We start from the raw sequence: 57,170 nt of genomic DNA on the forward strand, positions 1-57,170 counted from the left end.
CCTGGGTTTCGTTCTTGAAGCCGTCGACGAAGAGTGGACGGATCGGACGGTCGATCAGGCGGGAAACCAGCGTTTCCTTTTCGCTCGGACGGCCTTCGCGCTTGAAGTAGCCGCCAGGGATCTTGCCGGCTGCGTAGGTGCGTTCCTGATAGTTCACGGTCAGCGGGAAGAAGTCGATGCCGGGCTTGGCGGAACGGGCGCCGACGACGGTTGCGAGCACCGTGGTGTCGCCATATTGCGCCATGACGGCGGCGTCTGCCTGGCGGGCGTAATGGCCAGTTTCAAGCTTCAGCTTGCGGCCACCCCAGTCGATTTCGACGCGATGGATGTCAAACATGTTTGATCTTTCGTTTTCGCTTTTTCTGTTCGGTCGGTCAGCTCAAACGGCCTCATGCCGGGAGAGCGCGTATCGCGCCGGCACCGATCGAGGCGCCGACGTTCTTCTTGTTCAGTAGATCGCGTGACTGGCCATCGGGGCCCGTCCTGTCTTGGACGCTCTTGCGAGCGCGCAATTAGCGGCGGATGCCGTTTTTCTCGATGATCTTCTGATAGCGGGCGTTGTCCTTGGCCTTGACGTAGTCAAGGAGCTGGCGGCGCTGGCTGACCATCTTGAGCAGGCCACGGCGCGAATGGTTGTCTTTCTTGTGCGCCTTGAAGTGCTCGGTCAGCTCGTTGATGCGATGCGTCAGGACGGCGATCTGGACTTCCGGCGAGCCGGTGTCGTTGGACTTCGTGGCATTGTCTTTGATGACAGCCGTCTTGGCCTCACGGCGGTGAGGTGCGATCTGCGACATCGAATGCTCCTTTCGAAATTGGGAGTTTGAGATCAGCGGCCACGGCCGGGATGTCGTCCAGCGGGGTCGCAAACGAAAGCCGCGCGGGAACGAGGCCCGCGCGGGTGCGCTACTTATACACGAACCTCAGCCAAAGGCGAGGCGGATTTCGCGGGAAATTTCGTGATTTTCTTCAAGGAATTAACGAAAATTAGCCGAGATTGAAGACCCGTGTCGGGTGCAGCGCGCCCTTGGCAAGCTCGCCGAGCGCGATCAGGCGACCCTTCGAGGTTGCGTAGGCGGGGCCGGTCATGATCGGTGCGTCACGGCCGCGAATGATGACCGTTTGGCCGCGCGCGAGTGTGGCGGCGTCGCTTTGGGAGACGAGCAGCTCGGGGAGATCGGCGAGGGCCGCCTCAACGGGCAGCAGCAACTTGGCGATCTCTCCCGGATCTTCCGACTGCGCGGCCGCGAGGAGCGTGTCCATGCTGATGGCGCGAGCTTCGTCGAAGGGGCCGACTTCGGTACGCCGGAGCGCGATGACGTGGCCATAGCAGCCCATCAGTCGTCCGAGATCACGGGCCAGGGCGCGGACATAGGTGCCCTTGCCGCAGCGGGCTTCGAATACGCTTGTTGCGTCATCCGGCATGTCGACGAGCTTCAGGCTCTCGATCACGACCGGGCGCGGTTCAAGGACGACCGTTTCGCCGTCGCGCGCCAGATCGTAGGCGCGATTGCCATCGATCTTGATCGCCGAATAGGCGGGCGGCACCTGCATGATCTCGCCGTGAAAGCGCGGCAGCAGAGCTTCGATCTCCGCGCGCTCGGGGCGCTTGTCGCTCGTTTTCGAGACGGCGCCTTCGGTGTCGTCTGTCTCCGTTTCAGCGCCCCAACGCACGGTGAAGCGATAGGCTTTTTCGCCATCGACCGCGAACGATACAGTTTTCGTGGCTTCGCCGAGCGCGATCGGGAGGATGCCTGTTGCGAGCGGATCGAGTGTGCCGGAGTGTCCGGCCTTTTGCGCGTTGAAGGCGCGGCGAACCGCACCAACAGCCTGCGTCGAGGTCATGTTGATCGGCTTGTCGAGAATGAGCCAGCCGTGAACGGCGTTGCCTTTTTTGCGTCGTGCCATGTTCGTTATTTCTTGATGTCGCGCTGAACGCGCTCGCTATCGAGAAGGCGGTCAATGCGGGTTGCTTCTTCGAAGGTTTCGTCTTCGCGAAAGCGAAGGTCGGGCGCATAACGCAGGTTCAGCGTGTGCGCGACTTCGGCGCGGATGTATTTCTTGTTCCGCGTGAGGGCTTCGATGACAGGCTTCACGTCGTTGCCGCCGAGCGGCATGACGTAGACGGTTGCGAGCTTCAGGTCCGGCGAGAGACGCACTTCCGGAATGGTGATGACGTGGGAAGCCAGCACGTCGTCGTGGATTTCTCCGCGAGAGAGCAGTTCGGAAAGCTTGTGACGGATCAGTTCGCCGACGCGCAACATGCGCTGCGACGGGCCTTTGGCGCCCGATGGGGCTGGTTTCTTTGCCATTTGTTATCCGCCGCGGGATGGGACCGCGCGCGGCCTCTTGATAGAAATAGGTTACTGGATCGAGTGAGTAGCGGATCGTGTTACATCCGCACAAGCCCGCGCGATGAATAATCGCGCGGGATCGCTTGGGTTAAATGCTTAGAGCGATCGAGCAATCGTCTCGACCTGGAAGCACTCGATCTGGTCGCCTTCGCGAATGTCCTGGTAGTTCGCAAAGGACATGCCGCATTCCTGACCGGAGACAACTTCTTTGACGTCATCCTTGAAGCGCTTGAGGATCGCAAGCGTGCCTTCGTGAATGACGACGTTGTCGCGCAGCAGACGGACCTTGGCGCCGCGCTCGACCTTGCCTTCGGTAACGATACAACCGGCGACCTTGCCTGCCTTCGAAATGTTGAAGACCTGCTTGATCGTGGCGTAGCCGAGGAAGACCTCGCGCCGGGTCGGAGCAAGAAGGCCCGACATCGCCGCTTTCACTTCATCCACGAGATCGTAGATGATGTTGTAATAGCGGATTTCGACGCCGGCTGCGTCGGCAGCTTGCTTCGCCTGCGCGTTGGCGCGGACATTGAAGCCGATGACGACGGCCTTCGCCGCAGCCGCCAGCGCGATATCGGACTCGGTGATGCCACCGACGCCGGAGTGTACGAGGCGAGCTTCGACTTCCTCGTTGCCAACCTTTTTCAGCGCACCAGCGATGGCTTCGACAGAACCCTGCACGTCGCCTTTGACGACGAGCGGGAATTCCTTGCGACCAGCGTCCTTGAGCTGCTGCATCATTTGCTCAAGCGTGCTCTTGGTGCCAGCAGAGCCAAGCGTCTCGCGGCGCTTGCGGACGCGGTAATCCGTTAGCTCGCGTGCGCGGGCTTCGTTTTCGACGACCGCGAACTGGTCGCCAGCTTCCGGTGCCGAGTCAAAGCCCAGGACCTCTGCGGGAACCGAGGGACCAGCCGACTGGATGTTGGCGCCGTGATCGTTGAGGAGTGCACGGACGCGACCCCAGGCCGTACCGGCGACGATGATATCGCCGACGTGCAGCGTGCCGCGCTGAACAAGAACAGTGCCGACCGGACCACGGCCACGCTCGAGCTTGGCTTCGATGACGACGCCATCGGCCGTGCGGTTCGGGTTGGCCTTGAGGTCGAGAATTTCGGCCTGAAGGCGGATGGCTTCGAGCAGCTTATCGAGGTTGGTGTGCTTGAGCGCCGAGACCGGCACTTCCAGCGTTTCACCGCCCATGCTTTCGACCACGATCTCGTAGGACAAAAGCTCGGTGCGGACGCGATTAGGATCAGCCTGCGGCTTGTCGATCTTGTTGATGGCAACAATGATCGGCACGTTCGCAGCCTTGGCGTGATTGATGGCTTCAACCGTCTGCGGCATTACGCCGTCGTCAGCGGCAACGACCAACACGACAATATCCGTCACCTTGGCACCGCGTGCACGCATGGCGGTGAACGCTTCGTGGCCTGGCGTATCGATGAACGTGATCTTGTCGCCGTCGGGCGCCGTCACCTGATAGGCGCCGATATGCTGGGTGATGCCGCCAGCTTCGCCCGAGACGACGTTGGCCTGACGGATGGCGTCGAGCAACGACGTTTTGCCGTGGTCGACGTGACCCATGATCGTGACGACCGGCGCGCGCGATTCGAGCGAGGAATCGTCAACGTCTTTCTCGCCGACGAAACCGATTTCGACGTCCGATTCAGAAACGCGCTTCGATGTGTGGCCGAATTCCTGGACGATCAGCTCAGCCGTGTCGGCATCGAGCACGTCGGTGATCTTATGCATCGCGCCTTGCTGCATCAGGTACTTGATGAGGTCGACGGCGCGCTCGGCCATACGGTTGGAGAGTTCCTGAATCGTGATGGCTTCAGGAATGACGACCTCGCGGGCGATCTTTTCGCGCGTCTGCTGAATGCCCATGGCTTTCAGCTTTTCCTTCTCGCGCTTGCGCTTCAAGGATGCGAGCGAGCGGACCTGAGCTTCGCGATCGAAGTTTGTGATCGTCAGCTTCTGGCGCTGGCGGCCATCATCGTTGGTTTTGACGGCCGGGCGCGGAACCTTGACGCCGCCGGGGCCGCGCTTGCGAGCATCATCGTCTTCGACCTGCTCGCGAACGACCGGGGGACGCGCCGGGCGGGACGGCTTTTCAATCGTCGTCGCATCGGTCGGTCCTGCGGACGCGCCACGGCGGGCCGGGATCGGCAGCTCGATCTCGCGCGGGCGACCGGCTTCACGCGGCATGAATGCGGTGTTGCCCGACGGACGTGGGCCGCGGTTGAATTGCGGACGGCCGCCATCGCCGCGCGGCGCATGACCACCGTCGCGACCACCACCATCGCGGCGGCCTTCATGGCGTGGCTCGCGCTGCGGCGCGTTTCCGCGTCCGGCAGGCGGCGGTGTCGGTGCGGAAGCGGGCTGAGCGGCAGCTGCGGCCGGAGCTGATGCCTGTGCTGCAGCTTGTTCGGGCGCCTGTGCGGCGGGAGCGACGCTTGCGGCCACTGTGGGCTGTGCGCTCGGCGCCGTCTGCGGCCGTTCCTCGGCGCGCGGCTGTGGCTCGGGCGGACGAACGACGGGCTCGAAGCGGACCGGCTCAGCTTCCGGCACGCGGCTCGTATCTTCGGCGCGTGCAGCGGCCAGCGCGCGCTCGCGTGCGGCGCGTTCCTCATTCGAAAGGACGCGGCCAGCGGAACGGTCACCAGACGATTGGCTCGGCGGTGCCGGGGGCACGCGATGCGGTGCCTGCGATTTCTCGATCGTCACAGCGCTGGGAGCAGGAGGCGCAGTGCCCTCGCCCTCGGATCCCAATCGCCGAGTCTTCTTTTTCTCGACGACAACGGATTTCGATCGCCCGTGGCTGAAGTTTTGCCGCACGTGGCCAGACTCGACCGTTCGCTGCAGCGATAGCGGCTTTCGCGCTCCGACCCGGATGGTCTTATCGGTCTGGTCGTTCGAATCCGTCATGCGTTATCCGTTCAGCCTTCACTAGAAAGTTCAGAAATATCGTCGGCCGCCCCAGTGGCGGTTTCGGGGGCGGCTTCAATCGTGGAGCGCCGGTAGCGGGTAAGCCGCTCCGCTTCCTCCAGAAACCGATCCGACAGTCCTCCGGGTATGAGCGCAGCATGTACCACACTTCCGCGCCCAATGGCCAAGCTCATTTGCGCTATCGTCAGAACATTGACGATGGCAGCCGGTTGGCCACGATCTGCCTGAATAGCCTTGTATTTTCGATCAATTTTCGAGCAGCCGTCGGCGGCAGCATCGGCGCCATGCAGGATGGCGCGGACCGGCCCCTTCTCAAGAGCCGCAAAAACCTTTTCGAAACCGGCGATTGCGAGCCCAGCCTTATTGGCCAGCGACAGCGTTCCGGTTACGCGCTTAAGGATAAGAGCGTCAACGAGATCTGCAAGGTCCCTGGGTGCTTCGGCCTTCGTTTTAAGGCTTTTTGAAAAGGCCTGCGTCGAGATGGCCTTTTCCACCAGCTTTCTGTCGCAACCAACCCAGACACCCCGTCCTGGCAAGCGGCGATCGAGATCGGGAACGACAATGCCGTCGGGCGACAGGACGAAGCGGATCAGTCCGCTCGCGTCACGGCTTTCCCGCGTGACGGCGCACAGGCGCTCTGGTCCGACGCCGGAATCTAGCTCCGTGTCGTCCAGCATCAACCGTTGTTGCCGCTTCGCCATCACGCGCGTTTGTCGTCCTTCCGGTCATTCCTGTTAGCCTTCGGCGCTGACGCCGGAGGCATCAGCAGCGTCGGGTTCGGTTTCGCCCTCGGCGGGCTGTTCGAGATCTTCGGCCTTGATCCAGCCGGCGTGCACGCGCGCCGCCATGATCATGTTTTCAACGTCGGTCCGCGACAGCTCGAAGCCGTCGAGATAACCCTTGTGGCGAACTGGCTCGGTGTCTTTTTCCTTCTTACGCTCGGTCCAGCCGATCAGTTCGTCGGTCGCGCAATCGGCGAAGTCTTCGACGGTTTTGACGCCGTTCTCGCCGAGCGCGACCATCATCGCGGTCGTGATGCCGGGGATTTCGGCCATGTCGTCGGCAACGCCCAACTCGCGGCGCTTGGCATCGCGTTCGGCTTCCTGCTGTTCGAGGTATTCGCGGGCGCGGCTCTGGATCTGCTCGGCGGTGTTCTCGTCGAAGCCTTCGATGTGCGCGATTTCCGCGATGTCGACGTAGGCGACTTCTTCGATCGTCGCGAAGCCTTCGGTGACGAGAAGCTGTGCGATGACCTCGTCGACGTCGAGCGAATCCATGAGAAGCTGCGTGCGCTCGGCGAATTCCTTCTGGCGGCGTTCGCTTTCTTCCTGCTCGGTCAGGATGTCGATGTCCCAGCCGGTGAGCTGCGAGGCCAGCCGCACGTTCTGGCCGCGACGGCCGATCGCGAGCGAAAGCTGGGCTTCGGGAACGACGACTTCAATGCGGTTTGAATCTTCGTCGAGCACGACCTTGGTGACTTCGGCCGGTGCAAGCGCGTTGACGATGAAGCTCGCAGCATCCGGGTTCCACTGGATGATGTCGACCTTCTCGCCCTGCAATTCGTTGACGACAGCCTGGACGCGAGCGCCGCGCATACCGACGCAGGCGCCGACCGGATCAATCGAGGAATCCTTCGAGATGACGGCGATTTTCGCTCTGGAGCCAGGATCGCGGGCAACCGATTTGATCTCGACCACGCCATCGTAGATTTCCGGCACTTCGGCGCGGAACAGCATCGACATGAATTCGGGGCGGGCGCGCGTTAAGAAAATCTGCGGTCCGCGCTGTTCGCGGCGGACTTCATAGATGTAGGCGCGGATGCGATCGCCGAGGCGGACGTTTTCGCGCGGGATCATCTCATCGCGGCGGATGATGCCCTCGGCGCGGCCCAGATCGACGATGACGTTGCCGTATTCGACGCGCTTCACGGTGCCGTTGATGACGTCGCCGGTGCGGTCCTTGAATTCGGAGAACTGGCGGTCGCGCTCGGCTTCACGCACCTTCTGGACAATAACCTGCTTGGCGTTCTGAGCGGCAACGCGGCCGAATTCGAGAGGCGGCAGCGTTTCGGCGATCATGTCGCCGGCTTTGGCATCGGGGTTGCGCTTCTTGGCGTCTTCGACGGTAATCTGTGTGGCGTCGTTCTCGACTTCATCGACGACGGCGAGTACGCGCGTCAGCTTGGCTTCGCCGGTCTTCGGATCGATTTCGCAGCGGATGTCGTTTTCCGCGCCATAACGCGACTTCGCGGCTTTCTGGATGGCGTCTTCCATCGCCTCGATGACGATCTTCTTGTCGATCGTCTTTTCGCGGGCGACGGCGTCTGCAATTTGCAGAAGCTCAAGGCGGTTGGCACTGATGCCTGCCATGGCCATGGGATCAATCCTCCAGATCGTCTTCGTCGAGTTCGGCGCCGTCGCCGGGCCGGGTTGAATGGCGCTCTTTGGCGCGTTGCAGCGCTTCGCGGATCAATTCGTCGGTTAAAACGAGCTTGGCATCCGAAATGAGATGAACGGGCAGCCCTAAGTGCTGAATGCCCTGCTCGCCGGTATCGGCTTTGATGCGGACCTCACCGTCTTCGAAGCCTTCAAGGATGCCCTTGAAACGCTTGCGGCCGTCAACGGCTTCTTTCAGCTCGATCTTGGCTTCGTGGCCGGACCAGTCTTCGAAATCGCTCGGGCGGACCAGCGGACGGTCGATGCCAGGCGAGGAGACTTCGAGCCGATAGGCGCCGGAGATTGGGTCGGCGACGTCGAGGACCGGAGAAACGCCCTTGGAGATCGCCTCGCAATCATCGACCGTGATCGAGCCGTCTGGCCGTTCCGCCATCAACTGCACGATGCGGTCGCGGCCGTCGCCCTGAATTTTCACGCGCACCAAGCGGAAGCCGAGATCGGCAAGCACCGGCTCGACAATGGCAGCAATTTCAGCCGCAATGCCGGTCTCGCGCAAAAAACGCGTCGTATCGGCGTTTTCTGCAGGCGAAGCCTGATCCTGATCGTTGGCAACCGTGTCTTGCAATGGCGTTCCTGAGTTTAAAGTCCGTTCGGAGCGGGCCCTGCGGTCCACTCTCCAATCAGTGCGTCGTGTTATTGGAATAGCAGCTAAATAGGCGACTTTGGCCTTTTGCGCAAGGCTTCGGCGGCGTCAGGCCCGCAGAAATCGGAAATAATAGCGTTTGCGGCCTTCTCGAACGGCCTTTGCTTCGTAACGCGTCTCGGGCCAATCGGCGGGGCGAATGCGCCAGTCTTCGGGGCTCGTGGCCTGCCAGAGAAAGCGCGGTTCGTGGGCGAAAGCTTCAAGCATCGTGCGGGCATAGTCGCCGATATCGGTGCCGATACGCAGCTCCGCGCCGGGGCGCATCACGTTCGCGAGCAGCGCCAGTAACGAAGTATTAACCAAGCGGCGCTTTCGGTGCTTTCGTTTCGGCCAGGGGTCCGGAAACAGGATAAAGGCGCGATCTATGCTGTTTGACTGAGCGGCGCGCAGGATGTCGCGCACGTCGTTCATGTGCAGGCGAATATTTTTCAAATTCTCTTCGGTGACGGCCGTCAGGACCTTGATCATGCCGTCTTCGAACGGCTCGCAGCCGATCAGCGCAACACCCGGATTGTGCCGCGCCTGCCAGAGCAAGTGCTCACCGCCGCCGAAGCCGATTTCGAGCCATGTCTGCTCAAAGCCTTCGGGCGGGGCGGCAGGATCGAACGAGAGGCGCGGAAGATCATGGAGAAGCAGTGCCGATTGACGCGCGCTCGGTTTGCGGCCGCGGCGCCGTCCAAACGATCTTAGCTCGTGTTCGCTGTCAGACATGATGCGTTACCAGAAGAAAACAGCGGCTTTTGCAGGCTTTTGCGTCGGCATTGGCGATACGCATTCCGCGCGCCGATGCGGCGCTAGTTGAAACAAAATCCGGTAAAAGAAAACGGCCGCTTTCGCAGCCGTTTTCCGAAACTCAATTCGTGCGTGCGGCTTTAGCCGACGGCCTTCGCGATCTTATCGGCGAGGTCGGTGCGCTCCCACGAGAAGCCGCCGTCAGCTTCGGCGTGGCGGCCGAAATGACCGTAAGCCGCGGTGCGCGCGTAGATCGGCCTGTTGAGGTCGAGCTGGTTGCGAATGCCGCGCGGCGTCAGATCCATGACCTCGCCGAGAGCCTTCTCGATGACGGCTTCATCGACTTTGCCGGTGCCGTAGGTGTCGACGTAGATCGACAAGGGCTTGGCGACGCCAATGGCGTAAGAGAGCTGGATCGTGCAGCGATCGGCAATGCCGGACGCCACAACGTTTTTGGCGAGATAGCGGGCTGCGTAAGCTGCCGAGCGGTCAACCTTGGTCGGGTCCTTGCCGGAGAACGCGCCGCCGCCGTGGGGAGCCGCGCCGCCGTAGGTGTCGACGATGATCTTGCGGCCGGTGAGACCGGTGTCGCCATCGGGGCCGCCGATGAAGAACTTACCCGTCGGGTTGATGTGCCAGATGCAGTCTTTGCCGATCCAGCCCTCAGGAAGTGCCTTGCGGACGTAGGGCTCGATGATCTCGCGAACCTGGCGCGAGCTCAGGTCTTCGACGATGTGCTGGTGTGAGACGACGATCTGCGTCACGCCGACCGGCTTACCGTTTTCGTAGCGGACGGTGACCTGGCTCTTGGCGTCGGGGCCGAGCTTTGCGGCGTCGCCGACCTTGCCTTTACGTGCGGCCGCAAGATCGAACAGGATCTTGTGCGCGTAGTAGATCGGCGCCGGCATCAGTTCCGGCGTCTCGTTACAGGCATAACCGAACATGATGCCCTGGTCGCCCGCACCTTCTTCCTGGTTCGTCGGCTGCTGAGCATCGACGCCGGCTGCGATATCGGCCGACTGCGAGTGCAGCAGAACTTCGATGTTACAGTTGGCCCAGTGGAAGCCGTCCTGCTCGTAGCCGATATCCTTGATAGCGTTGCGGGTCAGGTCTTCGATGGCTGCGACAGTGATGCCCTTGGGGCCGCGCGATTCACCGGCGATCACGACGCGGTTGGTCGTGGCGAGTGTTTCGCAGGCGGCGCGGATCGTCCAGGGATCGAGCCCTTCCTTCGCGCCTTCGCGATAGAACGCATCGACGACCTCATCGGAAATACGATCGCAGACTTTATCGGGATGGCCTTCGGAGACGGATTCGCTTGTGAAAAGGAAGGACTTGCGCGCCACTTTGGCCCCCATGTTTTGAAGATTTGCGGGACGAACGCCGCAACACTGTGCGGATTTCAAACCGACGAAAGGCGCCGGGTTGTCGCAATCTTGTTGCGCCCGGTCAAGCCGAGGTGCGCCGAGAGACGCGAAATGGGCCGCGACCTAGCGCCCTTCCGTTTTATCGGAGGCGAGCCAATCCGTCATAAAACAGCAAGGCTTCAGCTTTCCTCGCCAGCAAGCGCGCGAACGAGTTCGACAATCGAACGGCGAACTTTCGGATCGGTGACACGGGCAAAAGCCTTGTTCAACTCGAGGCCTTCGCGGGTGCCGAGAAAATCGACGACATAGCTTTCGTCGGGTTGTTCGGCGAAGCCCGGCGTCGCAGCGCCGGCGCTTTGGGCGCCGGAAGGGGCTTCGTCGTAGAAGAATTGAACCGGGACGCCCAAGACCTTGGCGAGGTCGAAGAGGCGGCTGGCGCCGATACGATTGACGCCTTTTTCGTATTTCTGGACCTGCTGGAACGTCAGTCCCAGATGCTCGCCAAGCTTTTCCTGGCTCATGCCGAGAAGCATGCGCCGTAACCTGACGCGTGATCCAACATGGACATCCATGGGGTTAGCGCGGCGAGATCCCTTCGGGGCCTCTTCGCTCGAATCGTCTTCGATAGAGATTTGATCCACCATCACTCGTACAGCCAGCAGTTCCAAAGGCAAAGGCTTTGCACTTCGTAGGTGCACGGGCGCAAGGCGTCAATGACCGAGCGCTTCCGCGACAAGTTGACTTCAAGACTTTGATTAACGGCCTTTTTTCCTGAGCCCGGCAGCCAAGACGGCAAAAAGCGCGAGAATAGCGGCAAGGAGCCAGTCACCGAGGCGCGCATAGGGGGGTAGCGGCACGGCTTTCGGCAGGGTGCTGTCGATCTGGCCACGGACATCGAGGCCAAGGGACACCAGGACACGGCCGAAGGGATCGACGACGCCCGATATCCCATTATTGGCGGCCCTAACGAGCGGAGCGCCTTCTTCGACGGCTCGGACGCGGGCCTGATGGAAATGCTGATACGGTCCCGTCGTCTCGCCGAACCAGCCGTCGTTGGTCACATTGATCATGACGCCGGGATGCTCGTGGCCCTGAACGACATTCCCGGGAAAGAGCGCTTCATAGCAAACGAGGCCTAGAACCGGGGGCAGGCCGGGAATGTGCATCAGCGGTCGCGGCTCGGGGCCGGTGGCGAAGGAGCCGCGGCCCTGCGTCAGTTTTTCGATGCCGATGGCGGAGAGCGTTTTCTCATAGGGCAGGTACTCGCCGAACGGCACCAGATGGGTTTTGTCGTAGGTCGCAATCGGCTGGGCCTTCTCGTTCAGCACCAGAATGCTGTTGAGCGTGCGGGTCTCGCGCGTGATCTGCGAACCGGGCGGCAGCGTCGGATCGTGACGGAGCGCACCGGTGATCAGCGTCGTGCCGGGCGGCAGGATATTCGCCAGAATGTCGAGCGCGACAGGGGCTTCAAGCGGGAAGAAGGGCATCGCCGCTTCGGGCCAAATGACGTGCGTGATGCCCTGAAGCGAATCCATTTTGCCGGATGGGTCCGTCAGCGACAGCGCGACGTGATCATCGAAAATGCGGCGCTGGTACTCCGCCATCCATTTTTCGCGCTGGGGAACGCTCGGCTGCACGATGCGCATTTTTACATTCGGCACGAACTCTTGCGGCGATTGCAGACGCCAGACACCGTAAGCCCACAGCAGGCCGATCGGCGCGATGGCGAGAAGCAACGCGGTCGAGACGGTACGCAGGGTCGAGTGTTTGCGCTTGTCGCTCAGGGCGACGAGCGGAGCGGGAAAGACAAACAGCGCAATCGCCGTCAATCCATAGGCGCCAAACAGTGCCGCGCTCTGCATCAGTGGCAACGGATAGGTCAGCGCATAGCCCGGCAGGTCCCAGGGGAAGCCCGTCAGAATATGTCCGCGCAGCCATTCGACGATCGAGAGTGCGATGGCAAAGACGAAAACACGCGAAAGGCCGTCGCTCCAAAACAGTCGCGCCGCTGCACCGCCGATGCCCCAGAACAGCGCAAGTCCGGCCGGGAGGAGTGTAATCGCGAAGGGCAAAAGCCACGCAAACTTATCGGCTTCGACGAGGAACGCTTCTCCAATCCAAAAGAGATTGCAGAAGAAATATCCGAAGCCGAACAGCCAGCCGGCGCTAAAGGCACGTCGCCAATTCGAGCTGCCGTCGATCAGCCAGATGAAGACGGGAAGCGTCAGAAATAGAATCGGCGTCACGAACATCGGCGCGAACGCCAAGGCCGAAAGGCCGCCTGCCGCTATTGCAAGTAGCGCGCGCCGCCAGCCGCGGAGCGCCATGATTTTCTCGCGCATACGCGCGATCAGCGGCGGTTGTTCCGGCGCGATGGCTGGGACAGCGTCCATCACGCCTTCGGCGCTTCGGGCAACGACTTGGTGTTGGTCAGAGGCGGACGCGGCGGATGGATTTTCAGTTTTTTGACGCGACGCGGGTCGGCGTCTAGAACTTCGAACTCGACGCCGGTCGGGTGGCGGATCAGCTCACCGCGCGCCGGCACGCGGCCGAGCATCGAGAAGATGAGGCCGCCAATCGTATCGACGTCGGTTTCTTCGTCGTCCGGCACAAGCTTCACGCCGAGATGCTTCTCAAGCTCTTCGATGGGCGTGCGGGCGACGGCGACGATGCCGAGTTTCGGATCGACGACGATGTTGGTTTCGTCGTCGTCGTCATGTTCATCTTCGATATTGCCGACGACCTGCTCGACCAAGTCCTCGATGGTGACGAGGCCGTCGGTGCCGCCATATTCATCGACGACGAGAGCCATATGGATGCGCGTCGATTGCATGCGGATGAGAAGATCGACGGCCGGCATCGACGGCGGAACGTAGAGGATCTGCCGGCGGATCTTCACAGTCGTGATCGGCTTGTTGAGGTCGATGGCGCGCAGGTCGAACAGGTTCATCGGCACCGGAGCGTCGGGATCGACTTTGCCGTTTTTCGACGACTGGCCGGTCGCTTCGGCCATCAGCCAGCGCAGCACATCTTTGATGTGGATCATGCCGCGCGGATCGTCGAGCGTCTCGCGGAACAGCGGGATGCGCGAGACACCTGCCTCGTTGAAGGTCTGCAGCAGCTCCGAGATCGGCTCGTTCTCATCGAGCGCCGTGATGTCGGCGCGCGGGACCATCAGCGAAGCAACACGGCTTGAGCCGAACTGGAGCAGCCGCTCCAGCATCTTGCGCTCGGCTTCCGTGAAATTGTCGGTGCCGCCGGTCTTCAACGCGCCTTCGAGCGCGTCGCGAACGTTCTGCGGGACCACCAAGCCCAGCTTCGACCGCAGCAGGTGAAGCCAGCCCAGGGAACCGAATGCCCGAGCCTCGTCGGCTAAACTGTCGGACAGAGGCTTATCTTGTGTGTTGTCAGTCATGGTCATGGGTTGAAACCCGGTCACTCACTTGTACCGGTTTCCAGCTCGCCCGTGTAGGGATTTGCTATGCCTAATTTAGAAAGTATATTTATTTCAATGGCTTCCATGCGTTCCGCATCTGCCGTGGTTTCGTGATCATAGCCTAAAAGATGCAGCACGCCATGGACGACCAAATGCTGCAGATGATGCGCGATCGGGACGCCTTGCTCGGCGGCTTCTCGCTCGACCGTTTCAAGCCCGAGGATTATGTCGCCAATCTGACCGTCGGGGGCTCCGTCCCCAGCCGGAAAAGATAAGACATTCGTGGGCTTAGGCTTGCCGCGAAAGCGGCCGTTGAGGTCGGCGACGATCGCGTCCGAAGACAGGGCGACGGAAACGAAACCCGGTATTTGTCCCTCGGCTGCCGCAACGGCAGCCTGGGCAGCGGTCTCGATCAAATGATCGAGATCAGAAATCTGCGACCAGTCCCCGTCATCTTCGACGATCTCAACCTCGAAGACAGGCTTAGCCGCATTTGGTGACGCAGGCATTGGTTCACTTCGGCTTTTCGTAGGCGTCGACGATCTTGGCGACAAGGTCGCGGCGGACGATATCGCCGGCCATGAAGTTGATGATCGAGATATCGTCAACTCCCGCGAGCAGCTCGACAGCTTCGACGAGGCCGGACTTGGTCCCGAACGGCAGGTCGACCTGGGACGGGTCGCCCGTCACGATCATTTTCGAGCCCTCGCCGATACGGGTCAGGAACATCTTCATCTGCATGCTGGTCGTGTTCTGCGCTTCATCGAGGATGACGAAGGCATTCGACAGCGTGCGGCCGCGCATGAAGGCGAGGGGCGCCACTTCGATGACGCCGGTTTCGATATCGCGCTCGACCTTTTCAGGCGGCAGGACGTCGTACAGGGCGTCGTAAAGCGGCCGAAGATACGGGTCGACCTTGTCGCGCATGTCGCCGGGCAGGAAGCCTAAGCGTTCGCCGGCTTCAACGGCGGGCCGCGATAGGATGATGCGTTCGACGAGGCCGCGCTCAAGGCAATGGGCGGCGAAAGCTACGGCGATATAGGTTTTGCCGGTACCGGCGGGGCCGACGCCGAACACGAGATCCTTCTTCTGGATCGCGCGCATGTATTCGCTTTGCGTCGGGGTGCGGGCTTTAACGACCTTGCGGCGCGTCGCGATCTGGGCCTGCCCGTCGGTTTCAGAGCCTTCGGTCCGGGCGTGGCGGATCAGTCCGTCAATATCGCCGGCGCCGACCGTCTCGCCTTTGCGGATGCGGGCGTAAAGGCGTTCCAGAACGTTTCGGGCGATATCACAGGCGGCGGCCGGGCCAGTCAGGATGACGACGTTGCCGTGAGCGTGGGCATCAATGCCTAATCGATCTTCAATCAGGGCCAGGTGGCTATCGTATTCCCCAAGCAGCTGGGTGAGCAGCCGGTTGTCTTCAAAGGGTACAACGACGCGAGCAGTTTCAAGTTCGGCCTTGCCGGCGGGGCTGGGCCGTCTCGAGGCTGACGCGGAGGACCCGCGGAATGCTGCCAATCCTGACTCTCCTTTGGTTGCGATTTTTCTACGCGCAGAAGTCAAAATCGAATCGACCGTAGAAGCAACGTTAGCATGCGGAATATGCCTTCGGCACAGCGAGGTGTGGTTAACGCACAACAAGTGCGGCCCCACCCCTATCGTCCGATTATGCTGCCGCGATGACACCCGACAGGCTGACGCGGCGGGCATCGGTCACGGCCACGTTTGCTGTGCGCCCTACGAGGTCGCCCTCGGCGGCCACGTGAACGAGCTGTAGATAGGGTGTCCGGCCGACAAATTCACCCGGCTGGCGGCCGCGGCGTTCAAACAGCACCGGAACGGTCATGCCGAGGGCCTGGGTGTTAAAGTCTGCCTGCTGGTCGTCTAGCAGCGCCTGAAGGCGCTGGAGACGTTCGGATTTGACCTCTTCGGGGACCTGACCCTCGTGGGTTGAAGCCGGGGTTCCGGGGCGGGGGCTGTATTTGAAAGAAAAGGCCTGAGCAAAACCGACTGCCCTGATGAGCGAAAGGGTGTCCTCGGCATCCTGGTCGGTTTCGCCGGGAAAGCCGACGATGAAATCGCTCGACAGGGCAAGGTCGGGGCGGGCGGAGCGCAGGCGGCCGATGAGGTCCAAATATTCCTCGGCGCGATGCTTGCGGTTCATGGCAGCCAGCATACGGTCGGAGCCAGACTGCACCGGCAAGTGCAGGAACGGCATCAACTGGGGAACTTCGGCATGGGCGGCGATCAGGTCGGCGTCCATATCGCGCGGGTGGCTCGTCGTGTAGCGGATGCGCTCGACGCCCTCGATATCCGCCAGCCTGCGGATCAATTCGGCGAGGCCGATCGTGCGGCCGTCAGGGCCTTCGCCGTGATAGGCGTTGACGTTCTGGCCAAGCAGCACAAGCTCTTTGGCTCCTGCCGCGATCAGCTCGCGGGCTTCGGCTTCGAGCTTTACGAGCGAGCGCGAAAACTCAGCGCCGCGCGTGTAGGGCACGACGCAGAAGGTGCAGAACTTATCGCAGCCTTCCTGCACGGTCAGAAATGCGGACGGCGACGACACGCGGCGCGGCGCTTTCATGCGCTCGAACTTTTCGTCGCCGGGAAATTCTGTTTCGACGATGTGCTCGCGGGTATTCGCGGTGCGTTCGATCAGTTCGGGCAAACGATGATAGCTTTGCGGGCCGATGACGAGATCGACCGCAGGCTGACGGGTTGTGATCTCGCGGCCTTCGGCTTGTGCCACGCAGCCTGCCACGGCGATCACGGTTTCCTTGCCGTCGCGCTTTCGCGCGTCCTTCATGTCGCGAATGCGGCCGAGATCGGAATAGACTTTCTCAGCGGCTTTCTCACGGATGTGGCAGGTATTGAGGATGACGAGATCGGCGCCAGCGATGTCGTCCGTCGCGGCATAGCCGTCGCGCGCCAGTGCTTCCGTCATACGCTCGCTGTCGTAGACGTTCATCTGACAGCCGAAGGTCTTCAAATAATAGCTTTTGGTGTTCGGGCGCTGCACGTCGATGGGCCAATTAAGATTGGGGTTTTGGCTCAGGCTTCCTGAGGAGGAAGCGCATAGCACAGAATAGGTCGATTATGTCCATTTCTCGCTGCGGGCCGCAGGCAAGCCCAGTTTTTGGCGGCGGATTTCCTGGCTCGGCTCGACGGGGATGAGAGCCGGGTCGTCGGGGCGGCCGCGCAGAATGCCGAGGACGGCGGAACGGACGGCGCGTTCGGTCTTGAGCGCCAGGTCCTTGCGATCCTTGAATTCCGAAAGCGGGACGGGTGGGCTGATCTTGATCGTTGCCGTGATCGGCCCGGATTTGAGCACCCCCCAGGCATGCGAGGTCATTTCCATGTCACCGTACCAACCGATGCGCGGGCGGTCGGCGCGGGTCAGGGGGACGCCGCGGAGATGGGTATAGACGACGGCTGCGGTCTGTACGACGACGTCGCCGTTGCCCGTTGCGCCTTGACCTGAGACTGCGCCGAACAGGGATGTCTTGAACGGCAGTACGCGATTGCCGTCGCTCGATGTGCCCTCGGCGAACAGCACGATCGTATCGCCGAGCTTCAGCCTTTTCATGATTTCGGTTGCGGCGTCGCCGGTTGCTTGTCGTCGCGTGCGATCGACGAAGACGGAGCGCTGAAGCCGCGCGAGCGCCGAGACGAACGGCCAGCTACCGACTTCGAGCTTGGCGACGAACGACACCGGGGCAACGGCAGAGAGCACCGGAATATCGAGCCAGGAGGTGTGATTGCAGACGAGCAGCACCGGCTTGTCGTCAACGACCTGTCCTTCGATTTTCAGTTTGACGCCGAGAATCCGACAGACGTTGCGATGATACCAATTGGGAAAGCGGCGGGCGGCGGCGGGCGAAACCTTAAGCAGCAGCGCCTGCACCGGCATCAGCGGCAGCGTGAAGCCGAAGAAGCCTGTCAGAACTGCCGAAGCGCGGAGCGATCCCTGTGCCATCGTGGCCTAGCCTCTGCGGGCGGACGACTTCTTTTTTCCGAGCGGCACGCCGTAGAGCTCCAGGCGATGGCCGACAAGCTCGAAGCCCAACTCACGCGCGACGCGCTCCTGTAGCGCCTCTATCGCCGAGTTGGAAAATTCGATCACGCGGCCGGTTTCGATATCGACCAGATGGTCGTGATGCTCTCTGGGCGCCGGTTCGTAGCGGCCGCGGCCATGACCGAAGTCGTGGCGCTCCAAGATGCCCTTTTCCGAGAAAAGCTTCAGCGTGCGGTAGACCGTCGAAAGCGAAATGCGTGCGTCGACGGCTACGACCCGCCGGTGCACTTCCTCGACGTCGGGATGATCGGTTGCTGCCGATAAGACCTGGGCGATGACGCGCCGCTGGCCGGTCATGCGCAGGCCATACTCCGTGCATCGTTTTTCGATGGATGTCTCGGACTTCGCCGAAGGTGCGGTCATGACGATCAAGCTTTGGCTGAAGACGATTCCTCGTCGCCCGAGTATGGCGGCCATATAGGCTGTGGCAAGGCTTCGCGTCTATATCGACGCTAGGCTTTGGCGGCGTCGAGATCGAGAACGAGCGTCAATGCATCGACGGCTGTGCTGCCGGGGCGTTCGTAATAACGCTTGCGGCGTCCGGCTTCGGTAAAGCCGAGTTTGCGATAAAGCGCGATGCCGCCTTCGTTGTCCTCTGCAACTTCAAGGAAGATGCGTTTGGCGCCGCCGCGGCGGGCGGCACGGCTCAAGCCCTCCAGCAGACCGGTGGCGAGGCCGACCCGCTGCCAATCGGGCGAAACGCCAATGGAAAGGATTTCGGCTTCATCGGCGGCGAGCTGGCCGATGACAAAGGCAATGACGGATTTTTTCTGACCGCCGGCGACGGCGATCAACGAGGTGGCGGCGGGGTGTTCGAGCAGGCCCTTGATTGCATCAGTGTTCCAGGCCGGATCGAAAAGTTTAGCGTGCAGCGCCGCGATTTCCTCCGCTCGATCCGGCGACGCCCAAAGCATGCTTGCGTGTTTCACGTTCCGAAACGGCGTGACGTTCGTCATGCACCGGCTCCGAGGAACGGGCTTGGGGCAGGCGGCTTGGCATCGGGCGGCCGAAGATAAAGCGGGCGGAGGCTGTCCGTTACCGGCATCTCACAGGCCGGAAACAGAAGATCGAGGGCATCGGGCAGCAGGTCCGGCAGGATCGCCGTCGCCTCGATGCCTTCGCGGCGGGCGGCTGCGGCAAGCGCTTCAGCACCGGAACCGGCGACGACGATGGGTGCTGTCCCTAAGGCTTTTACCGCGTCGGTGATTGCAAGGCATTGCGGAGCGGCAACGCTTTGCAGCGAATGGCGATCGAAAACCTCAATATAAACTTCGTCACGCCGGGCGTCGGTCGCGATAGCAACACGACGTGTCGGTGCTGCGGGTATTCTCGGACTCATCGCCATAAGCTTGAGGCTCGAAATCGCGACGAATTGAGCGCCCGTCGCGAGAGCAAGCGCGCGCGCTGCAGAAACGCAAATGCGCGTGCCTGTAAATGTGCCCGGTCCAAACGTGACCGCAATGCGGTCGAGCGATTTGAATTTCAGGCCTGCTTCGGCCATGACCATTTCGATCATGGGCATCAATCGCTCGGAATGGCCGCGCTGCATACCCTCGAATGCGAACGAAATGCCGGGGGTGAGCGAACGAAGCCCCCGGCCCGCCGCGACGGAGCAGGCATCAAAACAGGTATCGAGCGAAAGAATATTCATTCCGGGCGGCTTTTTATACGATTGATGCCATTTCGTCGAAGCTAAATCGTGGCGAACGTGGATAAATACCCTCCGGGTCGCCATATCCAAGATTACATAGGAAATTCGACTTTATGTCGGTTCCAGCGAAGAACTCGGCGTCGACGGCGGCATTGTTAAAGCCCGACATTGGCCCGCAATCCAAGCCAAGCGCGCGGGCTGCCAGAATAAAATAGCCGCCTTGCAGGCTGCCATTTCGAAATGCCGTCGTATCGGCGTGCTCTTTTTTGCCGACAAACCAGCTTTTGGCATCGGCCGGCGGATAGAGACGCGGCAGATATTCGTAGAATTTCAAGTCGTAGGCGATAATCGCGGTCGCTGGCGCGGCCATTGTTTTATCGACATTTCCGGGGCTGAGGTGCGGTTTTAGACGCTCTTTCGCTTCCGGCGATTTCACGAAAACAATTCGAGCGGGCGAACAGTTGACGCTCGTCGGACCCCATTTCATATGCTCGACAATCTGCTTCAATAGATCATCAGGCACGTCGCGCGGCTGCCATTTATTGTTTGTGCGGGCCTTATCAAACAATTGATCGAATGCGGCATGATCGAGTGGTGTGGTCATTTCCATTTCCGTGGTTGTTTTTAGGTCCAGAAACGAAGAACCCCGCCGAGGCGGGGTTCAAAGGAAGAAATTCTCAGTTTAGACCGGTTCTACAGCCTGCACTTCCGGCAAGAAATGCTTCAGGAGATTTTCGATGCCGTGCCGCAGGGTCGCGGTCGAGCTTGGACAGCCCGAGCAGGCGCCGCGCATGTGCAGGTAGACGACACCGTCGCGGAAGCCTGAGAAGGTGATGTCGCCGCCGTCCTGTGCGACAGCGGGGCGCACACGGGTTTCGAGCAGCTCCTTGATCGTGGCGACGATCGATTCGTCTTGCGGATCGTAGTTTTCGGCGCTGCTGTCGTTGGCGTCTTCCTCGTCCGTAGCCGTGGCGCCGGACATGTAGTGCTCCATGATCGCGCCGAGGACCATCGGCTTCAGGTGCTGCCACTCGATGTTGCCTTTGGTCACCGAGATGAAGTCTGAGCCAAGGAACACGCCGTTGACGCCGTCGATCGCGAAAAGCCGGGCTGCAAGCGGCGAGGCTACAGCGTCGCCTTTCGAGCGGAAATCGGCGGTGCCGTCAGCGAGGACGTCACGGCCGGGGATGAACTTCAGCGTTGCCGGGTTTGGCGTCGCTTCGGTCTGAATAAACATGCTGGCCTCACTTCGTGTCCGGTGAATGAGCATCGCCCGCCGGCGGGTGATTGGAAGGCTTCTAATATAGGTACGCCAAATGGCCGTGTCGAGGTTATCGCCCGGCTCGGATCTGTGGCCAATTTAGGCCAATGCCTTGATTTCCGCGAGTGAAAGTTGGCCCGGAACGACCGTTACGGGAACCGCAAATCCGCCGCCCGCACGGCCTGCCGCCAGGGATGCGACAAGGGGTCCGGGGCCTTTGGCGTCGATGGACGCGCCAAGCACCAGAATCGCGATGTCTTCGTCTTCGGCGATGAGCTTGTTGACCTCTTCGGCGGTGCGGCCTTCGCGGATTACGTCTTCGGTTTCGACAGCCTCGAAACCGGCGTGGGCAAGCTTACGGCGGAAGAGGCGGAACAGGGCCTTGGCTTTCGTCGTCTCTTCGTCGATCTGCATCTGACGGACGCCCGCCCAGTTCTGCAGTTCGCTCGGCTCAATGACGTAGAGCATGATGATCATGCCCGAAGAGCGTTGGACGCGGCTCGAGGCGTAATAGAGCGCGCTTTCGACTTCCTGGCTCTCGTCGACGACGATCAGGAACTTGCGGCGATGGCCTTCTTCGAATGAGCGACGCGGTTTCATGGTCCGGATGCTGCCACTCCCGCCCTGCGGCTGCAATGGCGGCAAGTGCTGCCGCCATATGCAACTTCAGGGAACGTGTGGGTAAGCGATCAGCTGCGGATGAAGCCGACGATATCCTTGACCTTGTCCATGATCGGCGACGCGATTTCGCGGGCGCGCGCCGAGCCGTCACCCAAGACGCGGTCGATCTCGGCAGGGTCGGCTGACAGCCGCTTGATCTCGATAGCAATGGGTTCGATGCGGGCGACGAGCGCGTCCGCCAGGACCTTCTTGAACGACGAGAACTGTTGACCGCCGAACTCGGCGAGAACGGCATCAACGGGCTTATCGACAAGTGTCGCGTAGATGCCGATCAGGTTTTCGGCTTCCGGGCGGCCTGCGAAACCTGTCTCGTCGCTCGGCAGCGGTTCGGGATCGGTTTTGGCTTTCTGGACCTTTTTCGCGATCGTATCGGCATCATCCGTTATGTTGATGCGCGAGAGGTCGGATGGGTCAGACTTCGACATTTTTTTCGTGCCGTCGCGCAGGCTCATGACGCGCGTCGAGGACCCGGTGATGACGGGCTCCGGCTGGGGGAAGAAAATGCCGTCGGCGAAGCCGTTCTCGATGATCGAAGCCGAATAGTCGTTGTTGAACTTCTGCGCAATGTCGCGGGCGAGTTCCAAATGCTGCTTCTGGTCTTCGCCGACGGGAACGTGCGTCGCCCGATAGGCGAGAATGTCGGCGGCCATCAGGTTGGGATAGGCATACAGGCCGACGGAGGCCTGCTCGCGATCCTTTCCGGCTTTCTCCTTGAACTGCGTCATGCGGTTGAGCCAACCCAAGCGGGCGACGCAATTGAAGATCCAGGCGAGTTCGGCGTGGGCGGAAACCTGCGATTGGTTGAAAAGGATGCTCTTCTTCGGATCGAGACCGGCGGCGATGTAGGCGGCCGTGACCTGACGGATTGCCATTCTCAGCTCAGCGGGGTCCTGCGCTACCGTGATCGCGTGCAGATCGACGACGCAATAGATGCACTCGTGCGTGTCCTGCATTTTGATCCAGTTGACCATCGCGCCGAGATAGTTGCCGAGATGCAGGCTGCCTGTCGGCTGCATGCCCGAGAAGACGCGCGGCGTGATTTTCATGGGATCCGTACCGGTGTTGAAATGATTTGGCGGCCTTATCGCGTGCATGCGGCCGCCGCGCAAGTCTTGCGCATTGCCTAACGTTGCTTGCGCGCCAGACGGCCGAGCTGGCCGAGCGTCATGACGCCGGTTGCCAAGATGATTAGGGCGTAAATGATCAGGCCGGCGCCGATCTCGATCCCGAGAATCGAGGCTTTTACCAAAAACCCCGTGTCATGCCCGTATTGGGGCGACAGCCAGTGGCTGATGGCGAGGAGGGCCGCGACCATGACCGCGCTGGCCAACAGGATCAGAGGGATGTTGCGCTTGATGCGGCTGTCGGCGACGAAATCGCCGTGGCGGCTCAGTGTGGCCCACAGCAGATAGGCATTGAGCCAGCCGCCGATTGCCGTCGCGATGGCGATGCCGAGCTGCGGCGGCATGCCGAGATGACGGAACATGAAAAACAGTCCGATCGAGCCGATGGTATTTGCCGTCAGGCTGATCACGGCGTAGCGCATCGGCGTCTTGGTGTCTTCGCGGGCGTAATAGGCCGGCGAAAAAACTTTGATCATCACGAATGCGGGCAGGCCGAGCGCAAACATCGCCAGCACAGACGCGGTGACGTGGGTATCTTTCGGGCCGAAAGCGCCGCGCTCGAACAGCACGCGGACGATGTCGGTCGGGATTGCGGCGAGCGCAAAGGCTGCGGGGACCGTCAGCAGCAGTGCGAATTCGAGCGAGCGGTTTTGGCTGTCTATTACGGCCGCCGTGTTGCCGGCTCTGAGTTGGCGCGCGACGTCGGGCAGCAGCACGATGCCGACCGCAATGCCGACAATTGCGAGCGGCAATTCATAGATGCGATCGGCGTAATAGAGGTGGGACACGGCGCCCGGCTGAAGCGATGCGATGACCGTTCCGATGGCGATGTTGAGCTGGGTTACGCCGCCGGAAATGACGCCTGGGATGCCGAGCCGGACAAGGTGGCGAACGTCGTTTGTCAGTCGCGGCCGGCGGATGCCGAGACGCATGCCAGCCCGGTGCATGCCCCATATCAGCACGGCGAGCTGCAGGAAACCGGCGACGAAGACGGCCCAAGCCTGGATGACGCCGGCTTCCGGTTCGGCCTTGTAGCCCATCCACATCGAGATCAGCGTCGCGACCATCATCACGCCGTTGAGCACGATTGAGACGGATGCGCTTTCGACGAAGCGGCCGATCGAGTTCAATGCGCCCGACATCAGCGCGACGAGCGACATGCAGAGAAGGTACGGCATCGTGATGCGGGTCAGCAGCACGGAGAGATCGAATTTCTCTGGCCGGGCGTCGAAGCCGGGCGCCAACCCGTACATCAGAAACGGCATCGCAATTTCAGCGACGATGGTAACGATCAGCAGCACGAAAAGGAGGCCCGCCATCGCGTCTTCGGCAAAGCGTCGGGCAGCTTCGGGGCCGTCGCCTTCGAGTTTTTTGGCGAAGATCGGCACGAACGCCGAATTGAATGCACCCTCGCCGAAAAGGCGGCGAAAGAGATTGGGGAAACGAAAGGCGACGACGAAGGCGTCCGCGACCCAGCCCGATCCAAGCGTGGCGGCGATCAGGATATCGCGCATGAAGCCGAAGACTCGGCTTAGCAGCGTCAAGCCGCCGACGGTGGCAAACGATTTATAAAGTTTCATCGAAAAGGTTCGCGTTGTGCCACAAAGCAGATTTGCCCTCTTAAACCGGCTTCAGGCCGTAGACATCTGGCAATTTGATGGCCCGGCGGCTGCCTTGTGGGCCGTGGCCGTGAAGTCACGCGCCGGCACAAGCATCAAACTCTGGCGGGCTCGGTCGCGCTTTTCGGGCGGGCCGGATCGAGGATTGATCTGAGGCGCGACCGCAACGTGGCCTGCCTGGTCTCGTTGATGACCTGCTTGCCGAGGAGGTCAGTGACGTAGAAGACGTCGACAGCTTTTTCGCCGAACGTCGTCACGTGTGCGGAGGAAATGTCGAGCGAAAGGTCCGACAGTGCCGAAGTCAACTCATAGAGAAGTCCGGGGCGGTCGCGCCCGGACACTTCGAGCACGGTCAGGCGATCCGACAGCGCGTTGTTGATGACGACTTCGGGTTCCACCGTGAAGGCTTCGACGCCGCGCGTGCCGATGCGTTTTTTCTTAAGCAGCGTCGATAGCCGTTCTTTGCCGTTGAGCAGGCTTTCGATGGTGTTGATGATGCGGCGAGATCGGCGCAGCTCATCCTCGTCGTCCTGGAATTCGCGATTGAGCAGGAAGGTATCGAGCGCGTAGCCGTCGCGGGTGGTCGTGATGTGAGCGCCGGCGATGTTGGCGCCCGCCGCGGCGCATGCACCTGCAAACAGCGAGAGAAGACGGGGATGGTTTGGCGCGAAGACCGTCAGCTCGGTGATGGCAGTGAAGGCATCGGTCTTGATGTTGGTAGCGAACTTGCCGCGCGATTGCATGGCATCGCGCAGGACATTCGCATGCGCGATCTGCGTCGAAAGATCGGTGCGAAGCCAATAGTTCGGATAATGCCGATCGATAAAGTCGTCGACGACGTCTGCTGGCCAATCGACGAGCGCCTGACGGAGTGCCGCCTGCGCTTTGTCGATGCGTTCGTCGCGCGGAATCTGGGTGTGGCCGCCCGCCACGAGCGGTTCGGTTTCATGATAAAGTGTGCGTAAAAGCTGGCCTTTCCAGCCATTCCAGACGCCGGGACCGACGGCGCGAATGTCGGCGCAGGTCAGCAGCAGAAGAAGCTTCAAGCGTTCCGGGCTTTGTACGATGTCGGCGAACGCGCGGATGGTGTCGGGATCGGAAATGTCGCGTGAGTGCGCAAAGTTGCTCATCGTCAGATGCTCTTCGAGCAGCCAGGCGACGAGATCGGTTTCGGCTGCCGTCAGTCCGAGACGCGGGCATAGCTTGCGCGCGATGCGGGCGCCGACGATCGAGTGGCTTTCCTTCCGGCCTTTGCCGATATCGTGGATGAACGCGGCGACGAGCAGGGCGCGGCGGTTTTGAATCGACGAGAAGATCGCCGTGCAAAGCGGCAACTCGCTTGCAAGCTCGCCGCGCTCGATAGCAACGATGTTGCCGAGCGTGCGCAGCAGATGCTCATCGACCGTGTAGTGATGATACATGTTGAACTGCATCATCGCGACGATGCGGCCGAATTCCGGCAGGAAGCGGCCGAGGACGCCCGCGTCATTCATGTGCCGGAGCGAGGCTTCTGGATTGCCTTTCGCCGTCAGCAGCGAAAGGAAAATGGCGTTGGCCTCGGGATCGTGGCGCAGCTTGTCGTCGATCAGGCGCAGCGAGCTGCGCAGCAGCCGGATGGCGTCGGGATGAAGATACGCGCCGGTGTTCGCGGCCTGCGCAAAGAAGCGAATGAGATTGACCGGATCGCGCGCGAAAACCTCGCGGTCGGTGACGTTGAGCCGATCGTTGTCGATGCGAAAATCGGTTTTCTCGCGGACTTCGCGGCGCGTTTTCCAGCTTAGCGGACTCAGCAGGCGCTTATATCCGGGCGATGTTTTCAGTTGCTGCATTTCCAGCGCACCGCACAGAATCGTCGTCAAATCGCCGACGTCCTTTGCGATCAGGAAGTAATGCTTCATGAAGCGTTCGACAGCGCGGAGACCTTCACGCGAGGTATAGCCGAGGTTCTTCGCCATCGCGGGCTGAACTTCGAACGACAAAACCTCTTCGGCGCGGCCAGTGAGGAAATGCAGGAAGCAGCGAACGCGCCAGAGAAAATCTTCGCAGCGGCGGAACGTCTGAACTTCTTCCGGCGTGAAGATACCAGCTTCGACGGCTGCTGCGCCGACTTCCTGATTGAAGATGTATTTCGACAGCCATTGCAGCGTATGGAGATCGCGCAGGCCGCCTTTGCCGTCCTTGATGTTGGGCTCGACCTTGTAGCGGCTTTCGCCCGCCCGGCGCGTGCGTTCGTCGCGCTCGGCCATCTTGGCGTCGATGAACTGGCGCGCGGTGCCTTTGACGACTTCGGCGCGGAAGCGATCCTCGAATTCGGCAAAGAGCTGCGTGTCGCCGAGGATCAATCGGGAATCGAGCAGCGCGGTGCGGATGGTGATGTCGGCCTGGCCGAGCTTCAAGCATTGATCGACCGTACGCGTCGCGTGCCCCACCTTGAAGCCCAGATCCCAGAGCATCAGGAGCATGTATTCGACGACACTCTCGCCCCACGGCGTCTGCTTGTAGGGAAGCAGAAACAGCAGGTCGATGTCGGAGCCCGGCGCCAGCAGTCCGCGGCCGTAGCCGCCTGTCGCCACGATCGCCATGCGTTCGGCATCGGAGGGATTGGTGGCGCGATAAACGTGCGTCACCGTGTAATCGTAGATGAGGCGCAGCAACTCGTCTTGAAACAAGCTCAGGCCCGCGGCGCAGCGGCGACCGTTGCCGTCGGCTTCGAGCGCGGTACGGGCAGATTCGCGCGCATTCTTGACGAGCCCTTTCAGGCTTTCCAGCACCTTGGGGCGCGCTTCCGCGTGGGAGGCATTGCTGGCATTGAAATACCCCGTTAACTCGCGGCGGGCGGCGAGCCGGTCAAAATAGGGCGGCGGGATGAGGACGTTCACGGTATCGTCGGTCAAGGCTTCGTCTTCTTCAAATTTTCGGCCAGAGCCTTGAGTTCATAGAGCTTCTCGAGCGCCGCTTTGGGCGAGAGATCATCAGGATGCATGTTCAAGAGCAGCTTTTCAACGGCAGAAGGCTCTTCGCCGGCCGATGCGCCGCCTGATGCGCCTTTGGGCCGCGCCGCAGAGAATAGCGGCAGATCATCAATACTTTCGTCCCCGGCTTTGGGCCGCCGGTCGGCTTTTTCAAGGCGGGCGAGCACCTGGCGCGCTCTGGCGACGACCGGATCGGGAAGGCCTGCGAGCTTTGCCACCTGGATGCCGTAGGAACGGTCGGCCGCGCCGGGCTTCACTTTGTGCAGGAAAACGATGGTGTCGTGCCATTCGGCGACGTCCATCGTGACGTTGGCGATGTCGTCGAGACGGCGGGCGAGTGCGGTCAGCTCATGGTAGTGTGTGGCGAAGAGGGCGCGGGCCTTCGTTACGCCGTGGAGATATTCGACTGTCGCCCACGCAATCGAAAGACCATCGAAGGTTGCGGTGCCGCGGCCGATCTCGTCGAGGATGACGAGCGAGCGTTTCGTCGCCTGATTGAGGATCGCTGCCGTTTCGACCATTTCGACCATGAAGGTCGATCGGCCGCGCGCCAGGTCGTCGGAGGCGCCGACGCGCGAGAACAGCCGGTCGACGACCCCGATGTGAGCCGAGCGTGCGGGCACGTAAGAGCCCATTTGCGCCATCACGGTGATGAGCGCGTTCTGGCGCAGGAACGTCGATTTGCCGGCCATGTTCGGACCGGTGACGAGCCAGATGCGGGCATCGGGAAGTTCGTTTTCGTCGGGATGTGCTTCTGGGGTGCCGCTGCGGCCGAGAATGCAATCATTCTCGATGAAGGCGGTCCCGCCCTGTTTCGCCAGCGCCTGCTGGACGACGGGATGGCGGCCGCCGCGAATTTCAAAGGCGGACGTTTCGTCTATGGATGGGCGCACATAGCCCTGTTCCAGCGCGAGCGATGCCAGAGACGTGTAAACATCGAGTTCGGCAAGCGCGGCGGCCGCTGCGCCGAGCGCGTCTGTTGCGGTTGAGATGTCTTCCGTCAGCGACGTGAAGATTTCTTGCTCAAGATTGAGTGCGCGTTCGCTGGCGGATGCAATCTGGCCTTCGGTTTCGAGCAGTTCGGAGGTCGCGAAGCGTACCGCATTTGCCATCGTCTGGCGGTGACGGAATCGCTCGGATAGCGGCGGCGACATCAGCGGTTTGGCGTTAAGTTGCGTGACCTCAATGTAGAAACCGAGAATATTGTTATGGCGCACGCGGAGCGTCTTGATGCCCGTTTCTTCGATGTAGCGGGTCTCAAGCTCAGCCATGACACGGCGGCTGTCGTTGCGCAGAGCGCGTGCCGCGTCGAGATCGGAATTGTAGCCTTCGCGGATGAAACCGCCGTCGCGGCGAAGCAGCGGCGGATCGTCGACAAGGGCATTCTTCAACGCGTGAGCAAGGGCTGCCGGAACGGCCTCAAGACGCGTGCTGATGGATTGCAGCTCGGGCGGCAACGGGAGCGGGGTTGCGGCGCGGTTCAGCATATTCGCGGCGTTGGATGCTGCGTCTATGGCGTCGCGCACGGCGGCAAGATCGCGCGGGCCGCCACGGCCGAACGTCAGTCGCGGCAGGGCACGCGCGAGATCGGGCGTGCCGCGCAGACAGTCACGAAGTTCGTCCATTAGACGCCGGTTGTCGACGAGAAAGGACACGGCGTCGAGACGGGCTTCGATGGGAGCGGGCGCAATCAGGGGGCTTGCAATTCGGGCTTGCAGTTCACGTGCGCCGCCGCCGGTAATGGTGCGGTCCATCGCGGCAAGCAAGGTCGAGGATTTGTCGCTCGACGTCGATTTCACGAGTTCGAGGCTGGCGCGGCTGGCAGCATCGATGAAGAGGGCCGCACTCCCCGACCGGCGCGGCGCTTGCAGCAGCGGCTTTCGCCCCATCTGCGTCAGGTCGACGTATTTCAGAACGGCGCCGACGGCGGCGAGTTCGCTGCGTGAAAACGAACCGAAACCGGCGAGATCGGCGACGCCAAGGCATTCTTTGAGATCGCGTGCGCCGGAAGCGCTATCGAAATAGGCGGATGGAATCGGCGTCGTCTTGCCGCCGGAATAATCGACCGTCCGTGTGAAGGTTTCCATGCCGATGAGCGTGTCGGCGGCGAGAACTTCGCTCGACGCCAGGCGGATCAGCTCGCCGGAAAGATCGACGCCTGACACTTCCGAGACCTCGAATTCGCCGGTCGAAATATCGATCGAGGCGAGCGCGACGCGGGCGTCCGGGAATGCGAGACCCAACTCAGCCGGGGTGGCGAGGAAAACGGCCGTCAGGTAATTGCGCGCCTTGGCGTCGAGCAGGGCTTCCTCGGTCAGCGTGCCGGGAGTCACGAGGCGGACGACGTCGCGTTTGACGACGGCCTTAGCGCCGCGTTTCCGCGCCTCGGCCGGGTCTTCGAGCTGCTCGCAAACCGCGACGCGGTGCCCTTGCTTGATCAACCTTTGCAGATATTCGTCGGCGCGGTGCACGGGGACGCCGCACATTGGGATGTCTTCGCCCCGGTGCTTGCCCCGCTTGGTCAGAACAATCGAAAGCGCCTCGGAGGCGATGACCGCATCGTCAAAGAAAAGCTCATAAAAATCGCCCATCCGATACCAAAGGAGACTATCGGGATTGGCCGCTTTGATTTCTAGGTATTGCGCCATGGAGGGCGTTGCCTCGGGCGTCGCGGGCGTAGTGCTGCTCTGCGACACTTCGGCAGGCGCCGACGGCGCCGATTCTGGCCGCCTGCTCTTGCGCGGCTCGTCGGTTCTGGACATCAAGAGATTACGTTTCAAATTGCCCTGTTCGGCTTTACGAAAGGCGCGAAAAGGAACGTCTCGCCGCCCCATCCAAGCGCTGGATATGCATAGGTTGCCGTCCCGGCTCCCGCAACCTATCGTGCCGGCCCTTATCCCCTGATGTGTGTTTGGGCAACACTGCCCTGGCGCACGAAATCCTGAACGGTCAACATCATGCCCTCCCTTCACCGCGCAGCCCACGTGACGGCTCAAGAAGCGCTTGCATTCCATGCCAACGGCAAGCCCGGCAAGCTGGAAATTACGCCAACGAAGCCGTTGGCGACGCAGCGCGATTTGTCTTTGGCATATTCTCCGGGCGTTGCCATTCCCGTTCAGGCCATCGCCGAAAATCCGCGCGATGCCTACGCCTACACGAGCAAGGGCAATTTCGTGGCCGTGGTGTCGAATGGCACCGCCATTCTGGGGCTTGGCAATCTCGGGGCGCTGGCAGCGAAGCCGGTGATGGAAGGCAAGGCGGCGCTGTTCAAGCGATTTGCCGACATCGATTCCATCGACCTGCTCGTCGATACGCCCGATCCGGAAGCATTCATCAATTCGGTGCGCTATCTCGGGCCGTCTTTCGGCGGCATGAACCTCGAAGATATCAAGTCGCCCGATTGCTTCGTGATCGAAGAGAAGCTCAAAGAGCTGCTCGATATTCCCGTTTTCCATGACGACCAGCACGGGACGGCCATTGTCGTTGCAGCAGGCGTGCTGAACGGATTGCGCGTCGTCGAAAAGGATATCGGCGACGTGAAGCTTGTGTGCGCGGGCGCGGGTGCTGCGGCGCTCGCCTGTCTCAATCTGCTCGTGAAGATAGGTCTCAAGCGCGAGAACATCTACGTTTGCGATATCAAAGGTCTCGTCTACGAGGGTCGCAAGGAGCTGATGGACCCCTATAAGGCGCCGTTTGCTCAGAAGACGAACGCCAGGACGCTGAGCGATGTCATCGGCGGCGCCGATATTTTCCTCGGATTGTCGGCGGCCGGCGTGCTGTCGCGAGAGATGGTTACGCAGATGGGACCAAAGCCGCTCATCTTTGCGATGGCCAACCCGGATCCTGAGATCACCCCGGAAGAAGTAAGGTCGGTGCGCACCGATGCCATCATGGCGACTGGGCGTTCGGACTACCCGAACCAGATCAATAACGTTCTGTGCTTTCCATTCATCTTCCGCGGCGCGCTCGACGTGCATGCGACGACGATCAACGATGCGATGAAGATCGCGGCTGCCGAAGCGATTGCGGCGCTGGCGCGTGCCGAGGTGCCGGATCAGGTCGCAGCGGCGTTTCTCGGTGAGCGGCCGACGTTTGGTCCCGGATACATAATTCCAGCGCCGTTCGATCCACGCCTGCTGCCGCACGTCTCCGCCGCTGTCGCGAAAGCGGCAATGGATTCGGGCGTTGCGCGCAATCCGATCGTCGATATGGAAGGCTACGTTGCACGCCTCAATGCGCGGCTCGATCCGGTACAGGGCTGGTTGCAATCAACGTTCGACGCGGTTCGCAACGATCCCAAGCGCGTTGTGTTTGCCGAAGGTGAGGAGCCTGCCGTTATCCGCGCGGCTCATACATTCTTCCAGCAGGGCTATGGACAGCCTATCCTGATCGGGCGGAAGAAAGTCGTCACCGATCGCTTCCGCGAGCTCGGCATTCCGCTTCGCCGGGAATTCGAACTGATCGACACGAGCGAGTCACCGTTCCTCGATGAGTTTACCGAGTTTCTGTATGCGCGATTGCAGCGGCGCGGGTATCTGAAGCGCGACTGCGAGCGTCTGGTTACCAATGAGCGAAATGTTTTCGCTGCGCTCATGGTCGTACACGGGCATGCCGATGCGCTGGTCTCAGGCGTGACCCGCAACTGGACGAGCGTCTATGCCGACATACATCGGGTCATGGACGAGAAGCCCGGCCGCCACGTGATCGGCGTGTCGCTGGTGCTGATCCGCGGCCGCGCCGTGCTCATCGCCGACACGAGCATTCACGATTTGCCGACGGGCGAGCAGATTGCAGATATCGCCGTCGAAGCGGCGCGGGCTGCGCGTTATTTCGGCATCGAGCCACGAGTGGCGCTGCTTGCCTACTCAACGTTCGGGCAGCCGAAAAGCGAGCGTTCGGAGCAGGTGCGCCAAGCCGTGCGGCTTCTCGACGAGCGTCTCGTTGATTTCGAGTACGACGGCGACATGGCGGCCGACGTCGCGCTCAATCGCAGCCTGATGGAGCACTATCCGTTCTGCCGGTTGTCGGACACCGCAAACGTTCTGGTGATGCCGGCGTTCCACGCCGCGTCGATCTCGACGAAGATGATCAAGGAACTGGCGGGCGCAACGCTGATCGGGCCGATCGTTACCGGACTGTCGCATTCGGTGCAGATCTGCACGTTCGGCGCGACGGACGCGGACATCGTCAACATGGCGGCGCTGGCCGCTTATGGTGCTGCGAAGGAATAGCGGACTATTTCTGCCCGCTCACCCTACCCTCTCCCAACAGGGCGAGGGAATTTTGAGGTGGGAGTCGATCAGGCGTCGACGGCAATGCGGCTCTTGGTTTCGGCCGGGGCGCCGTAGTGATCGAAGTAGCGCGGATCGATTTTTGCGACCGGCATGATGACGAGCACGTCGGTCGTGCCGAACTGCCGGTCGATGACGGCGCCGTCCCCGAAATAGGCGCCCAGCCGCAGATAAGCCTTGATCAGCGGCGGCATGGCTTTCAGCGCTGCCTTCTGATCGATGTCGGCCATCGGCATCAGGTTCATCGAGACGCCGAGCGGATCGCGGGCGCTGGCGCGCCATTCGAGCGGCGCCAGGGCTTTGTGATGCAAGTAGCTCAGCGCCATCTTGTGGTCTTCGAGGTCGATGCCTTCGAAGCTGGCGCAGCCGATCATCACGTCGATGCGGTTTTCGCGGACATAAGTCCAAAGGCCGTGCCACAGCAGTTCAACCGATCGCTTGCTGCGATAGGGGGCGAGCACGCACGAGCGGCCAAGCTCCATGAAGCGGTGGGTCGCCGCCTTGCTTTTGAGAAGAGGGGCGATGTCGTATTCGCCGGCGGAATAAAAGCCGGGGCCTTGCTCGGCAATTTCCTGGCGAAGAATGCGGTAAGTGCCGACGACTTTCGGACGTTCCGGACGGCCGGCGCGTCCTGGCATCGTCTTATCGAGATCAACGACAAGAAGATGATCGCAGAGCGCGTCGTAAGCGTCCTCATCGCGACGGCGGAATTGCGCGAGGCGGCTCGGCACCGCCGACATTTCTTCGAAAAAGACCTGATAGCGCAGACGTTGCGCAAGCTTGATCTCGGCCCAGGTACGGGCCAACCGCACTTCCAGATTGCCAACGCGGCCGTAGACCTTCGGCTCGATGTCGCGGGCAAAGCCCTTGAGACGGCGGCCGGGAGCGCTCAGCGCTTCGATGGCGGCAAGGCCCGCCGGGAGCTTTCCGAGACGGCCGGGCTTACGTTTGCTTCGGTCTGCAATTGCCTGCCACATCGGATAGAAATCCCCACGGTGCTCTAGCACACGCCGCTAGCACGATTCCGTGACAGTTTTTAGATCGAAACGTCCGCTGATCAAGCGGCAGGTGGTGCAGCACGGAGGGGTTGGGGCGCCCACCTGAGAAGCAGGTCGTGGAGATTGCGGGCGTCGAAGGGTTTGGCGAGGTAGTCGTCCATTCCGGCGGCGCGGCAACGGTCGCGGTCCTCGGCGAAGGCGTTGGCCGTCAGCGCGATGATCGGCGGACACGAGAGAGCCGCGTCCTTACGTTCCCGATAGAGCGCTTTGATCGATTTGGTGGCCATGATGCCGTCGATCTCGGGCATCAGAACGTCCATCAGCACGAGGTCGAACGCAGGACGTTTGCGCTCCAGCACTTCCCACATCACCGTGATTGCGGAACGTCCGTCCTCGACCACGGTCGCCGTGCCGCCGGCGCGTTCGATGATTTTGCAGGCGAGCAGGGCATTGATCTGGTTGTCCTCGGCAACCAGGACGCGAAACGGCGGGCAAGGGGCGCGGCGGAGGGCTGCTTCGGAGCCGTCCCGTCCGCTTTCACCCGGCACGAGCGAACCGGCCGTGAGAGGCGGCGCGCCGGCCGCATGGAGTTCCACCCGGGCGGTGAAGACGGCACCCTTGTCGGGGCCGGCCGAAGCGACGATGTCGCCGGACATGGCCTGGGCGATGCGTTTTGAAATCGCGAGGCCGAGGCCGGTGCCTGCCGGATTGCGGTTCATCGCGCTGGCGTCTTGCTCGAACTCGTTGAAGAGGCGGCGGGCCGCGTCGGGCGAGAAACCGATGCCGGAATCGGCGACTTCTATAGCGATGCGCACGGCGTCGGGATTGGCAGGGGGATCATTCGCGATGGAGATGCCGACGGAGATGCCGCCCGTGTCGGTAAATTTTATGGCGTTCGACAACAGGTTGAGGATGATCTGGCGCAGACGGATTTCGTCCCCCCGAACCCACTCGGGCACTGCGTCCGATATCGCCAAATTCAACGTCAACTTCTTGGCGGCAGCGTCGGGCGCCATGAGCTGCATCATCTGGGTCATGCAGTTCCGGAGCGAAAAGATCTCGTTCGCCAGTTCGAATTTTCCCGCCTCGATTTTGGAGAGATCGAGAATGCCGTCGATCAGACCGAGAAGGGCGCGGGCGGAATCTTCCGCAACGCGCGCATAGGTTCTCTGCTCTGGATCAAGCTGAGTATCGCGCAGCAGGCTGATCATGCCGATGATGCCGTTCATTGGTGTGCGGATTTCGTGGCTCATGGCGGCGAGAAAGCGGGACTTCTCGCGATTGGCCGTCTCGGCGCGATCGCAGGCGCCGCGCAGCCGCTCTTCGATTTCACGTTCGACGGTGATGTCGCGGCCGACACTCTGGATTTCGATGGCGCCGTCCTGGGTTAAGACTTCCGTTTCGTCCCAGGCGATCCAGCGCTTGCCGCGCCGCGTAGGCAGAAGCTCAATCGTTCGCAAGTTGGTGGCCGACATGCCGGCAGTGGATTCGCTGCGCAGGATGTGTGGCCGGAAGCGCGAGCCGAGAATGTCCTCGCTGCGCACCCCGAAGGCTTCAAGGAACGCCGTATTCGCAAAGACAAGACGACCGTCTTTCGCGCGGCGGACGATGAAGTCGCGCTGCGAATCCAAAAATTGGCGATAGCGGACGGCGTTGTCGGATAGGCGCCAATGCGCATCCTTGAGGTCTTCGATGTCATCGTCCGCACGCCTTGTATCGCGTTGCGCGACGGGCGTTTTCTGACGCCACAATTTCCAGGGCAGCGTGACGCTAAGGATCGCAGCCGCGGTCAGCACCGCGACGCCGACAAAAGCGGCAGTGAGGCCGCTATCGAATGTCACGGCGCTCGAGACAAGACCAAGGACAAGCAAAAGCGTGCCGATGATAGCCGCCGTAGACGCGCACACGCGCCATGTCCAAGTCGCTCGCCTGTTTCCGCCGGGCGATGGCTGCATGTCCATACGCTCCCCGACAGGTCGCGAGTAAATCAGTTTTCGAAACAATTTCTTTGGCCCCTAAATGCCGGGGCACAGTCGGCCAGTGCACTTTTACAGAGTCTAAAGAGACGTGGTTAAGCGCACAGTGGCGGCGATCAAATCTGCTGTCGCAATAGCAGGCCGCTCAGATGTTCATTACAGCCGGCGCAGATCTTCGTCGGTCAGCTTGCGGGCTGCATCTTCGATCATCAACGGTACGCCATTGCGGATCGGAAATGCCAAGCCTGCAGCTTTGCTCAACAATTCGCGTTTGTTCGCATCGTAGATCAGACGTGTCTTGGTGAAAGGACAGACGAGCAGCTCAAGCAGCTGTGGATCGACGGCGTTGGCGTCGTCTGGAGCGCTGTCGTCAGCATCATCGGTCATGGCTTTTTCCGATATTACTGAAGTGTCGTGCCGCTGCTGCCGTTCGACGCCAGATCGATTTCGGCGAGCGCAACGAGAACTTCGGCGCGCGACCGCAGATCCTTGGCCTCGAGCAGTGCCTGCTTTTCTTCCGGTCCGTAAGGACACATCACCGACAGAGCATTGATGAGAAATTCGTTCGATGCGCGCTGGATCGTCGACCAATCGGTTTTCAGGCGGTTGGCTTCGAGATAGGTTTTCAAGACGCGCAAGAGATTTTGCCGATCGACCAGCTCTTCGCCGAGACCTTCGGTCAGGTCGCTGGCAAATTTGTCGTAGCTCACGCTCATAATGCGGTAAGGCATTTCGGTTTCGGCTTCGCCGACGCACTCGAAGCGCGTAATGCCCGTCAACGTGATGATCAACCGGCCGTCGTCCAATTCCTGGTACGACGTGATGCGGCCGGCACAGCCTACGGAGCGCAACTCGGCCGTTTTCTCGATCGGGCTTTCCTGATCGTCATCGCCCGATACGACAGGTTGCAAAATGCCGATGATGCGCGCGCCTGACATCGCATGATCGATCATTTCGAGATAGCGAGGCTCGAAGATGTTCAAGGGCAATGTGGCGCGCGGCAGGAGAATCGCGCCGCGAAGAGGAAAAACGGGAATCCTCGGGGGCAAATCAGCCGGGCGTCGATAGCGCTCCGTGAGTATCAAAAGAAAAAAACTCCGCTAAGGATCGTTTCTGGATCAGCTGAACAGGATGGATGATAGCCTCCGGCGCCCTTCGGCCACCAGAGGTTCCTTGGGGCCCCAGGCGTCGAAGAACTGCAGAAGCTGCTTGCGTGCGGCTTCGTCGTTCCATTTGCGATCCACCCTGATGAGATCGAGCAGAAGCTCAAGCGCCTCCTGCCTGTCGCCGGTCGCGCCGAGGCCGACGGCGAGATCGAGACGAGCTTGAAAATCCTGAGGGTTTTCGGCGACGCGCTTTTGGAGCGCATCGAGTTCGCCAGTGTCAGCACCTTTTTCCGCAAGCTCGATCGCTGCTTCGAGGCTTTTGACGGCAGCAAGCTCGCGCTTATCCGGCGGCACGAGCGCCAATGTCTGCTTGGCGCGGGCAATGTCGCCGCTCTTCATATAGCAGGACGTCAGACCGGCGATGGCTTCGGCGTTGGCCGGATCTTCCTGGAGGATGCTCGCGAAAACTTCGGCTGCTCCTTGCAGGTCGTCCTGCTCCAGCAGTTCTTCGCCGGTTTTGAGAACTTCGGCGATGCCGATCTCAGCATCGTCGGCCACGAGGCGATCAACGAAAGCTTTGATTGCGCTTTCCGGCTGCACGCCGACGAAACCGTCGATCGGCTGGCCGTCGCGGAAGGCGTAGACGGTCGGCAGCGACTGGATGCGAAGCTGCGCCGAAATCGCTTGGTTCTCGTCGACGTTGACCTTCACCAGGCGGACCTTGCCGCTGTAGCTGCGCACGACCTTTTCGATAACGGGCGTGAGCTGCTTGCAGGGGCCGCACCAGGCCGCCCAGAAATCGACGATGACAGGAACCGTCTTCGAGGCATCGAGAACGTCAGCCTTGAACGAAGCGGTGGTTGCATCCTTGATCATGTCGGCGGCACCGGGTGCACCGAACTCCGTGCCTTTAGCGCCAAATTCCATTGAACCAATCTCCTCGCCGCTCGAACCTCAAGATGCGGTCAATACCATGACCTGAGGCTCATGGCCGGTGGACCGAATGAACCGCAAAAGGTCGTCGCGTGCAATGTTTGTTGTTGCTGTGTTTTCAAGCGGATGACAGTTGACCGAGGGGGCGGCCATCAGAGCCTCGTCGAAGATGATCTTCACGCGATTGCCGGTATCGTTGATCGTTGCAAAGGCTGTGACGGAGCCCGGCGTCACGCTGAGTGTTTCCATCAGCAACTCGGGCTTGCCGAAGGAAAATCGCCCGGCGCCTAGGCGTTTCGACAATGCTTTGAGATCGACGCGGGTTTCGGTGTTGGCGATGACGAGGAAAAGCGCGCCCTTGTCGTCCCTTAAGAACAAATTCTTGGTGTGGGCGCCCGGCAGGGCAATTTCGACCTTGTCGCTTTCCGCGACGGTAAAAACGGCCGGATGGTCGATCGTTTCCGTCTCAATTCCAAGATCGGCGAGGGTCTGAAAGAGCTGTTGGCGCGTTACGGGCATCGGTCGAGGTTTTTCTCCGGCTTTCCTGTCGGGGGCGGCGCATCCATACCCTGGCCGCCTCTGATATATAAGGGCGATTGGACATTTTCGCCGCTGTGATTGAGGGGCTTGCATTGGGCGATCACTTGCGCCATAAGGCGGGTCTTCCGCCGCCGCAAGGCGGCGTAAGCTTTCTGGACATGCGGGTGTAGCTCAGGGGTAGAGCACGACCTTGCCAAGGTCGGGGTCGAGGGTTCGAATCCCTTCGCCCGCTCCAGGCACCAATCAGATTTCAGTTACCTCCTGAAATCGTCTCGGCCACAAGCCGCTTCGGCGGATTGGCCATTCCTTCTTAAGATCGGTGCCTACGGCGGCTTCGCCGCAACACTCGCCGCGCCTATATGGCGTGGACCCCAGCCTTTACGAAATGGTATGGACGGCGCCCGATTAGCCCCGATTATAGGTGTGCCCTCACTTGGCGTGACTTTTGTTCTCACAAGCAAGGGGGGAGACCTCATGAAAACGACATTGAGAGTGGCCATCGCCGCTGCGGCGGTGGTTCTGGGCGCTGGCTTCGCAAACGCCGCAACGGTCAGCAGCGACGTGCATGCGCTGAAGTTGCTTACGGCGCACTCTTCGGCGGCACAGGACGTTTATTGGCGCCGTTGGCATCATCGTCACCGCCATTGCTGGTGGCGGCACGGCCATCGCTTCTGCCGCTGGTGGTGAAGTGTTTTACGGCGCCCAAGCGGCGCCGTATCACATTCTGCGGCCTTTGACTCAGCGCCGCCGCGCTTCAGACTCGATGCCGCCATCGGGAGGGAGAATAATTGCACCCGGCTGGGACTTTGAAAGGGTGCAACTCACTTGAAACGCTTCGTGCAGTTTCTTCAGGCGGCACTTGCCTGCACAATCCTGGTAGCTCTGATCTTCAGCATTCCGGTTGTCATGGCTTCGACGCCAATCCACCTCGGCATTTCGTTCGCTCATCCGGACCGTCTGCTAGCCGGGCCGCAGCATGCGGACAGCACGGCCGCACCGCTTCTGCCGTGATCCTAAAATGAAGCCGGCCCCTCACGGGGCCGGTGTCAGGTCACTTGTCAGTAGTAGCAGTAGGGGTGATGGCGGCGATACCAATAGTCATTGCAGAGGTAGCCGTCGTCGTAGGCGTAGTAATCATCATAGTACGGGCCGCCGTAGTAGAAGCCGGGACCCCAGCCCCAACCGTAGCCGCCGCGCCAGTGACGACCGTGGCCATGCCATCCGCCGCCGTGCCAGCCGCGACCACCCCAGCGGCCGCCTGCAAAGTGGCCGCCGCCCCAGTGACCGCCGCGGAAGCCGCCGCCACCAAAGCCACCGTGAAAACCACCACCGTGGAAGCCGCCTCCGTGGAAGCCACCGCCACCATGAAAGCCGCCGCCGCCATGAGCTTCAGCGGCTGCGGAGAAGCCGCCCACGGCTAAGGCTGCGAGAGCGCCCACCACCGCTTTTTTCCAATTGTGCATTTTGTGCTCCATACGAAACAAAATCGCGTCTCTCTGCGCGACCGCCGGTGGCTATAACGTGGTGTCACTAAACATCGTTTCCAATGTCATCCTGCCAATTGCGCATGGCAGGCCCGAGCCCTTTTGCCGTCGCTTGGTTGGCCGCGTGTGCGGTGCAAACACTGATCGCGAAGCGGTGGGCCGTCTTTCAAAAACGACCGCATTTCATAGGATTTTTATGCACTGGGGAGCTTTCGCCCGGGCATTTTGCAAGCAAGAGCCGCTGGGATTTGGTCTTTAGAAGGACGTTTTGCGTCAGATCGTAAGTACGAATACGAACGGATTCGATACGTTTGTATGCGCGGCGCAAACCAAATTCGCAGTCGGAAATTTTTAACACTTGCCGACAAGATGAACGCCAGGTGAATGAGGCGTTTATCTCTTCACAACAATTCCATTTCGCGCGGAAAAATTCCGGCCGGCAATTCCTCTGATCGAAATCGATCAGCCATGAGATCGCGGTTGGTTGGCCACCCGAATTGCGACGAACGGCGAAGGCGTCGCTTGAACGTCACAGATGAAAATCATACCACAGACGTCCGATTCCTGAGGCCTCTCTCTTCGCTTTCCAATCCTGCACCGCTTACGGACCAGACATGAGGATCGCCAGCGCCATGACCGCCAGCATGCAAACTCTCATTGTTCGCCCGATCGCATTTCTTGCGATCGTCGTCGCTGCCCTGTCGATGGCGGGCTGCGGCGTCAATACAATTCCGACGAAGGAGCAGCAGGCGAAAGCCGCTTGGAGCGAGGTTCTGAACCAGTACAAGCGCCGCTCCGATCTCATTCCCAATCTCGTCGAGACGGTGAAGGGTTTTGCCGATCAGGAAAAAAGCGTGCTGACGGAAGTTACGAAAGCCCGCGAGCAGACGACGAACATTCAACTGCCGCCCGATATTCTGACGAACCCCGATGCGATGAAGAAATTCCAGGATGCGCAGGCGACGCTCTCGGGCGCGCTCGGGCGGTTGATGGCGGTCGTCGAGCGGTATCCCGATATCAAGTCCGGGCAGAACTTCCTGGCGCTGCAAAGTGAGCTTGCGGGCACCGAGAACCGCATCGCCATTGCGCGGCGCGACTACATCACGGCGGTGCAGTCGTACAATACCGAGATCAACACCTTTCCTGGCCGGCTTTGGAAAATGGTGCTTTATCCGCAGGCCAAAGACATGGCGACGTTCGACATTTCGCCTGAAGAGCAGAAGGTGCCGAAAGTCGATTTCAGCAAGCCTTGAACCGCGGCGCGCATCGCTTTTGGTCGGGAGCCTTTGAAATGGCTGGCGTCATCAACGCCGCTCGGGTTTCGCCATGGCGTGGCATGGCGCGGGCGCTGCCGGGCTTGCTGGCGGCGCTCGTTCTTGTGCTGTCGGCGCATTTCTCAGTGGCTTTTGCAGATCCGGTCTATCCGGAATTGGCCGGCCGCGTCACGGATGAAGCGGGACTGCTAACGCCTGCCGAGAAGACTGACATCGAAGCCGACCTTGCCTCGCTTGAGCAGACATCGACCGATCAGCTTGCGGTCGTGACCGTCAAGTCGCTGCAGGGCTATTCCATTGAGGATTACGGCATCGGCCTCGCGCGCAAGTGGGGCATCGGTCAGAAGGGCAAGGACAACGGCATTCTGCTGATCGTTGCGCCGAACGATCGCAAGGTGCGCATCGAAGTCGGGCGTCGGCTTGAGCCGTTCATGACCGACACGATGGCGGCGCTCATCATTCAGAATGCCATTCTGCCGAAGTTTCGGCGCGGCGATTATGCGGGCGGCATCAAGGATGGCATCCGCGATATCAAGTCGGTGGTGCTTGGTGATGCCGAGGAGGTGAAGCGGCGCGCTGCCGGACCGCGCACGCCGGAAAACGATCCGACGGTGATCTTTCACATCATTCTGTTTCTCGCGATCGTGGCCTTCATCATCTGGGTCAATTATCGCAACGCGCAGGCGATGCGGGCCGGCATGCCGGGTGCGCCGCGACGCCGGGGCGGCATCGTCGTTATTCCAGGTGGATCGGGCGACTGGGGCGGTGGATGGTCCGGTGGTGGCGGCGATAGCGGCGGCGGAGGCTGGTCGGGCGGCGGCGGGGACTTCGGCGGCGGTGGCGCATCGGGAGGGTGGTAGCAATGTCGAGATCAACGCAAGCAGGCAGCACGCAACGATGAGCTTCATCAGCGCCAAGGACGCCGAGCGGATTTCGGCGGCGATCACGAAAGCCGAGCGCAATACCTCTGGCGAGATCGTGGCCGTCGTTGCCGATCAGAGCAGCCGGTATCAGCACATTCCGTTCATGTGGGCGGCGCTGCTGGCGCTGGTCATTCCGTGGCCGTTCATCCACTTCACGTGGATGAAAGTGCAGTGGATCTTTCTTATCCAGCTTTTGGTGTTCCTCGGGCTGCTGGCGCTCGCCTGGCACCCCAAGGTGCGGCTGTCGCTCGTTCCGAAGTCGATCCTTCATGCCAACACGCGGCGGCGCGCCAGCGAACAGTTTCTCGCGCAGAATTTGCACACGACAACCGGGCGAACGGGCGTGCTGATTTTCGTTTCCGTCGCGGAAAAGCGCGTCGAAATCATCGCCGACAGCGGTATCGACGCGCTCGTTGAAAAAGGCGTCTGGCAGAAGATCGTCAACGATTTCACGGCCGATATAGGCGCGGGGCGGGTGGCGGACGGTTTCGAGCGGGCGATTGCGCGGATCGGGGATCTGCTCGCGCAGCATTTTCCGCCGGGCGCTGTCGATCCGAACGAATTGCCCGATCATCTTATCGTCTTGCGAAGCTGATTATCTCGCGAGCGCGACGAGACGGTCACACGAAAAGGGGGAAGGCATGTCGACCTTGGACATCGGCGAGGGGGCCGAGCAAGCCGCAATGGCGACCGACGGCGACGTCAAGCGTGCGCCGCTCCGCGCTCGCATATCGTGGATGCTGTTCGACTGGTCGGTGCAGCCGCACTACACGCTGGTGCAGACCTTCTTGTTCGGACCTTACTTCGCCAACGCCATTGTGCAGAATTCGGTTTGCGGACTTGCTGCCGGAAGTGAGAAAGCGGCCTGCGGGCAGGCGATGTGGGGCTATGCGGCTGCGGTGGCGGGCCTTCTGATTGCGATCATCAGTCCGCTACTTGGTGCGGCGGCCGACGGACGCGGATCGCGCAAGCCGTGGATGGCGATGCTGTCGCTGCTCTTTCTCGCAAGCCTTTCGAGCCTGTGGCTCGGCGTTCCCGACGCCAACATGACGACGATCCTCATTGTGCTTGCTGGGTTCATCGGTGCGACGCTTGCCGCAGAATTGATGAGCGTCTTCTCAAACGCCATCATGACGGGCCTGGCACCAAAGGAAGAACTCGGGCGGCTTTCCGGCACCGGATGGGCTGTCGGCTATTTCGGTGGCCTTGTCAGCTTGGCGGTGGTCGCGGGACTATTGGTGCCGATGCCGGGCGAGCCAAAAACTCTGCTGGGACTTGAGCCGCTTCTGCACCTCGACGGCGCGACGCATCAGAGCGATCGCATCACCGGGCCGTTTGCGGCGATCTGGTTTGCGATCTTCATTATTCCGTTCTTCCTGTTCGTGCCGGACCGGCACCGCGCATCGACGGCACATCCGGAGCGCTCGGCGGCGGCGGAGCTTTGGGAGACGATCAAGTCGCTGCCGTCGATGCCGAGCCTGTTGATCTTTCTCGTCGCGCGGATGCTGTTTACGGACGGGTTGTCGGCGATCTTCGCGTTCGGCGGTATCTACGGCGCATCGGTGTTCGGGTGGGGGCCGCTCGAACTCGGCATGTTCGGCATCATCCTGACGCTCGTCGGCGCGTTCGGTGCGCTGTTCGGCGGATGGCTTGATGACGCCATCGGCCCGAAAGCGGTGATCATCCTGGCACTTCTGGCTTTGATCGTCGGCGCGCTCGGCATTCTTTCCGTCGACAAGACGCACATCTTCTTCACGACCGAGGTGGCGGAAAAGATTATCGGGTCGAAGCCGTTTTCAGCGCCAGGCGAGCAGGTGTTTTTAGCGTTTGCGATTTTGGTCGGCGTCGTGTCGGCCCCGGTTCAGGCCGCCAGCCGGTCGTTGCTGGCGCGCATCGCGCCTGCCGACAAGATCACGCAGTTCTTTGGGCTGTTCGCCTTCTCGGGCAAAGTCACGGCGTTCCTGGCGCCGTTCTGTGTTGCGATCATCACGCAGGAGACCGGCAGCCAGCGCATCGGCATGGCCGCCGTTCTCGCCTTCCTCGCTATCGGCGTCGTGATGATGATGTTCGTGCGGACGCGCCCGGCGCGCTGACGGGCGGCTGCCTCAGTGGCGAAAGTGGCGGACGCCGGTGAAGACCATTGCGAGGCCGCGTTCGTCAGCGGCTTTGATGACCTCGTCGTCGCGCATTGAACCGCCCGGCTGAATGACCGCCGTAACGCCTGCTTCCGCCGCCGTAATCAAGCCGTCGGCAAACGGGAAGAAGGCGTCCGAGGCGACGACAGAACCGATCGTCAGTGACTTGTCGAGGCCGAGCGCTTTGGCGGCTTCGGCAGCTTTCCATGCCGCAATCCGCGAAGATTCCACGCGGCTCATCTGGCCAGCGCCGACGCCGACGGTTGCTTCGTTCTTAGCGTAGACGATGGCGTTCGACTTGACGTGCTTTGCGACCTTGAACGCAAAGCGCAGGTCTTTCAATTCCTGCTCGCTCGGGGCGCGCTTGGTGACGACCTTTAGATCGAGATCGTCGGCGTTGCTGGCGTCGCGCGACTGGACGAGAAAGCCGCCCGCGACCGATTTGAAGTTGAGGCCCGGTGCGCGTGAATCGGCGAGGCCGCCCGTCAGAAGAAGGCGCAGGTTTTTCTTCGCGGCGAAGACGGCTTTGGCTTCATCGGTGGCGTCCGGCGCGATGACGACCTCAGTGAAGATCTTCGTCATTTCTTCGGCGGTTGCGGCGTCGATCGTTTTGTTCAACGCGATGATGCCGCCGAAGGCGCTGACGGGATCGCAGGCGAGCGCCTGGCGGTAGGCTTCGGCGAGAGAAGCATTCACTGCGACGCCGCACGGATTGGCGTGCTTGATGATGGCGACGGCGGGCGTCTTCGGATCGAATTCCGAGACAAGCTCGAAAGCGGCGTCGGTGTCGTTGATGTTGTTATAGGACAATTCCTTGCCCTGAAGCTGTTTCGCCGACGCGACGCCGACGCGCGTGTCTGCCGAGAGGTAAAGCGCCGCCGTCTGGTGGGCGTTTTCGCCATAGCGCAGCGCTTGCCCGAGGTGGCCGCCGAAGGCGCGCCATTCCGGAGCATTGTTGCCAAGCTCGCGGGCGAACCAATTGCTGATTGCGGCATCGTAAGCCGCGGTGCGGGCAAACGCCTTGGCGGCAAGCGCTTTGCGGGTCGCGAGCGTCGTTGCGCCATCGTTAGCTGCAATTTCGCTCAGCACGCGTTCGTAATCCGAGGGCTCGACGACGACCGTGACACTGTCGTGGTTTTTCGCTGCGCCGCGGATCATCGCCGGGCCGCCGACGTCGATGTTCTCGACGCAATCGTCATACGTTGCGCCTTTGGCGACGGTTGCTTCGAAGGGGTAGAGGTTCACGATCAGCAGATCGATGGGCAGGATGCCGTGGTCGCTTGCCGCCTTGTCGTGGACCGCGTTGCCGCGAATGGCGAGGAGCCCGCCGTGGACTTTCGGATGCAGCGTTTTCACGCGGCCGTCCATCATTTCGGGGAAGCCGGTCAGTTCCGAGACGTCCATCACCGAGAGGCCTGCGGCTTTCAGCGCCGCAGCGGTGCCGCCGGTCGAGACGAGTTCAATGCCACGGGCTTTCAGCGCGGCGGCGAAGTCGATGAGCCCGGTTTTGTCGGAGACCGAGAGAAGCGCTCGGCGTATGCGTTGGTCAGCCATGTTCACCCCAGCTTTTTTCGGTTTGGCCGTTATCACGGCGCGCCGGGCGTGGCCATCCCGCGTCAGGACGAGCGCGCGATTGTGACGCGCAAGAGGATTTGGTTATTTACGAATTCGGAGCGGACTCAGCCGCTTCGGCTCGCACGGACCAGTGAACAGACGTCTCGCCGAATGTCGTGCCGCGCAGTACGATTTGCAGGCTTGGACGCGGTCCGGCGCTGTCGACAAAGTAAAGGCTTTCCTCAATCGACATCTGTGCCGTCTCGTCGGCCGCGAAAATCCAGACCTCGCCGTCGGGAAGGGTGAGGCGGCATTGAGCGTGGCCCGCGGACTGACAACGGCAATCCGGATGTAGATGAAAATGGATGGCGTAGGGGAGGTCCTGCTTCAGTCGCAGCGTTCCCTTGGGCGGTTCGAGCGTATCGACGCCTTCGAGTTTGTCGCCTTTGGGCGCAAGCGCCAAGCGTCGGCCGTGGATCAAGCCGAAGCGTTTCAGATAGCCGTCGTGCGTTGCGGTGATTTCTGCCTGCGTCGGGCTGTCGTGAAATTCGAATGAAACGGTGTCGGGGCCGCGGATCGGCAGGCCGGCGACCATCGATTCCAATTGCTCGTGGCGGATCAGGCGCGAGGATGACGTCTCGGTGAGGCAGAGCGTGTTGTGGCTGGCGGTGGCGCGGGCGACCGAATCCCAGTCGTGATCGGCTGGACCGGGAAAACCGCCGTTGGCAAAGATCAGGTACTGGCGCGACGTCATTTCAAAAGACAGCGCGCCTGCCTGCGCTTCCGTTGAAAGTTCGAGCGGTGGCGGCGAGCCGACGTCAGTCATGATAATCGTGGTGCCGCGTTCGAGGCGGGCGTAGCCGGAGGCGCGGGCCACCGGCATGATATCGAAATCGCCGTCGCTGGCGTAGCCCAGGACGGTGGCGAGGGCGGCTGGCGAGCCGGTGCTGACGCCGTTGAAGCGCGCCAGCATGCCATCGCCAAGACGCATGAAACGCAAGAAACGCAGAGATTTTCGGACCGCAGCGTTGATCTCGTCCGGCGCGACCAGCGCGCGTGAGCCAAAACACTGACCGAGCGGCAGCAGATCGAGAACGACATCTTCGAGCACGCTGGCGCTGCGACTGATGTGGCCGCCGTCCTCGAGGATTTGCCGCTTCAACTCGACGATGAGCGCGGCCTCGGCATCCTTCAACTGTTTGTCGTGACCGGAGACGGCGAGACCTGTCAGCACCAGCGCGATCAGGCAGACCATGCGCGGTACGCCGTCGGGTGCATTGCGCCACGTCGTCCGCAGCGCGCCGATCTGCTGGCCGATGCTGGACATGATCTGGGTGTAAGCGCGCGCGTCGAGGTCTTCGAGCAGCATGTTCGCTTGCGAGATCCAGGAGATCAGACGGCGGGCGACGACCTCGGGCTCGTAGGCGATGCCGTGAGAGATGCGCTTGAGGGCGATCCATTCGAGCACAAGCTCACGTGCGGCGGCTGCGGCTTCGTCCTCTTCGGTTGCGGCGAGGTGACGAAGCCAGCCGAAGCCATGCAGTTCCCGTTCCCAAGCGACGCTGGGCGGTGTGATGCGAAAGACGGATGCGCCTTTGAGATCCGCAATCTCAGCGGCAAGTCCGAAGTAGCCGTGTGAAACTTCGGTCCAGAAGCTTGGATCGGCAGCGCGCAGTTCCTGGGGGACGATCAGGATCTGATCGGCGCCATTGCCGGCGTATCGCCACCGCAGGAATGGAGACGAGAGCGTCAACGTTACGGCGCGACGTCGCAATCGCTCGACCGAGAGCGAGCGGATTTTCAGCCGTTCCGAAACATTGAGACTCAAAGTCTGGCTCCCCGTCCAGAGATGGTCTTACCACCTCAGAATGGACTAGCCCCCGACCTCAGTCAAAACAAGGCGGACAGGCGTCACACGCACCAGCGCTCAACAGGTCTTCATCAGAGATGCCGCGAAAAATCCGTCAAGGCCCTGAAGTCCTTCCGGTAAATCGGCAAATTGCGTCGGCAGCGTCCGCAGGTCGCCGGCGGGCGTGCGCCACGACATCGGGATCGTGTCGGTGTCGAGGGTAATCGGGCGACGCGCGAAATCGGGGTGGCTCTCGAGAAAGGCTTCGACCTGCATTTCGCCCTCTTCCGGTTCGAGCGAGCAGGTGCAGTACACGAGCATGCCGCCGGGTTTCACAAGGCTAGCCGAGTGGTCGAGGAGCCGTTTCTGTAGGGCCGCCAGCGCACCGACATCCTCGGGCCGCTTCAGATAGAGAATATCGGGATGACGACGGATCGTGCCGGTCGCAGTGCAGGGGGCATCGAGAAGGACGGCGTCGAATTGCCGGTCGGTGCTGAAGGTCAAGGCGTCGGAAACGGCGGTGGCCGCGGTCAGCCCCAGGCGCGCAAGGTTTTCGCTCAGGCGGCCGAGACGTCCTGCCGATTTATCGACGGCGGTGACATTGGCCCCGGCGGTCGCAAGCTGGGCCGTCTTGCCTCCGGGCGCGGCGCAAAGATCGAGCACCGACAATCCGGCGACGTCGCCCATCAGCTTGACGGGAAGCGCGGCGGCGGCGTCCTGCACCCACCAAGCGCCGTCGAGATAGCCGGGCAGCTCTTCGATACGTCCGGCCTGCGCGCAACGGATCGAGCCGGTTGGCAGGACAACGGCACCAATCTCTTTTGCCCACCGTTCGTGATTGGATTTGACCGTCAAGTCGAGGGCAGGCTCAGCGAGGGACGCGCGGGCGATCTGGCGGGCAGCCGCCGCGCCATAGGCGTCGCTCCAGCGCGCCAGCAGCCAATCGGGAAAGGTCAGCGCGATATTATCGAGGTCGGCCAAGCGGCCGTGTCCGCTTTCGCTGACGCGGCGCAGAACGGCGTTGGCGAGGTTGGCGAAGCGCTTGGCGGAGCTGTCGGCACGGCATTGATCGACGGCGAGCGAGATTGCCGCGTGCGGCGGCGTCTGCAGCAGCAGAAGCTGCGCCACGGCTGCGAGCAAAATTTCGTCGAGGCGGCCCATGCGTTCGGGCAGCGGCTTGGCGAGATAGGTGCTGAGGACGGCTTGCAGCGATCCGCGATGCCGGAGCGCCGTGGTGGCGATGAGACGTGCGAAAGCGCGGTCGCGGCCCGGGAGATCGCGCGCGGCGGCGGCTCTCGCAAACGCGTCGTCAAACGGGCGCCGCTCGACAAGCACAGTGTAGAGCGCGGAGACGGCGACGTCGCGCGTTTTCAGCCCGTCCGGGCTTTGCGCCGGTCGTGGACGGGATGCGCCGCCTCGGGGAGACGACGGGCCGCCAGCGCGCGCACGAGGCGGTCGCGGCGTGGAATTTTTGGATTTTGTATGATCTTGCACGTTAGCCCCAGGGGCTCGGAGGCTTAGTATAGTTTTTGCCGCCGATCCAGACTTCTCCTGTCGCGCCGCCGCGTGGTGCGGAACCCGGCGCGCTCGTCATACCGGAATTTCCGCTACTGACACCCATCTCGCGCGCCAGCGCTTCAAGCGCCGCGATCCGGTTTTCGACGTTCGGATGGGTGGAGAACAGGTTATCGACGCCGTGGCCGTTCAACGGATTGATGATGAACATATGCGCGGCGGCCGGTATCGCTTCCGCTTCTTCGTTCGGAATGCGGCGGGCGGCGCCGTCGATGCGATGAAGCGCAGATGCAAGCCAAAGCGGATTACCGCAGATCATCGCGCCCATGCGGTCGGCCTGATATTCACGTGAACGGCTAATTGCCATCTGCACGAGACCTGCGGCCATCGGCGCGATGATGATTGCTGCAAGCGTGCCGATCATGCCGAGGCCGCCGCGGTCGCCGTCGCGATTGCCACCGAAAATCATGCCGAACTGCATGTATTGCGCAAACATCGAAACAGCGCCGCCGATGGTCGCTGCAACGGCCATCGTCAGCGTGTCGCGATTTTTGATGTGCGAGAGTTCGTGCGCGATGACGCCGGACAACTCTCGCCGGTCGAGAGATTCCAGCAAACCGGTCGAGGCGCAGACGGCGGCGTGCGATGGGCTGCGGCCGGTCGCAAAGGCGTTCGGCTGCGGATTGTTCATGATGTAGACGCGGGGCATCGGCAGTTCGGCCTGGCGCGCCAAGTCGCGGACGATGCCGACCAGTTCGGGCGCAGTGGCGTCAGTCACTTCCTGCGCGTTGAACATGTGCAAGACGACGCTGTCGGACTTCCAGAGACTGAACGCGTTCGTTGCAAGCGCGATGAAAAACGCGAATACGAGGCCGGTCTTGCCGCCAACAAGCGCCCCGAGCACAAGGAAGATGCCGGTCAGCAATGCAAGCAGCATTGCGGTCTTGAGGTAGTTCATGGGCATGGGGTTACTCGCGACACGTGGTCCGTCAACTGGTCTACAACCTTACAGCCGCGTATATATGGTATCCCAACCATTCATAAAGGTGACGCGCCAAAAAAGGTAGCGATTGCCCTCCTGGAGCCCCGATGTGCGATGACCGCCAAAGACGACACTGTGACCGATAACGAGCCTCGTCCGCGCGTCCTGACGCCGGAGGCGCAGCGGGCGCTTGCCGAGGCCGAGGCGCGTCGAAAGGGGCGTGATGCTGCGCAGGCACGTCCTGCCGAAATCGGCGGTCGCGAGGGGCCGGAACCGACGCGTTTCGGCGACTGGGAGAAGGGCGGCATTACGTCCGATTTCTGAGCGTCATTTCTCGTTCCAGGTGGTGCGTTAATTACGTGTTGATCGAACTGTCCGCCCACGGAACGCCTTTATTCCGGCATCCGAGTTGCATGACCGCACTCGTAATCGGGAAGGGGTGTTTCAAGGAGGGACAGATGCTCAAGCGACGAACTGCGGCCGTTCTCCCGTTCGACCGCGGTGAACAATATTCAGCAATTGTCATCTTCATATCGATGATCGTCGCCCTGGTCTTGGCAGCAGGCGCTGCGCTTGACTACGCGCGGGTTGCGAACATGCGGGAAGGTGTCGAAGCGGCGGTCCGGGCTGCGTCCGAGGCAGGTGCTGGAGCGGTGCGCGATGGTACGCCGGGGGATGTTCAGATCGAGACAATGGCATTGTCCCATTTCGACAAGGGCGTGACGTTCGCTCGTCATGTTGGGACAATCGATCCGCCCACCATCCGGATCGACCGTGAAGCTCATACAGTTACCGTGGGCGCGAAAGGGACGGTCGCGATGACCGTCAGCCGCTTGTTTGGCGTCAGTGAAATCGAGGTGCCGGCGAAAGCGACAACATCCTGGGCGCCGGAAAGCGCCGATGCCCAGGATGACAGGGTTAACGTTAGCGGTCAGATCATGCGCCGGTTCTGACGGTTTGTGATGAGGTCGTCGACCACGGCCGGATCGGCGAGGGTCGATGTGTCTCCCAGGCTACCGTAATCGTCTTCGGCGATCTTGCGGAGGATACGCCGCATGATCTTGCCCGAGCGCGTCTTCGGCAGACCAGGTGAGAACTGGATGAGATCGGGCGATGCGATCGGGCCGATTTCCCGGCGAACGTGGGCGACCAGATCCTTTTTCAAAGCGTCATCGCCATTTTCGCCCGTGTTGAGCGTGACATAGCAGTAGATGCCTTGGCCCTTGAGGTCGTGCGGGTAGCCCACGACGGCCGCCTCGGCGACCTTTGGATGCGAAACGAGTGCGCTTTCGACTTCCGCCGTGCCCATGCGATGGCCCGACACGTTGATGACGTCGTCGACGCGGCCTGTAATCCAATAATAGCCGTCGGCGTCGCGGCGACAGCCGTCGCCTGTGAAGTACATGCCGGGATAAGCCGAGAAGTAGGTCTGCACGAAGCGATCGTGATCGCCGTAGACGGTGCGCGACTGGCCCGGCCAGCTATCGAGGATGACGAGGTTTCCTTGCGTGTCGCCGTCGAGGATCTTGCCTTTGTCATCGACAAGCGCCGGTTTCACACCAAAGAACGGCTTCGTGGCGGAACCAGGTTTTAGCGGCGTTGCGCCGGGAAGCGGCGCAATCAAAATGCCGCCGGTTTCCGTTTGCCACCACGTATCGACGATCGGGCAGCGGCCTTCGCCGACGACGTTATGATACCATTCCCAAGCTTCGGGGTTGATCGGCTCGCCGACCGATCCCAGCAGACGCAGCGATGCGCGGCTCGATTTGTTTACAAGTTCGTTGCCCGCGCCCATCAGCGAGCGAATAGCGGTTGGCGCGGTGTAGAAGATCGAGACCTTCCACTTGTCGACAACGTCCCAGAAGCGGGAAGCCGATGGGTAGGTCGGGATGCCTTCGAACATCAGCGTCGTGGCGCCGTTCGCGAGCGGGCCATAGACGATGTAGCTATGGCCGGTGACCCAGCCGACGTCGGCGGTGCACCAGTAAACATCGTCGTCGCGGCAATCGAAAACATATTGATGCGTCATCGAAGCGTAGACGAGATAGCCGCCCGTCGTGTGGACGACGCCCTTCGGCTTACCCGTCGAGCCCGACGTGTAAAGCACGAACAGCGGATCCTCGGCGCGCATTTCCTCCGGCTCGCACTCGGCTGGGACGGTGATGAGTTCTTCGTGCAGCCAGAAATCGCGGCCCGGCGTCCAAGGCACGGGATTGCCGGTGCGGCGGACAACGAGAACTTTCTCGTCACCCTTGCATTTCACCAGCGCCGCGTCGCAATTCTTTTTGAGCGGAACGGACTTGCCGCCGCGGAGGCCTTCGTCGGCCGTGATGATGAGCTTCGATTCTGCGTCTTCGACCCGGTTCTGAAGGCTGTCAGGCGAGAAGCCGCCGAACACGATCGAATGGATGGCGCCGATCCGCGTGCAGGCGAGCATGGCATAGGCTGCTTCAGGGATCATCGGCAGGTAGATGGTGACGCGGTCCCCTTTCTTGACGCCGAGCTTCTTCAAGACATTGGCGAAACGCTGAACCCGCTCGTGGAGCTGGCGGTAGGTGATTTGCTCGCTCTCGTTTGGGTTGTCGCCTTCCCAGATGATGGCAACCTTATCGCCGCGCGATTCAACGTGACGGTCGATGCAGTTCGCCGAGACATTCAGCGTCCCGTCTTCGAACCAGCGGATGTCAACGTTGCCCGGCGCGAAGCTTGTGTTCTTGGCGCGCGTATAGGGTGTGATCCAGTGCAACCGCTTACCAGCTTCCGACCAGAAGCCCTCAGGGTCGCTGATCGACCGCTGATACATTGCGTCATAAGACTGATCATTGACGTAAGCCCGCTCCGCCCACGCCTGGGGGACGGCATAAACTTTATCCGACATAGAGCGCACCTCCGTTTGGCCATCTGAGTTGCGGCCATTTACTGCCATTATGCGGCGACGAGCCCCGCTCCACAACATGCTCGATGGTGGGGGAAGGGGGTTCGTAACCAAAATGATCGAAATCAATCTCGCACCGCGACATGATTTTCTTAAGCACGCCAGACGGTGGTCCGTTTGATTTCGAAGTCTTCAAGCTCGCGGGTTACCGGTACCTGGTATTCGGCGAGCGGCGTAAACTTTCCTTCCGGAAAGTAACTGCGGCGAGGGTCGCCGATGTAGACGGAGCATCCCTCGTTCTTGGCGTCATCGATGAAGCGCAGCACGCGGCTGGCCAGTTCGCGCTCGTAGAAAAGATCGCCGACAATGACGATGCTTTCTCGGGGCGGCGCCGCCGACAGCATGTCTCGATCGGTGGTGTAAAGCGTCACCGCATTGGCGGCGGCATTGACGGCGCATGCCGCGAGCGCGAGCAGGTCGATGTCTGCTGCCACGACGTTGGATGCCCCGGCTTTGGCGGCAGCGATCGCCGAGATGCCTGATCCGCTGCCGAGATCGAGCACGCGCAAACCGCGGCAGACGTCCTGATTGTCGAGAAGGTACCGGCTGACGGCCTGGCCGCCGGCCCACGCGAACGCCCAATAGGGCGGCGGAACGTTCAATTCGCCCAGTTCGTCCTCGGTCTTCTGCCAGATCGGCAAAGATTCTTCGGCGAGCCGCAGCGTGATTTCGGGAACCAGAGGCGGGGCGATCGGTCTGGTATTTTCAAGGATGAAACGCTCGGCGTCGCGCGGATCTGTGAGATCGAGTTTGCCGCCGGTCATGAGCCCTTAAGCTTCTTCAAATCGACGCCGCCCATCTTGCAGATTTCTTTCCATTCGTCGGCGGCGACCGGCTGGACCGACAGCCGGGAATTGTTAACGAGAACCATACCGGACAGTTTCGGATTGGCCTTGACCGCGTCGAGGCCGACGGGCGAGGGGACCGGCACCACAGCTGCAACGTCAACGCATTCCCATTTGCCGGTTTCGTCTTTTGCTTCGGGATGTGCGGACGCGATGACGCGCACAATGCCGACGATCTCCTTACCTTCGTTGGAATGGTAGAAGAACCCGAGATCGCCAATCTTCATAGCGCGCATATTGTTGCGGGCCTGATAATTGCGGACGCCGTCCCAGGCTTCGCCTTTAGTCCCACGCGCGATTAAGTCGCTCCAGGAAAAAACGTCGGGCTCGGATTTGAATAGCCAGGTTTGCATGAGATAGCGCGTTCCCACGAGATAAGCGTGCCTAGCGTGGAACGAGATCGATCTCAAGGGCTGAAAAAACAGAACCTCCGCACCGAAGTGCGGAGGTTCAGACGCGACACTACTTGAAAATCAATTCGCCGGACTGCCGGAGGTACAGCTGACGACGTGTTCTCCTGAACCTAGCCACAAGACCCTGATTTTGAGTAAACGAGGTTGGCGTCCCAGATATTTTTGTCAGCAGCCGGCGCGAAGACGATGCAGCGGCGAACGAGAAAGACCACGAGAAAGCTGGCGATCGTCGCGACGGCTTTGGCCGCAATAGTGGATGCGGCCAAGTAGTCAGTCATCACCGCAATGACGAGGCCGGTAAGCATCAAGCCGAGCAATCCGGAGGCCGCGAATTCCGCAAGGCGCCGCGGCGCCGATTTTCGGGCGTGGACGACGTCGAAGACGAAGGCGGTCGATAATGCGTAATGAGCGATCATGCCCACTCCATATCCGACGACACCTGCTACCGGAGCGTTAATGGCGAGCGCGCAGAGCGACATATAGACGGCGACGTCCGTCGCCAGCGCGGCAACGCTGACAACGGAATAGCGCGATAGCTGCGGAACGACTGCGGCGGTGTGACTCGCTCCGCGACCGCTCTCGGGCATCGTCACGTCATCAGCCGGTGCGAGCGCCATGCGATCAGCCTGCCTTGCGAAGCTTGGCGGGAACCATGCGGACGCTCTTTAGCGCTTCTTCCGCGCCTGAGCCGCCGGCTTCGTGATATTCGGCGTCCTCGTTGACGTTCCAGATGTCGTAGAGCATTTCGCCGGCAGCGATGTTTTTGACCGTCAGCATCGAGGTCATCATCGCGTGGTCCTGGTTGTTGTACTTGTGCATGCCGTTGCGGCCGACGAGGTGCAGCGTCGGGTATTTTTCGGCAAGCTCAGAGCGGATGGCTTCGACGTTGCGCTTGTAGCCGTCATCGTAGACCGGATATGCCTTCTTCTGACGGACGACGCAGCCGTCGACGCAGTCGTCTTCGGTGGCCAAGCCGATCGTTGCAAGCTCCTTGCGGGCGAGCGCCAGCAAGTCTTTATCGTCTGCTGCCCAGAGACCATCGCCCTCGAAGCAGAAGTATTCGAGGCCAAGGCAAGCGAGTTTGCTGTCGGGCACCATTTCCGGCGACCACGAACGGAAGTTCTGAATGCGGCCGACCTTTACGCTCGGTTCGTGGATATAGATCCAGTTGTCAGGAAAGAGGTCCGGCTTATTCACGACGAGGGCGACCGTGATGAAGTCGCGGTAGCGCAGATTGTCGGCGGCGGCAAGCGCGTTCGGGGCCTCGGCGAAAGCGTGCATCAGCTCGCGGATCGGGGCCGATGAAATGATGTGGCGCGAGGTGAAGGTTGCCAGATCGCCTGATGGTGTTCGGGCCTTAATGGTCCAGAGGTTCTGGCGAGCGTCGTATCTGAGGGTCGACAGCTCGGTGCCCATGTGGATCTTGCCACCTTGGGCGCGGGTCTTGGCCGCTGCCGCATCCCACATCATGCCGGGACCTTTGCGCGGATACTGGAAGCTTTCGATCAGCGTCTTGATGACTTCGCCGTCGTGTGCGCCCGTGCCGTCCTTGACGCCCTTCGGCTTGACGGAATTGCGTAGCGCGTTGGCCATCGCCGACCAGAGATCGAGGCCTTTGATGCGCTGGGCAGCCCAGTCGGCCGAGATTTCATCGCAGCTCATGCCCCACACTTTTTCCGTGTAGGTCTTGAAGAAGATCGAGAACAGGCGCTCGCCGAACTGATTGGCGACCCAGTCGTGAAACGTTTCCGGCTTTTCGTTCGGGAAGGCTTGTTTGTACATGAACGAGAGCACGCACATGGCGCTTTCGACAACGCCGAGGTTGCCGAGCGCTTCGAAGGCTTTCAGCGGGTAAGAATAGTACTTGCCGTCGTAGTAGATGCGGCTCATGCGCGGACGGCTGATGAAATCCTGTGGCAGGATTTCCTTCCACAAATCGACGACTTCTTTCGACTTCGAAAAGAAGCGATGGCCGCCAATGTCGAACAGGAAATCCTTGTAGTTGACGGTTCTGCTGATGCCGCCAACATAGTGCGGATCGGCCTCGATGACGGTCGTCGAAATACCTTGCTTGGTCAGAAGATACGATGCCGTGAGACCGGCCGGACCCGCGCCGATGACGAACACTTCGCTATGGGACATGAAACGCGCCTACGCATGAACAAAACGGCTTTGGGCAGCAGCTCGCGACCGGGAGCCGGATATGCTTGAGCGGAAGACTAGGGAGGATGGGTAAACAAAGGCTGATATTTGCAAGGAATTCGAAGAAAGCTCGAATATAAAATTTCAGTCCTTTTTTATCTGCGGCGGGCCGAAGTTTACGGTCCCCTAATGGGCTTTCGATAGGCTCTCGGCCTTTCCGGGGACCAGCGTATGCATTCCGCTACATTGAAGGTATCGGTCGAGCAGGGGATTAGGGCCTGCTTACGCGATGTTCCGAATTGGGCTTGGTGGCTGATTGCGCTCGCATTCGTCGGCGCTCGCAGTTGGCATGTCACCGGCGTGGGCATTTACGGTTTCTTTGGCGATCCGGACGACGCGACGCGCCTTGTTCAGGTTCGGGAGCTGATGGCTTCCTGGCACTGGTTCGATACGACGACGATGAAGTTCGGCGGCGATGCCGGGATGCTGTCGCATTGGTCTCGCCTTGTCGATCTACCGATTGCAGCGCTGATCGCGGGTTTCAATCTCTTCCTTCCCATCGAAGATGCGGAGCGCTTGACCCATGCGGCGTGGCCGCTGTTGACGCTGGGTTTCCTGACGTGGGTCATGTTCAAAACCACAGCGAAGGTCGGCGGCGATATGGTCGGCCGTGTGACACTGCTGTTCGCGGCGCTGACGCCGCTTGGGTGGTATCAATTCGCGGTTGGCCGCATCGACCATCATAATGTGATGATCGCCTGTACGGTTTCCGCCACCCTATTGATGTGGGCCTATCCGCAGCGCACGGCCGCTTGGCGCTTTGCGGGCGTGCTGGTTGGCCTGGCGCTGGCCGTTGGTTATGAGGCGTTGGCTCCGGCGGTTGTGCTGGGAACGTTCGTTGCTGCGTGGGGGCTTTTCGACCGGCGCGTCGAGAAAGGTGCGGCGGCGTTTTCGATTGCGCTGG

General features: G+C 61.2%; 53 protein-coding genes and 1 tRNA gene (2 of these 54 cut by a window edge). 11 read left to right on the top strand and 43 right to left on the bottom strand.

Going from position 1 to position 57,170, the window contains the following annotated elements:
• From pnp to mutS, 27 genes are all read right to left on the bottom strand, one after another.
• Window positions 1–337, bottom strand: the beginning of a protein-coding gene (gene pnp / locus HYP802_RS0102035) for a polyribonucleotide nucleotidyltransferase (protein ID WP_013950357.1). 1,862 nt of this gene lie to the left of the window's left edge; 337 of the gene's 2,199 nt are visible here — the first part of the coding sequence; the start codon lies at window positions 335–337; its stop codon lies beyond the left edge, outside the window.
• A 175-nt stretch (window positions 338–512) separates the two neighbouring features.
• The gene (rpsO, locus tag HYP802_RS0102045) at window positions 513–911 is read right to left on the bottom strand and encodes a 30S ribosomal protein S15 (protein ID WP_280949184.1); all 399 of its coding nucleotides are present in this window, start codon (window positions 909–911) and stop codon (window positions 513–515) included.
• 73 nt (window positions 912–984) lie between these two features.
• The gene (gene truB, locus HYP802_RS0102050; RefSeq protein ID WP_013950360.1) at window positions 985–1,905 is read right to left on the bottom strand and encodes a tRNA pseudouridine(55) synthase TruB; all 921 of its coding nucleotides are present in this window, start codon (window positions 1,903–1,905) and stop codon (window positions 985–987) included.
• 5 nt (window positions 1,906–1,910) lie between these two features.
• Window positions 1,911–2,309, bottom strand: a complete 399-nt coding sequence (gene rbfA / locus HYP802_RS0102055) for a 30S ribosome-binding factor RbfA (RefSeq protein WP_013950361.1) — start codon at window positions 2,307–2,309, stop codon at window positions 1,911–1,913.
• A 138-nt stretch (window positions 2,310–2,447) separates the two neighbouring features.
• Window positions 2,448–5,276 (bottom strand): translation initiation factor IF-2, encoded by a 2,829-nt coding sequence (gene infB / locus HYP802_RS0102060; protein WP_024275039.1) that lies wholly within the window; start codon window positions 5,274–5,276, stop codon window positions 2,448–2,450.
• An 11-nt stretch (window positions 5,277–5,287) separates the two neighbouring features.
• Window positions 5,288–5,998: an RNA-binding protein gene (locus tag HYP802_RS0102065; RefSeq protein WP_029670707.1), complete on the bottom strand. Its 711-nt coding sequence runs from the start codon at window positions 5,996–5,998 to the stop codon at window positions 5,288–5,290.
• A 33-nt stretch (window positions 5,999–6,031) separates the two neighbouring features.
• Window positions 6,032–7,672 (bottom strand): transcription termination factor NusA, encoded by a 1,641-nt coding sequence (nusA, locus tag HYP802_RS0102070; protein ID WP_013950364.1) that lies wholly within the window; start codon window positions 7,670–7,672, stop codon window positions 6,032–6,034.
• A gap of 4 nt (window positions 7,673–7,676) precedes the next feature.
• Entirely contained in the window at window positions 7,677–8,318 is a 642-nt protein-coding gene (rimP, locus tag HYP802_RS0102075) for a ribosome maturation factor RimP (RefSeq protein ID WP_013950365.1), read from the bottom strand.
• 126 nt (window positions 8,319–8,444) lie between these two features.
• Window positions 8,445–9,107: a tRNA (guanine(46)-N(7))-methyltransferase TrmB gene (locus HYP802_RS0102080; protein WP_024275042.1), complete on the bottom strand. Its 663-nt coding sequence runs from the start codon at window positions 9,105–9,107 to the stop codon at window positions 8,445–8,447.
• Window positions 9,108–9,268: 161 nt separating this feature from the next.
• On the bottom strand, window positions 9,269–10,474 hold the full coding sequence (gene metK, locus HYP802_RS0102085; RefSeq protein WP_013950367.1) for a methionine adenosyltransferase: 1,206 nt from the start codon (window positions 10,472–10,474) through the stop codon (window positions 9,269–9,271).
• Window positions 10,475–10,674: 200 nt separating this feature from the next.
• Window positions 10,675–11,139: a helix-turn-helix transcriptional regulator gene (locus HYP802_RS0102090; RefSeq protein ID WP_024275043.1), complete on the bottom strand. Its 465-nt coding sequence runs from the start codon at window positions 11,137–11,139 to the stop codon at window positions 10,675–10,677.
• 111 nt (window positions 11,140–11,250) lie between these two features.
• Complete coding sequence (gene lnt / locus HYP802_RS0102095) at window positions 11,251–12,888, bottom strand: apolipoprotein N-acyltransferase (RefSeq protein WP_013950369.1); 1,638 nt, start codon at window positions 12,886–12,888, stop codon at window positions 11,251–11,253.
• Window positions 12,888–13,916, bottom strand: a complete 1,029-nt coding sequence (locus HYP802_RS0102100; protein ID WP_013950370.1) for a hemolysin family protein — start codon at window positions 13,914–13,916, stop codon at window positions 12,888–12,890. The genes lnt and HYP802_RS0102100 overlap by 1 nt, the downstream gene beginning before the upstream one ends.
• A gap of 14 nt (window positions 13,917–13,930) precedes the next feature.
• Entirely contained in the window at window positions 13,931–14,440 is a 510-nt protein-coding gene (ybeY, locus tag HYP802_RS0102105) for an rRNA maturation RNase YbeY (protein WP_013950371.1), read from the bottom strand.
• Window positions 14,441–14,444: 4 nt separating this feature from the next.
• Window positions 14,445–15,449 (bottom strand): PhoH family protein, encoded by a 1,005-nt coding sequence (locus tag HYP802_RS0102110; RefSeq protein ID WP_013950372.1) that lies wholly within the window; start codon window positions 15,447–15,449, stop codon window positions 14,445–14,447.
• A 148-nt stretch (window positions 15,450–15,597) separates the two neighbouring features.
• Window positions 15,598–16,947 (bottom strand): tRNA (N6-isopentenyl adenosine(37)-C2)-methylthiotransferase MiaB, encoded by a 1,350-nt coding sequence (gene miaB, locus HYP802_RS0102115; protein WP_013950373.1) that lies wholly within the window; start codon window positions 16,945–16,947, stop codon window positions 15,598–15,600.
• Window positions 16,948–17,022: 75 nt separating this feature from the next.
• The gene (locus tag HYP802_RS0102120) at window positions 17,023–17,904 is read right to left on the bottom strand and encodes a lysophospholipid acyltransferase family protein (RefSeq protein ID WP_013950374.1); all 882 of its coding nucleotides are present in this window, start codon (window positions 17,902–17,904) and stop codon (window positions 17,023–17,025) included.
• A gap of 6 nt (window positions 17,905–17,910) precedes the next feature.
• Window positions 17,911–18,366 carry a Fur family transcriptional regulator gene (locus HYP802_RS0102125; protein WP_024275044.1) on the bottom strand — a complete coding sequence of 152 codons (456 nt, stop codon included), beginning with the start codon at window positions 18,364–18,366 and terminating at the stop codon, window positions 17,911–17,913.
• An 89-nt stretch (window positions 18,367–18,455) separates the two neighbouring features.
• The gene (gene rimI / locus HYP802_RS0102130; RefSeq protein WP_013950376.1) at window positions 18,456–18,959 is read right to left on the bottom strand and encodes a ribosomal protein S18-alanine N-acetyltransferase; all 504 of its coding nucleotides are present in this window, start codon (window positions 18,957–18,959) and stop codon (window positions 18,456–18,458) included.
• A complete protein-coding gene (gene tsaB / locus HYP802_RS0102135; protein WP_024275045.1) occupies window positions 18,956–19,654 on the bottom strand; it encodes a tRNA (adenosine(37)-N6)-threonylcarbamoyltransferase complex dimerization subunit type 1 TsaB in 699 nt (232 codons plus the stop codon). Before tsaB ends, rimI begins: the two co-directional genes overlap by 4 nt.
• A 13-nt stretch (window positions 19,655–19,667) precedes the next feature.
• Window positions 19,668–20,258: a malonic semialdehyde reductase gene (locus tag HYP802_RS0102140; protein ID WP_013950378.1), complete on the bottom strand. Its 591-nt coding sequence runs from the start codon at window positions 20,256–20,258 to the stop codon at window positions 19,668–19,670.
• Window positions 20,259–20,336: 78 nt separating this feature from the next.
• Window positions 20,337–20,891, bottom strand: a complete 555-nt coding sequence (locus HYP802_RS0102145) for a NifU family protein (protein ID WP_013950379.1) — start codon at window positions 20,889–20,891, stop codon at window positions 20,337–20,339.
• Window positions 20,892–21,014: 123 nt separating this feature from the next.
• The gene (locus HYP802_RS0102150; protein ID WP_024275046.1) at window positions 21,015–21,515 is read right to left on the bottom strand and encodes a universal stress protein; all 501 of its coding nucleotides are present in this window, start codon (window positions 21,513–21,515) and stop codon (window positions 21,015–21,017) included.
• A gap of 89 nt (window positions 21,516–21,604) precedes the next feature.
• Window positions 21,605–22,642, bottom strand: coding sequence for a tryptophan--tRNA ligase (gene trpS / locus HYP802_RS0102155; protein WP_024275047.1), 1,038 nt, complete (start codon window positions 22,640–22,642; stop codon window positions 21,605–21,607).
• Between the two features lie 77 nt (window positions 22,643–22,719).
• A complete protein-coding gene (gene murJ / locus HYP802_RS0102160) occupies window positions 22,720–24,300 on the bottom strand; it encodes a murein biosynthesis integral membrane protein MurJ (protein WP_024275048.1) in 1,581 nt (526 codons plus the stop codon).
• Window positions 24,301–24,434: 134 nt separating this feature from the next.
• Complete coding sequence (locus tag HYP802_RS0102165) at window positions 24,435–27,233, bottom strand: [protein-PII] uridylyltransferase (RefSeq protein ID WP_013950383.1); 2,799 nt, start codon at window positions 27,231–27,233, stop codon at window positions 24,435–24,437.
• Window positions 27,230–30,073, bottom strand: a complete 2,844-nt coding sequence (gene mutS / locus HYP802_RS0102170) for a DNA mismatch repair protein MutS (RefSeq protein ID WP_024275049.1) — start codon at window positions 30,071–30,073, stop codon at window positions 27,230–27,232. Before mutS ends, HYP802_RS0102165 begins: the two co-directional genes overlap by 4 nt.
• Window positions 30,074–30,268: 195 nt before the next feature.
• On the opposite strand from mutS, the gene HYP802_RS0102175 reads away from it, so the two are divergent.
• Window positions 30,269–32,542, top strand: a complete 2,274-nt coding sequence (locus HYP802_RS0102175) for an NADP-dependent malic enzyme (RefSeq protein ID WP_013950385.1) — start codon at window positions 30,269–30,271, stop codon at window positions 32,540–32,542.
• Between the two features lie 68 nt (window positions 32,543–32,610).
• Here HYP802_RS0102175 and HYP802_RS0102180 read toward each other — a convergent pair whose 3' ends face one another.
• The 6 genes from HYP802_RS0102180 to HYP802_RS0102205 form a co-directional block, all read right to left on the bottom strand.
• Window positions 32,611–33,579 carry a GNAT family N-acyltransferase gene (locus HYP802_RS0102180; RefSeq protein WP_024275050.1) on the bottom strand — a complete coding sequence of 323 codons (969 nt, stop codon included), beginning with the start codon at window positions 33,577–33,579 and terminating at the stop codon, window positions 32,611–32,613.
• An 80-nt stretch (window positions 33,580–33,659) separates the two neighbouring features.
• Window positions 33,660–35,555, bottom strand: coding sequence for an ATP-binding protein (locus HYP802_RS0102185; protein ID WP_245261436.1), 1,896 nt, complete (start codon window positions 35,553–35,555; stop codon window positions 33,660–33,662).
• A gap of 177 nt (window positions 35,556–35,732) precedes the next feature.
• A complete protein-coding gene (locus tag HYP802_RS0102190; RefSeq protein WP_013950388.1) occupies window positions 35,733–35,963 on the bottom strand; it encodes a Trm112 family protein in 231 nt (76 codons plus the stop codon).
• A gap of 14 nt (window positions 35,964–35,977) precedes the next feature.
• Window positions 35,978–36,661 carry an LON peptidase substrate-binding domain-containing protein gene (locus tag HYP802_RS0102195; RefSeq protein WP_013950389.1) on the bottom strand — a complete coding sequence of 228 codons (684 nt, stop codon included), beginning with the start codon at window positions 36,659–36,661 and terminating at the stop codon, window positions 35,978–35,980.
• Between the two features lie 33 nt (window positions 36,662–36,694).
• The gene (gene trxA, locus HYP802_RS0102200) at window positions 36,695–37,609 is read right to left on the bottom strand and encodes a thioredoxin (protein WP_024275052.1); all 915 of its coding nucleotides are present in this window, start codon (window positions 37,607–37,609) and stop codon (window positions 36,695–36,697) included.
• A 27-nt stretch (window positions 37,610–37,636) separates the two neighbouring features.
• Window positions 37,637–38,134, bottom strand: a complete 498-nt coding sequence (locus tag HYP802_RS0102205; RefSeq protein WP_024275053.1) for a prolyl-tRNA synthetase associated domain-containing protein — start codon at window positions 38,132–38,134, stop codon at window positions 37,637–37,639.
• A 181-nt stretch (window positions 38,135–38,315) separates the two neighbouring features.
• Between HYP802_RS0102205 and HYP802_RS0102210 the strand changes: the two genes are divergently transcribed.
• The 3 genes from HYP802_RS0102210 (at window position 38,316) to HYP802_RS0102220 (ending at window position 39,166) form a co-directional block, all read left to right on the top strand.
• Window positions 38,316–38,390, top strand: a tRNA-Gly gene (locus HYP802_RS0102210).
• Between the two features lie 239 nt (window positions 38,391–38,629).
• Window positions 38,630–38,842: a hypothetical protein gene (locus tag HYP802_RS0102215; RefSeq protein WP_013950392.1), complete on the top strand. Its 213-nt coding sequence runs from the start codon at window positions 38,630–38,632 to the stop codon at window positions 38,840–38,842.
• 150 nt (window positions 38,843–38,992) lie between these two features.
• The gene (locus HYP802_RS0102220) at window positions 38,993–39,166 is read left to right on the top strand and encodes a hypothetical protein (protein WP_155831102.1); all 174 of its coding nucleotides are present in this window, start codon (window positions 38,993–38,995) and stop codon (window positions 39,164–39,166) included.
• 47 nt (window positions 39,167–39,213) lie between these two features.
• Here HYP802_RS0102220 and HYP802_RS0102225 read toward each other — a convergent pair whose 3' ends face one another.
• Window positions 39,214–39,618: a hypothetical protein gene (locus tag HYP802_RS0102225; protein ID WP_013950394.1), complete on the bottom strand. Its 405-nt coding sequence runs from the start codon at window positions 39,616–39,618 to the stop codon at window positions 39,214–39,216.
• Window positions 39,619–40,271: 653 nt separating this feature from the next.
• On the opposite strand from HYP802_RS0102225, the gene HYP802_RS0102235 reads away from it, so the two are divergent.
• Genes HYP802_RS0102235 through HYP802_RS0102250 form a run of 4 tightly spaced genes read left to right on the top strand, consistent with a single transcriptional unit; the run spans window position 40,272 to window position 43,929 of the window.
• On the top strand, window positions 40,272–40,892 hold the full coding sequence (locus HYP802_RS0102235) for a LemA family protein (protein ID WP_024275055.1): 621 nt from the start codon (window positions 40,272–40,274) through the stop codon (window positions 40,890–40,892).
• 38 nt (window positions 40,893–40,930) lie between these two features.
• Window positions 40,931–41,773 (top strand): TPM domain-containing protein, encoded by an 843-nt coding sequence (locus HYP802_RS0102240; protein WP_024275056.1) that lies wholly within the window; start codon window positions 40,931–40,933, stop codon window positions 41,771–41,773.
• A gap of 37 nt (window positions 41,774–41,810) precedes the next feature.
• On the top strand, window positions 41,811–42,431 hold the full coding sequence (locus HYP802_RS0102245) for a TPM domain-containing protein (RefSeq protein ID WP_024275057.1): 621 nt from the start codon (window positions 41,811–41,813) through the stop codon (window positions 42,429–42,431).
• A 46-nt stretch (window positions 42,432–42,477) separates the two neighbouring features.
• Window positions 42,478–43,929, top strand: coding sequence for an MFS transporter (locus HYP802_RS0102250; protein WP_024275058.1), 1,452 nt, complete (start codon window positions 42,478–42,480; stop codon window positions 43,927–43,929).
• A 12-nt stretch (window positions 43,930–43,941) separates the two neighbouring features.
• On the opposite strand, the gene purH is transcribed toward HYP802_RS0102250, so the two are convergent.
• From purH to htpX, 4 genes are all read right to left on the bottom strand, one after another.
• Entirely contained in the window at window positions 43,942–45,525 is a 1,584-nt protein-coding gene (gene purH / locus HYP802_RS0102255; RefSeq protein ID WP_024275059.1) for a bifunctional phosphoribosylaminoimidazolecarboxamide formyltransferase/IMP cyclohydrolase, read from the bottom strand.
• Window positions 45,526–45,631: 106 nt separating this feature from the next.
• The gene (locus HYP802_RS0102260) at window positions 45,632–47,353 is read right to left on the bottom strand and encodes a heparinase II/III family protein (protein ID WP_013950401.1); all 1,722 of its coding nucleotides are present in this window, start codon (window positions 47,351–47,353) and stop codon (window positions 45,632–45,634) included.
• A gap of 99 nt (window positions 47,354–47,452) precedes the next feature.
• The gene (locus HYP802_RS0102265) at window positions 47,453–48,868 is read right to left on the bottom strand and encodes an RsmB/NOP family class I SAM-dependent RNA methyltransferase (RefSeq protein ID WP_013950402.1); all 1,416 of its coding nucleotides are present in this window, start codon (window positions 48,866–48,868) and stop codon (window positions 47,453–47,455) included.
• Window position 48,869: 1 nt separating this feature from the next.
• Window positions 48,870–49,847 (bottom strand): zinc metalloprotease HtpX, encoded by a 978-nt coding sequence (htpX, locus tag HYP802_RS0102270; RefSeq protein WP_024275061.1) that lies wholly within the window; start codon window positions 49,845–49,847, stop codon window positions 48,870–48,872.
• Between the two features lie 138 nt (window positions 49,848–49,985).
• On the opposite strand from htpX, the gene HYP802_RS0102275 reads away from it, so the two are divergent.
• Both HYP802_RS0102275 and HYP802_RS0102280 read left to right on the top strand, forming a co-directional pair.
• A complete protein-coding gene (locus HYP802_RS0102275; protein ID WP_013950404.1) occupies window positions 49,986–50,195 on the top strand; it encodes a DUF1674 domain-containing protein in 210 nt (69 codons plus the stop codon).
• Between the two features lie 134 nt (window positions 50,196–50,329).
• Window positions 50,330–50,824 carry a hypothetical protein gene (locus HYP802_RS0102280; RefSeq protein WP_013950405.1) on the top strand — a complete coding sequence of 165 codons (495 nt, stop codon included), beginning with the start codon at window positions 50,330–50,332 and terminating at the stop codon, window positions 50,822–50,824.
• Here HYP802_RS0102280 and acs read toward each other — a convergent pair.
• From acs to HYP802_RS0102305, 5 genes are all read right to left on the bottom strand, one after another.
• Window positions 50,803–52,749 (bottom strand): acetate--CoA ligase, encoded by a 1,947-nt coding sequence (acs, locus tag HYP802_RS0102285; RefSeq protein WP_013950406.1) that lies wholly within the window; start codon window positions 52,747–52,749, stop codon window positions 50,803–50,805. The genes HYP802_RS0102280 and acs overlap by 22 nt on opposite strands.
• 149 nt (window positions 52,750–52,898) lie before the next feature.
• Complete coding sequence (locus HYP802_RS0102290; RefSeq protein ID WP_013950407.1) at window positions 52,899–53,570, bottom strand: 50S ribosomal protein L11 methyltransferase; 672 nt, start codon at window positions 53,568–53,570, stop codon at window positions 52,899–52,901.
• Window positions 53,567–54,004, bottom strand: coding sequence for an EVE domain-containing protein (locus HYP802_RS0102295; RefSeq protein ID WP_024275063.1), 438 nt, complete (start codon window positions 54,002–54,004; stop codon window positions 53,567–53,569). The genes HYP802_RS0102290 and HYP802_RS0102295 overlap by 4 nt, the downstream gene beginning before the upstream one ends.
• A gap of 170 nt (window positions 54,005–54,174) precedes the next feature.
• Window positions 54,175–54,681: a GtrA family protein gene (locus tag HYP802_RS0102300; protein ID WP_013950409.1), complete on the bottom strand. Its 507-nt coding sequence runs from the start codon at window positions 54,679–54,681 to the stop codon at window positions 54,175–54,177.
• A gap of 4 nt (window positions 54,682–54,685) precedes the next feature.
• A complete protein-coding gene (locus HYP802_RS0102305; protein WP_013950410.1) occupies window positions 54,686–56,206 on the bottom strand; it encodes an NAD(P)/FAD-dependent oxidoreductase in 1,521 nt (506 codons plus the stop codon).
• Between the two features lie 231 nt (window positions 56,207–56,437).
• On the opposite strand from HYP802_RS0102305, the gene HYP802_RS0102310 reads away from it, so the two are divergent.
• A protein-coding gene (locus HYP802_RS0102310; RefSeq protein ID WP_024275064.1) for a hypothetical protein crosses the window boundary here: on the top strand, window positions 56,438–57,170 show its start. It continues 1,121 nt past the right edge of the window; only the first 733 of its 1,854 coding nucleotides appear in the window; its start codon is at window positions 56,438–56,440; its stop codon lies off the right edge, out of view.

This window comes from Hyphomicrobium sp. 802, assembly GCF_000526135.1.
Taxonomy (GTDB): Bacteria; Pseudomonadota; Alphaproteobacteria; order Rhizobiales; family Hyphomicrobiaceae; genus Hyphomicrobium_B.

Bases quoted from the DNA above. Each gene is read 5' to 3' on its own strand.
- truB (WP_013950360.1), bottom strand. From the start codon at position 1,905: ATGGCACGACGCAAAAAAGGCAACGCCGTTCACGGCTGGCTCATTCTC.
- rbfA (WP_013950361.1), bottom strand. From the start codon at position 2,309: ATGGCAAAGAAACCAGCCCCATCGGGCGCCAAAGGCCCGTCGCAGCGC.
- infB (WP_024275039.1), bottom strand. From the start codon at position 5,276: ATGACGGATTCGAACGACCAGACCGATAAGACCATCCGGGTCGGAGCG.
- HYP802_RS0102065 (WP_029670707.1), bottom strand. From the start codon at position 5,998: ATGGCGAAGCGGCAACAACGGTTGATGCTGGACGACACGGAGCTAGAT.
- nusA (WP_013950364.1), bottom strand. From the start codon at position 7,672: ATGGCCATGGCAGGCATCAGTGCCAACCGCCTTGAGCTTCTGCAAATT.
- HYP802_RS0102080 (WP_024275042.1), bottom strand. From the start codon at position 9,107: ATGTCTGACAGCGAACACGAGCTAAGATCGTTTGGACGGCGCCGCGGC.
- HYP802_RS0102090 (WP_024275043.1), bottom strand. From the start codon at position 11,139: ATGGTGGATCAAATCTCTATCGAAGACGATTCGAGCGAAGAGGCCCCG.
- lnt (WP_013950369.1), bottom strand. From the start codon at position 12,888: ATGGACGCTGTCCCAGCCATCGCGCCGGAACAACCGCCGCTGATCGCG.
- HYP802_RS0102100 (WP_013950370.1), bottom strand. From the start codon at position 13,916: ATGACCATGACTGACAACACACAAGATAAGCCTCTGTCCGACAGTTTA.
- ybeY (WP_013950371.1), bottom strand. From the start codon at position 14,440: ATGCCTGCGTCACCAAATGCGGCTAAGCCTGTCTTCGAGGTTGAGATC.
- HYP802_RS0102120 (WP_013950374.1), bottom strand. From the start codon at position 17,904: ATGGCACAGGGATCGCTCCGCGCTTCGGCAGTTCTGACAGGCTTCTTC.
- HYP802_RS0102125 (WP_024275044.1), bottom strand. From the start codon at position 18,366: ATGACCGCACCTTCGGCGAAGTCCGAGACATCCATCGAAAAACGATGC.
- rimI (WP_013950376.1), bottom strand. From the start codon at position 18,959: ATGACGAACGTCACGCCGTTTCGGAACGTGAAACACGCAAGCATGCTT.
- tsaB (WP_024275045.1), bottom strand. From the start codon at position 19,654: ATGAATATTCTTTCGCTCGATACCTGTTTTGATGCCTGCTCCGTCGCG.
- HYP802_RS0102140 (WP_013950378.1), bottom strand. From the start codon at position 20,258: ATGACCACACCACTCGATCATGCCGCATTCGATCAATTGTTTGATAAG.
- HYP802_RS0102145 (WP_013950379.1), bottom strand. From the start codon at position 20,891: ATGTTTATTCAGACCGAAGCGACGCCAAACCCGGCAACGCTGAAGTTC.
- HYP802_RS0102150 (WP_024275046.1), bottom strand. From the start codon at position 21,515: ATGAAACCGCGTCGCTCATTCGAAGAAGGCCATCGCCGCAAGTTCCTG.
- trpS (WP_024275047.1), bottom strand. From the start codon at position 22,642: ATGAAAATCACGCCGCGCGTCTTCTCGGGCATGCAGCCGACAGGCAGC.
- murJ (WP_024275048.1), bottom strand. From the start codon at position 24,300: ATGAAACTTTATAAATCGTTTGCCACCGTCGGCGGCTTGACGCTGCTA.
- mutS (WP_024275049.1), bottom strand. From the start codon at position 30,073: ATGTCCAGAACCGACGAGCCGCGCAAGAGCAGGCGGCCAGAATCGGCG.
- HYP802_RS0102175 (WP_013950385.1), top strand. From the start codon at position 30,269: ATGCCCTCCCTTCACCGCGCAGCCCACGTGACGGCTCAAGAAGCGCTT.
- HYP802_RS0102180 (WP_024275050.1), bottom strand. From the start codon at position 33,579: ATGTGGCAGGCAATTGCAGACCGAAGCAAACGTAAGCCCGGCCGTCTC.
- HYP802_RS0102185 (WP_245261436.1), bottom strand. From the start codon at position 35,555: ATGCAGCCATCGCCCGGCGGAAACAGGCGAGCGACTTGGACATGGCGC.
- HYP802_RS0102190 (WP_013950388.1), bottom strand. From the start codon at position 35,963: ATGACCGATGATGCTGACGACAGCGCTCCAGACGACGCCAACGCCGTC.
- trxA (WP_024275052.1), bottom strand. From the start codon at position 37,609: ATGGAATTTGGCGCTAAAGGCACGGAGTTCGGTGCACCCGGTGCCGCC.
- HYP802_RS0102205 (WP_024275053.1), bottom strand. From the start codon at position 38,134: ATGCCCGTAACGCGCCAACAGCTCTTTCAGACCCTCGCCGATCTTGGA.
- HYP802_RS0102215 (WP_013950392.1), top strand. From the start codon at position 38,630: ATGAAAACGACATTGAGAGTGGCCATCGCCGCTGCGGCGGTGGTTCTG.
- HYP802_RS0102225 (WP_013950394.1), bottom strand. From the start codon at position 39,618: ATGCACAATTGGAAAAAAGCGGTGGTGGGCGCTCTCGCAGCCTTAGCC.
- HYP802_RS0102235 (WP_024275055.1), top strand. From the start codon at position 40,272: ATGACCGCCAGCATGCAAACTCTCATTGTTCGCCCGATCGCATTTCTT.
- HYP802_RS0102240 (WP_024275056.1), top strand. From the start codon at position 40,931: ATGGCTGGCGTCATCAACGCCGCTCGGGTTTCGCCATGGCGTGGCATG.
- HYP802_RS0102245 (WP_024275057.1), top strand. From the start codon at position 41,811: ATGAGCTTCATCAGCGCCAAGGACGCCGAGCGGATTTCGGCGGCGATC.
- HYP802_RS0102250 (WP_024275058.1), top strand. From the start codon at position 42,478: ATGTCGACCTTGGACATCGGCGAGGGGGCCGAGCAAGCCGCAATGGCG.
- purH (WP_024275059.1), bottom strand. From the start codon at position 45,525: ATGGCTGACCAACGCATACGCCGAGCGCTTCTCTCGGTCTCCGACAAA.
- htpX (WP_024275061.1), bottom strand. From the start codon at position 49,847: ATGAACTACCTCAAGACCGCAATGCTGCTTGCATTGCTGACCGGCATC.
- HYP802_RS0102275 (WP_013950404.1), top strand. From the start codon at position 49,986: ATGACCGCCAAAGACGACACTGTGACCGATAACGAGCCTCGTCCGCGC.
- HYP802_RS0102280 (WP_013950405.1), top strand. From the start codon at position 50,330: ATGCTCAAGCGACGAACTGCGGCCGTTCTCCCGTTCGACCGCGGTGAA.
- acs (WP_013950406.1), bottom strand. From the start codon at position 52,749: ATGTCGGATAAAGTTTATGCCGTCCCCCAGGCGTGGGCGGAGCGGGCT.
- HYP802_RS0102290 (WP_013950407.1), bottom strand. From the start codon at position 53,570: ATGACCGGCGGCAAACTCGATCTCACAGATCCGCGCGACGCCGAGCGT.
- HYP802_RS0102295 (WP_024275063.1), bottom strand. From the start codon at position 54,004: ATGCAAACCTGGCTATTCAAATCCGAGCCCGACGTTTTTTCCTGGAGC.
- HYP802_RS0102300 (WP_013950409.1), bottom strand. From the start codon at position 54,681: ATGGCGCTCGCACCGGCTGATGACGTGACGATGCCCGAGAGCGGTCGC.
- HYP802_RS0102305 (WP_013950410.1), bottom strand. From the start codon at position 56,206: ATGTCCCATAGCGAAGTGTTCGTCATCGGCGCGGGTCCGGCCGGTCTC.